The 57,671-nt window shown below is 44.9% G+C and carries 56 protein-coding genes (1 of these 56 only partly in view); 4 read left to right on the plus strand and 52 right to left on the minus strand.

The window, feature by feature from the left end:
- Positions 1 to 17: 17 nt before the first annotated feature.
- The 7 genes from ACX9NY_RS11320 to ACX9NY_RS11350 all read right to left on the minus strand — a co-directional run bounded on the left by ACX9NY_RS11320 (position 18) and on the right by ACX9NY_RS11350 (position 8,002).
- Positions 18 to 566 (minus strand): glutathione peroxidase, encoded by a 549-nt coding sequence (locus tag ACX9NY_RS11320; protein WP_342572690.1) that lies wholly within the window; start codon positions 564 to 566, stop codon positions 18 to 20.
- Positions 567 to 762: 196 nt separating this feature from the next.
- Entirely contained in the window at positions 763 to 1,659 is an 897-nt protein-coding gene (locus tag ACX9NY_RS11325; protein ID WP_472478612.1) for a carbohydrate ABC transporter permease, read from the minus strand.
- Between the two features lie 17 nt (positions 1,660 to 1,676).
- Entirely contained in the window at positions 1,677 to 2,558 is an 882-nt protein-coding gene (locus tag ACX9NY_RS11330) for a carbohydrate ABC transporter permease (protein ID WP_339241899.1), read from the minus strand.
- Between the two features lie 288 nt (positions 2,559 to 2,846).
- The gene (locus tag ACX9NY_RS11335; RefSeq protein ID WP_472478613.1) at positions 2,847 to 4,163 is read right to left on the minus strand and encodes an ABC transporter substrate-binding protein; all 1,317 of its coding nucleotides are present in this window, start codon (positions 4,161 to 4,163) and stop codon (positions 2,847 to 2,849) included.
- Between the two features lie 170 nt (positions 4,164 to 4,333).
- On the minus strand, positions 4,334 to 5,185 hold the full coding sequence (locus tag ACX9NY_RS11340; RefSeq protein WP_472478614.1) for a response regulator transcription factor: 852 nt from the start codon (positions 5,183 to 5,185) through the stop codon (positions 4,334 to 4,336).
- Between the two features lie 23 nt (positions 5,186 to 5,208).
- Entirely contained in the window at positions 5,209 to 7,029 is a 1,821-nt protein-coding gene (locus ACX9NY_RS11345) for a cache domain-containing sensor histidine kinase (protein ID WP_472478615.1), read from the minus strand.
- Between the two features lie 205 nt (positions 7,030 to 7,234).
- Positions 7,235 to 8,002 (minus strand): helix-turn-helix domain-containing protein, encoded by a 768-nt coding sequence (locus tag ACX9NY_RS11350; RefSeq protein WP_472478616.1) that lies wholly within the window; start codon positions 8,000 to 8,002, stop codon positions 7,235 to 7,237.
- Between the two features lie 151 nt (positions 8,003 to 8,153).
- Here ACX9NY_RS11350 and ACX9NY_RS11355 point away from each other — a divergent pair, with 151 nt between their 5' ends.
- On the plus strand, positions 8,154 to 10,430 hold the full coding sequence (locus ACX9NY_RS11355) for an FAD-dependent oxidoreductase (protein WP_472478617.1): 2,277 nt from the start codon (positions 8,154 to 8,156) through the stop codon (positions 10,428 to 10,430).
- 171 nt (positions 10,431 to 10,601) lie between these two features.
- Here ACX9NY_RS11355 and bglB read toward each other — a convergent pair whose 3' ends face one another.
- The 30 genes from bglB to ACX9NY_RS11505 form a co-directional block, all read right to left on the minus strand.
- Positions 10,602 to 11,672, minus strand: a complete 1,071-nt coding sequence (gene bglB, locus ACX9NY_RS11360; protein ID WP_472478618.1) for a beta-galactosidase BglB — start codon at positions 11,670 to 11,672, stop codon at positions 10,602 to 10,604.
- Positions 11,673 to 11,706: 34 nt separating this feature from the next.
- On the minus strand, positions 11,707 to 14,262 hold the full coding sequence (locus tag ACX9NY_RS11365; protein WP_472478619.1) for a hypothetical protein: 2,556 nt from the start codon (positions 14,260 to 14,262) through the stop codon (positions 11,707 to 11,709).
- A 5-nt stretch (positions 14,263 to 14,267) separates the two neighbouring features.
- Positions 14,268 to 15,086, minus strand: coding sequence for a carbohydrate ABC transporter permease (locus ACX9NY_RS11370; protein WP_472479270.1), 819 nt, complete (start codon positions 15,084 to 15,086; stop codon positions 14,268 to 14,270).
- A gap of 5 nt (positions 15,087 to 15,091) precedes the next feature.
- On the minus strand, positions 15,092 to 15,997 hold the full coding sequence (locus ACX9NY_RS11375; RefSeq protein ID WP_339241882.1) for a carbohydrate ABC transporter permease: 906 nt from the start codon (positions 15,995 to 15,997) through the stop codon (positions 15,092 to 15,094).
- A 92-nt stretch (positions 15,998 to 16,089) separates the two neighbouring features.
- The gene (locus tag ACX9NY_RS11380; RefSeq protein ID WP_472478620.1) at positions 16,090 to 17,361 is read right to left on the minus strand and encodes an ABC transporter substrate-binding protein; all 1,272 of its coding nucleotides are present in this window, start codon (positions 17,359 to 17,361) and stop codon (positions 16,090 to 16,092) included.
- Positions 17,362 to 17,383: 22 nt separating this feature from the next.
- Complete coding sequence (locus tag ACX9NY_RS11385) at positions 17,384 to 18,265, minus strand: AraC family transcriptional regulator (RefSeq protein WP_339260627.1); 882 nt, start codon at positions 18,263 to 18,265, stop codon at positions 17,384 to 17,386.
- Between the two features lie 235 nt (positions 18,266 to 18,500).
- Complete coding sequence (locus ACX9NY_RS11390) at positions 18,501 to 19,301, minus strand: phosphotransferase (protein WP_472478621.1); 801 nt, start codon at positions 19,299 to 19,301, stop codon at positions 18,501 to 18,503.
- A 17-nt stretch (positions 19,302 to 19,318) separates the two neighbouring features.
- The gene (locus ACX9NY_RS11395) at positions 19,319 to 19,594 is read right to left on the minus strand and encodes a hypothetical protein (RefSeq protein WP_472478622.1); all 276 of its coding nucleotides are present in this window, start codon (positions 19,592 to 19,594) and stop codon (positions 19,319 to 19,321) included.
- Positions 19,595 to 19,771: 177 nt separating this feature from the next.
- A complete protein-coding gene (locus tag ACX9NY_RS11400; protein ID WP_472478623.1) occupies positions 19,772 to 20,311 on the minus strand; it encodes a GNAT family N-acetyltransferase in 540 nt (179 codons plus the stop codon).
- 207 nt (positions 20,312 to 20,518) lie between these two features.
- The gene (locus ACX9NY_RS11405; protein WP_339260625.1) at positions 20,519 to 21,706 is read right to left on the minus strand and encodes a glycoside hydrolase family 5 protein; all 1,188 of its coding nucleotides are present in this window, start codon (positions 21,704 to 21,706) and stop codon (positions 20,519 to 20,521) included.
- A gap of 289 nt (positions 21,707 to 21,995) precedes the next feature.
- On the minus strand, positions 21,996 to 23,024 hold the full coding sequence (locus tag ACX9NY_RS11410) for an alpha/beta fold hydrolase (protein WP_472478624.1): 1,029 nt from the start codon (positions 23,022 to 23,024) through the stop codon (positions 21,996 to 21,998).
- Positions 23,025 to 23,073: 49 nt separating this feature from the next.
- The gene (locus ACX9NY_RS11415) at positions 23,074 to 23,712 is read right to left on the minus strand and encodes a hypothetical protein (protein WP_472478625.1); all 639 of its coding nucleotides are present in this window, start codon (positions 23,710 to 23,712) and stop codon (positions 23,074 to 23,076) included.
- Positions 23,709 to 24,242: a GNAT family N-acetyltransferase gene (locus ACX9NY_RS11420; RefSeq protein ID WP_472478626.1), complete on the minus strand. Its 534-nt coding sequence runs from the start codon at positions 24,240 to 24,242 to the stop codon at positions 23,709 to 23,711. Before ACX9NY_RS11420 ends, ACX9NY_RS11415 begins: the two co-directional genes overlap by 4 nt.
- Before the next feature lie 42 nt (positions 24,243 to 24,284).
- The gene (locus ACX9NY_RS11425; protein ID WP_339241862.1) at positions 24,285 to 24,752 is read right to left on the minus strand and encodes an NUDIX domain-containing protein; all 468 of its coding nucleotides are present in this window, start codon (positions 24,750 to 24,752) and stop codon (positions 24,285 to 24,287) included.
- Between the two features lie 24 nt (positions 24,753 to 24,776).
- Positions 24,777 to 25,052 (minus strand): hypothetical protein, encoded by a 276-nt coding sequence (locus ACX9NY_RS11430; protein ID WP_339260617.1) that lies wholly within the window; start codon positions 25,050 to 25,052, stop codon positions 24,777 to 24,779.
- A gap of 84 nt (positions 25,053 to 25,136) precedes the next feature.
- The gene (locus ACX9NY_RS11435) at positions 25,137 to 25,580 is read right to left on the minus strand and encodes a GNAT family N-acetyltransferase (protein ID WP_339260615.1); all 444 of its coding nucleotides are present in this window, start codon (positions 25,578 to 25,580) and stop codon (positions 25,137 to 25,139) included.
- A gap of 3 nt (positions 25,581 to 25,583) precedes the next feature.
- Entirely contained in the window at positions 25,584 to 26,171 is a 588-nt protein-coding gene (locus ACX9NY_RS11440; RefSeq protein ID WP_339241859.1) for a P-loop NTPase family protein, read from the minus strand.
- A 145-nt stretch (positions 26,172 to 26,316) separates the two neighbouring features.
- Positions 26,317 to 26,814: a GNAT family N-acetyltransferase gene (locus ACX9NY_RS11445; protein WP_339260611.1), complete on the minus strand. Its 498-nt coding sequence runs from the start codon at positions 26,812 to 26,814 to the stop codon at positions 26,317 to 26,319.
- A gap of 26 nt (positions 26,815 to 26,840) precedes the next feature.
- On the minus strand, positions 26,841 to 27,170 hold the full coding sequence (locus tag ACX9NY_RS11450; RefSeq protein WP_472479272.1) for an NIPSNAP family protein: 330 nt from the start codon (positions 27,168 to 27,170) through the stop codon (positions 26,841 to 26,843).
- A 64-nt stretch (positions 27,171 to 27,234) separates the two neighbouring features.
- On the minus strand, positions 27,235 to 28,077 hold the full coding sequence (locus tag ACX9NY_RS11455; RefSeq protein ID WP_472479274.1) for a methyltransferase domain-containing protein: 843 nt from the start codon (positions 28,075 to 28,077) through the stop codon (positions 27,235 to 27,237).
- A 432-nt stretch (positions 28,078 to 28,509) separates the two neighbouring features.
- Positions 28,510 to 28,977: a DUF2691 family protein gene (locus ACX9NY_RS11460; RefSeq protein ID WP_472478627.1), complete on the minus strand. Its 468-nt coding sequence runs from the start codon at positions 28,975 to 28,977 to the stop codon at positions 28,510 to 28,512.
- 51 nt (positions 28,978 to 29,028) lie between these two features.
- Entirely contained in the window at positions 29,029 to 29,559 is a 531-nt protein-coding gene (locus ACX9NY_RS11465) for a P-loop nucleotide/nucleoside kinase family protein (RefSeq protein WP_472478628.1), read from the minus strand.
- 12 nt (positions 29,560 to 29,571) lie between these two features.
- Positions 29,572 to 30,057 (minus strand): GNAT family N-acetyltransferase, encoded by a 486-nt coding sequence (locus ACX9NY_RS11470; protein ID WP_339261389.1) that lies wholly within the window; start codon positions 30,055 to 30,057, stop codon positions 29,572 to 29,574.
- 64 nt (positions 30,058 to 30,121) lie between these two features.
- Positions 30,122 to 30,649, minus strand: a complete 528-nt coding sequence (locus tag ACX9NY_RS11475; protein ID WP_472478629.1) for an AAA family ATPase — start codon at positions 30,647 to 30,649, stop codon at positions 30,122 to 30,124.
- Between the two features lie 187 nt (positions 30,650 to 30,836).
- A complete protein-coding gene (locus ACX9NY_RS11480) occupies positions 30,837 to 31,901 on the minus strand; it encodes a polysaccharide deacetylase family protein (RefSeq protein ID WP_472478630.1) in 1,065 nt (354 codons plus the stop codon).
- A gap of 218 nt (positions 31,902 to 32,119) precedes the next feature.
- On the minus strand, positions 32,120 to 33,172 hold the full coding sequence (locus ACX9NY_RS11485; RefSeq protein WP_472478631.1) for an ABC transporter substrate-binding protein: 1,053 nt from the start codon (positions 33,170 to 33,172) through the stop codon (positions 32,120 to 32,122).
- Positions 33,173 to 33,284: 112 nt separating this feature from the next.
- On the minus strand, positions 33,285 to 34,259 hold the full coding sequence (gene yjfF / locus ACX9NY_RS11490) for a galactofuranose ABC transporter, permease protein YjfF (RefSeq protein ID WP_472478632.1): 975 nt from the start codon (positions 34,257 to 34,259) through the stop codon (positions 33,285 to 33,287).
- Entirely contained in the window at positions 34,249 to 35,292 is a 1,044-nt protein-coding gene (locus ACX9NY_RS11495; RefSeq protein ID WP_472478633.1) for an ABC transporter permease, read from the minus strand. The genes yjfF and ACX9NY_RS11495 overlap by 11 nt, the downstream gene beginning before the upstream one ends.
- Positions 35,293 to 35,296: 4 nt before the next feature.
- The gene (locus ACX9NY_RS11500) at positions 35,297 to 36,808 is read right to left on the minus strand and encodes a sugar ABC transporter ATP-binding protein (RefSeq protein WP_472478634.1); all 1,512 of its coding nucleotides are present in this window, start codon (positions 36,806 to 36,808) and stop codon (positions 35,297 to 35,299) included.
- Positions 36,809 to 36,893: 85 nt separating this feature from the next.
- Complete coding sequence (locus ACX9NY_RS11505) at positions 36,894 to 37,916, minus strand: ABC transporter substrate-binding protein (RefSeq protein WP_472478635.1); 1,023 nt, start codon at positions 37,914 to 37,916, stop codon at positions 36,894 to 36,896.
- 242 nt (positions 37,917 to 38,158) lie between these two features.
- On the opposite strand from ACX9NY_RS11505, the gene ACX9NY_RS11510 reads away from it, so the two are divergent.
- Genes ACX9NY_RS11510 through ACX9NY_RS11520 form a run of 3 tightly spaced genes read left to right on the plus strand, consistent with a single transcriptional unit; the run spans position 38,159 to position 42,523 of the window.
- The gene (locus ACX9NY_RS11510; protein WP_472478636.1) at positions 38,159 to 39,970 is read left to right on the plus strand and encodes a cache domain-containing sensor histidine kinase; all 1,812 of its coding nucleotides are present in this window, start codon (positions 38,159 to 38,161) and stop codon (positions 39,968 to 39,970) included.
- Positions 39,967 to 41,565, plus strand: a complete 1,599-nt coding sequence (locus ACX9NY_RS11515) for a response regulator (RefSeq protein ID WP_472478637.1) — start codon at positions 39,967 to 39,969, stop codon at positions 41,563 to 41,565. The genes ACX9NY_RS11510 and ACX9NY_RS11515 overlap by 4 nt, the downstream gene beginning before the upstream one ends.
- A complete protein-coding gene (locus ACX9NY_RS11520) occupies positions 41,558 to 42,523 on the plus strand; it encodes a sugar ABC transporter substrate-binding protein (RefSeq protein WP_472478638.1) in 966 nt (321 codons plus the stop codon). Before ACX9NY_RS11515 ends, ACX9NY_RS11520 begins: the two co-directional genes overlap by 8 nt.
- Positions 42,524 to 42,980: 457 nt before the next feature.
- Here ACX9NY_RS11520 and ACX9NY_RS11525 read toward each other — a convergent pair whose 3' ends face one another.
- The 15 genes from ACX9NY_RS11525 to ACX9NY_RS11595 form a co-directional block, all read right to left on the minus strand.
- Positions 42,981 to 43,505 (minus strand): GNAT family N-acetyltransferase, encoded by a 525-nt coding sequence (locus tag ACX9NY_RS11525; protein WP_472478639.1) that lies wholly within the window; start codon positions 43,503 to 43,505, stop codon positions 42,981 to 42,983.
- Between the two features lie 62 nt (positions 43,506 to 43,567).
- Positions 43,568 to 43,867, minus strand: a complete 300-nt coding sequence (locus ACX9NY_RS11530) for a hypothetical protein (protein ID WP_339241830.1) — start codon at positions 43,865 to 43,867, stop codon at positions 43,568 to 43,570.
- 45 nt (positions 43,868 to 43,912) lie between these two features.
- Positions 43,913 to 44,359 (minus strand): GNAT family N-acetyltransferase, encoded by a 447-nt coding sequence (locus ACX9NY_RS11535; RefSeq protein WP_472478640.1) that lies wholly within the window; start codon positions 44,357 to 44,359, stop codon positions 43,913 to 43,915.
- Between the two features lie 178 nt (positions 44,360 to 44,537).
- Positions 44,538 to 45,380, minus strand: coding sequence for a phosphotransferase family protein (locus tag ACX9NY_RS11540; protein ID WP_472478641.1), 843 nt, complete (start codon positions 45,378 to 45,380; stop codon positions 44,538 to 44,540).
- 60 nt (positions 45,381 to 45,440) lie between these two features.
- Complete coding sequence (locus tag ACX9NY_RS11545; protein WP_472478642.1) at positions 45,441 to 46,373, minus strand: hypothetical protein; 933 nt, start codon at positions 46,371 to 46,373, stop codon at positions 45,441 to 45,443.
- A gap of 90 nt (positions 46,374 to 46,463) precedes the next feature.
- Complete coding sequence (locus tag ACX9NY_RS11550) at positions 46,464 to 47,288, minus strand: methyltransferase domain-containing protein (RefSeq protein ID WP_472478643.1); 825 nt, start codon at positions 47,286 to 47,288, stop codon at positions 46,464 to 46,466.
- A gap of 171 nt (positions 47,289 to 47,459) precedes the next feature.
- The gene (locus ACX9NY_RS11555) at positions 47,460 to 47,930 is read right to left on the minus strand and encodes a class I SAM-dependent methyltransferase (RefSeq protein WP_472478644.1); all 471 of its coding nucleotides are present in this window, start codon (positions 47,928 to 47,930) and stop codon (positions 47,460 to 47,462) included.
- 103 nt (positions 47,931 to 48,033) lie between these two features.
- On the minus strand, positions 48,034 to 48,504 hold the full coding sequence (locus ACX9NY_RS11560) for an NUDIX hydrolase (RefSeq protein WP_472478645.1): 471 nt from the start codon (positions 48,502 to 48,504) through the stop codon (positions 48,034 to 48,036).
- 144 nt (positions 48,505 to 48,648) lie between these two features.
- Positions 48,649 to 50,199 (minus strand): glycoside hydrolase, encoded by a 1,551-nt coding sequence (locus ACX9NY_RS11565; RefSeq protein ID WP_472478646.1) that lies wholly within the window; start codon positions 50,197 to 50,199, stop codon positions 48,649 to 48,651.
- A 95-nt stretch (positions 50,200 to 50,294) separates the two neighbouring features.
- The gene (locus ACX9NY_RS11570) at positions 50,295 to 51,308 is read right to left on the minus strand and encodes a carbohydrate ABC transporter permease (RefSeq protein WP_339241815.1); all 1,014 of its coding nucleotides are present in this window, start codon (positions 51,306 to 51,308) and stop codon (positions 50,295 to 50,297) included.
- A 32-nt stretch (positions 51,309 to 51,340) separates the two neighbouring features.
- Positions 51,341 to 52,240 (minus strand): carbohydrate ABC transporter permease, encoded by a 900-nt coding sequence (locus ACX9NY_RS11575; RefSeq protein ID WP_339241813.1) that lies wholly within the window; start codon positions 52,238 to 52,240, stop codon positions 51,341 to 51,343.
- The gene (locus tag ACX9NY_RS11580; RefSeq protein WP_472478647.1) at positions 52,237 to 54,891 is read right to left on the minus strand and encodes a DUF5696 domain-containing protein; all 2,655 of its coding nucleotides are present in this window, start codon (positions 54,889 to 54,891) and stop codon (positions 52,237 to 52,239) included. Before ACX9NY_RS11580 ends, ACX9NY_RS11575 begins: the two co-directional genes overlap by 4 nt.
- 21 nt (positions 54,892 to 54,912) lie before the next feature.
- Entirely contained in the window at positions 54,913 to 55,536 is a 624-nt protein-coding gene (locus ACX9NY_RS11585) for a Yip1 family protein (RefSeq protein WP_339241810.1), read from the minus strand.
- Positions 55,523 to 56,962, minus strand: coding sequence for a gluconolactonase (locus ACX9NY_RS11590; protein ID WP_472478648.1), 1,440 nt, complete (start codon positions 56,960 to 56,962; stop codon positions 55,523 to 55,525). The genes ACX9NY_RS11585 and ACX9NY_RS11590 overlap by 14 nt, the downstream gene beginning before the upstream one ends.
- 17 nt (positions 56,963 to 56,979) lie before the next feature.
- A protein-coding gene (locus tag ACX9NY_RS11595; RefSeq protein ID WP_339241806.1) for a carbohydrate ABC transporter permease crosses the window boundary here: on the minus strand, positions 56,980 to 57,671 show its 3' portion. 172 nt of this gene lie beyond the right edge of the window; the window shows 692 of its 864 coding nt (coding positions 173-864); the start codon falls outside the window, past its right edge; it ends in the stop codon at positions 56,980 to 56,982.

Here is a 57,671-nt window from a genome sequence, read left to right on the forward strand (position 1 = left end):
GAGATATCAAAGTGAAATTATAGAAGCTGTTTAATACTCTCTTGAATCTCGTCAATGGAGTCGATCGGTTCGAAGCGTCTAACCACACGACCTTCTGCATCAATCAGGAATTTCGTGAAATTCCATTTGATTGCATCTCCATGTAACCATTCTGGCGCTTTATCAGCCACCATCAATTTCAATAGTTTGGCCTGAATATCGTTTTCATCAAAGCCAGCAAAAGGTCCAGATCTTTTCAAAAAGTCGTAGAGCGGATGCGCCGCTTCTCCATTCACGTCCAATTTGGAGAACATCGGAAATTTCACACCATAGTTAATCTGGCAGAAGGATTCTGCTTCCGAACTGCTTCCAGGCTCTTGCTCTGCAAACTGGTTGCATGGGAAACCAATAATCTGAAGTCCTTGATCCTTGTACTGATCATACAGCTTCTGCATGTCATCAAACTGGTGCGTATATTTACATTTACTTGCCGTGTTTACGATGAGGACAGGTTTTCCTTCATATTGATAGAGTGGGAAACGCTCTCCACTGGTTCTGGTTACGGTAAAGTCGTAGATGGTTGGCATAAGTCTAGTGCACCTCGCGATAGTTATGTAGTCATTCAGCATCATAGTTCATTGTTAATTATATACGAAGTTTGAACTATTGTATTGCGGAAAGATCGTTATTCTCCCTTTCGACAGAAAACCCTTCCGCCGCGAAGATCACTTCGTTCAGCAAAAGGGTTATATTAAGAGAACACATTGAACATTGGTAACAGCTTCAGCCCTTCACGGCACTTCCAGCCACGCCTTGAATAATGTAATGCTGGCCTACCAAAAAGACGATAATCATCGGTATAATACCTGCCGTGGCAGCGGCCATCATGCCGTTGTAATCCACGTTGTTCTCCAGAATAAAGTTCTGCAGACCAAGCGGCACGGTATACAGGTCTTTGTCGATGAGAAACACAAGCGCATTCTCATAGTCATTCCAGTGCCAGGAGAAATCAATGATCGCAAGTGTAGCCAGCGCTGGCTTCGCCAAGGGCAGAATCAGCCTGAAGAATATACGCAAGTGTCCAGCACCGTCGATGAATGCCGCTTCCGAAATCTCTGATGGCACCGACAGGAAGAATTGCCGAAGCATAAACACCCCAAAGATCGTGAACATTCCAGGCAGGATCAGGGCCCAATGCGTATTATAGATGCCGACCCATTCGAACATGAGGAACTTGGGCACAAAGAGCACCTGCGGGGGCACCATCATCATTGAGAGATAGATGAGGAACAGTGTCTCCCGTCCTTTGAATTGAATTCTTGCGAAGCCATAAGCTGCAAACGCCGATAGAAATACAGCTCCGATCGTGCTAATTAGTGATATTTTCAACGAGTTCAGATAATACGTAGCAAAGGTATCCGCTCCGCTCCAGACCTTAATGTGATGCTCCCAGTTCAGGCTGGAGGGTATCCATTGGATGGGATAGGTGAATACGTCCGCAGGAGATTTGAACGACGTGCTAATCATCCAGATGAACGGCATAATCATCAGCAAAGCAAACCCGGACATCAGAAGTGTCAGTATGATTCTTCGAATCTGGGTTAAGGACTCCATGCGGAATTTACCTTTAGGTGCATGCGGAGCTGTGGGCCTCGCGTTTGCGGCAATTGATTTCTCCATAACGATCCCTTCCCTCCTTAATAGTGAACCCAACGTTTCTGTCCAACCCACTGCAATACTGTGAAGACCATGATGATGGCAAAGAGCGCCCAGCTAATGGCAGCAGCGTATCCCATCTCGTAATAGCGGAAGGCATTCTGGTAGATAAAAAGCGACAACACTGTTGTACTGTTTCCCGGCCCACCCTGAGTAATCGCCTGAATAATGCCAAAGTTTTTGATCGTCATAATCAGTCCTGTTATCAGCAGTAAAAAGGTCGTTGGGCTCACAAGCGGCCAGATCACTTGACGAATGGTCTGCCAAGGGCGGGCTCCATCAATCTTAGCAGCCTCAACTAATTCCTCCGGGATCTCCTGCAGAGCTGCTAAATAAATAATCATGTTGTACCCCAGCATGAACCAGATCCAGATGATATCAATCGCATACATGGACCATTCAGTTGTCGATAACCAGCCAGGTGGATTTGTAATACCGATCCCCCGCAAAAAACCGTTAATCGGTCCCGACGTTGGCTGGAACAGCAGCATCCAGACAAAGGCAATCGCAACGCCGCTAGTGATATAGGGCATGAAATAGAGGGCACGCAGTGTTTTTTGCCAGTACACCGACTTGTTCAATGCTACAGCCACGATGAATGCCAACCCCATTGATATTGGAACCGCTAACAGAAATACAAATGTATTTCGCAGCGCTACCCCAAACAGATCATCATTGAACATACGGCGGATATTGTCCAGCCCCACAAAATGTGTCTCCGGGCTCATGAATTTGTAATCGGTGAACATGAGATAGAATGAATAGACAGCCGGTATAATAAAAAACAACAGCACACCAATCATATTGGGCCCAATAAACAAATACCCGAGCCTGCTCTGCCGTTTCATCCAGGATTTATGCATACGCTCCCCCACTCCTTAACATCTGTTCTGAAATAAGCATAACAAGATGTCCTTTCACTTTTAAGGAACATAACCTCTTTCCTGGTATCACAGAACTATGTATTTTGGCAGTGACCTTCGAGATGAAAATAACATGGAATTGTTCTATTCCTTTAGTCCGGATAGCCCTGGCTCATGTCATACCTCTAATGCTCTTTTGGGTCTATTCATCTATTCGTCCAGTGCTTATATAGAAAAGAAAAAAACCGCCCCATTGGGGACGGCCTTCGGACTCATTGCTTTTGCCTTTTATTGATTCTGCTTCAGCCAGTCATTATGGCGTTTGACCATGTTCTGTACCGTAACTTCAGCAGTCTGGTTACCAAGGAAGAACTTTTCATACTCCTGTGCACGCAGATCGACTACCTCTTGCGCAATGCTGCGGACAAATGTAGGGGTCTTGTCACCGTACAACACAAACTCCAGTGACTCTTTGTCATAAGAATCGGCATAATCACCGAGCAGATGATCGATAGCCGTCTGTTGATCAACCGCATTCGAGGACGGCAGACGTCCACCGGCAGCCATCGGCATCATTCCACCATCGGCGTACCATTTCAGGAACTCCCATGCGGCTTCTTTATTTTTCGACTTGGAATTGATCGCGATAAAGTCACCAAGCCCTCCACTCTTCACCATATCTGCTTCCTGTGCAACCAGTCTCGGTACCGGAGCAAAGGCGATTTTCCAATCACGTGGAAACTCGGTCATGTTGTTCGACGTGCGAATCAGCCACTCCCCAATGTTAATCATGGCGGACTCACCACCAAGGAACATGTTCTCCACGGGCATTTTGGAAGTCAGCTGTTCGCCGAGTGGAGGTGTAGTTGCATCCTCCTTCATCATTCCATTCAAAGTCTCCAGCCATTTGGTAACAAGCGGATCGTCGAGATTGGAAGTTCCGTCCGCCTTAACATAACCGTTCTTGACCAGTACAGAATCGAGCGGGTCCACATAGGAAGCGGTATGCTGTACCAAACCGTACTTGAAACCGACATTCTTCAGCTTGAGTGCATATTCTCGGGCTTCATCCCAAGTCCAGGCTGTGGGTACGCTCAGTCCAGCTTGATCAAGCGCTTTCATATTTAAGGCGAAAAAGGCCGCATTTTTCTTGGTTGGCATACCGTAATATTTACCGTCTACTTTCCACGAAGCCGCGTCTTCTCCCATTTTCTCGTCAATGTTGTAGTCCTTGAACTCACCGAGATCCAATGCTGTCCCGCCCTTAATACGTTTATCGAGATTCGTCAGGGTGTAATTGACATATAGGTCAACGTTCTGACCGGTGGACAGTGCCGTATCCAGCTTCAGATTACCGTCGTCGTCATTCACAAACCGCACATATTCCACCTGAATGTCAGGATGCTCTGCATTCCAGGTATCCACAACTTCCTGCGGACCATTCTCCGGCGGCACTGCGCCCCACATGGTAAGCTTCACTTTTCCTGCTGCTGCTCCACCCCCGTTATCTCCACCGTTCGTCTCATTTTTACCAACACAGCCAGCAAGCAAGCCCAGCATCAGCACACCAACGATGAACCCTGTTAATCCTTTTTTGATTCTCATCTGGTCACATGACCTCCCTGAATTGAAGTGATACCTTCCATAACATCGTAGCAGGGACCTTGCTGGGTTCATAAGATACATATCCATGATTCGAATGGAACAAAAATACGGATTTATCCTACCTTATCTAAACACTCGAGTACAAATATTCCTTCTATTCATCCTGTGAGTCACGAGCGATGGCGATACTGACTGGGCGTGCAACCGGTCCAACGCTTGAATATTTTGATAAAATAATTATCGCTTCCGAACCCTACCCGGTAACCAATTTCCTGTACCGGAAGGTCTGTCTCACGCAAGTATTCCGCCGCTTTCTCCATCCGTACCCCATGCAGATAATGAATCAGGGTATGGCCAGTTTTCTTTTTGAACAAAGCACTCACATAATTCTCCCCCATCATCACGTAACGCGACATGGATTTGACGGTAATGTCCTGATCGTAATGCTGCCCGATATACTCAATTATTTTGCTAATCTCCGGATGCTTCACAACCGGCTCACGCACAGGTGTAAATGGAAGATCGATTGCAGACGGCGGCGCGGAAGAGACGGTTAGCGAATCAGTCGATGCAGGCGTAGATGTTAGAACTGGTGTGGATGATGGCTCTTCATGATGCGTTGTCTCTGTCCGGGCTTCAGCTGAGGCTCCCAGTTCCGCACTTACCTTACGGAGTGTATCACGCAACGAATTCACACTCATCGACAGCTTCAGAATATAATTCGAAGCCCCGTACTCCATTGCACGGCGTACATACTCAAACTCCCCCATACAGGTGAGCATCACAAACTTGGTTTTTAACCCGGCCTGACGCGTCTGTTTGAGTAATTCCAGACCATCCATACCCGGCATCACAATATCGGTCAGTACAAGATCAGGTGCATCCTGTAGGATCATGGCAAGCGCTTCGGTTCCATTACCGGATTCTCCGATGACCGTGAAGCCCAGCTCTTCCCAGGAAATAATCTCTCGCACCGACTCTCGTACAAATACCTCATCCTCTACAAGTAATACCTTCCACATGCCAGATTCCCCTCCCCAGTGCGCTAGTCTGATCGCTTCTGTACATAAGGTGTCGACAATAAAAAAGGAATGCTGAACCTGACCAACGTCCCCGGCTTGGTATCGATCACTTCAAGTTCACTTTGGCCTTTGAACAGTAATCGCAATCGTTCCCTGAGGTTGGACAGACCAATCCCCGGACGCGTGCGGGTTGTCTGCTGACGCCGGGATTCCTCCATACCAATTCCGTTGTCTGCTACCTCCAGCATCAGCATTCCTGTGTCTTGCCTATATATCCCGATGCGAATCTGTCCAAGTTGCTCCATTGGTCCCACACCATGATGAATGGCATTCTCCACAAGGGGCTGCAAGCTCAGCTTGGGTACCAGCGCATACTCCAGCTTGTCGTCAAAGTCACAAGTCACCTCAAAGCTATCGCGGTATCGAATCCGCTGGATATGAAGGTAAGCTTGAACCAGTTCAATCTCGTCCTTCAGGTATACCAATTCGACCTGTGAATTCAGGCTGACCTCCAGTAGTTTGCCCAAGGAAACACACATCTCGGAGATCTCCTCATTCCCGCTGCGTATCGCACTCCATTTCATTGTATTCAATGTATTCAAGAGAAAGTGCGGATTCATCTGGGCGAGGAGCATGTGAAAATGTACCGCTTCCTTCTGGCGTTCTTCTGCCTTAAGTCTGTTAATCATCTGATTGGCATCATCCAGCATCGTATTGAAGGTACGCGTCAGCTCCAGTACTTCCCCACGACTGCGGCCTTCGGGAATACGAATCTTGAGGTTTTTGCGGACAACCTCTCTCATCTTATTCTGTAAGTGCGACAAGGGGCGCGTAAATGTAGCCGAGATCATAAAGGCCATCACTACAAATGCGCCTGTGAAGCCAAAAAAGGTCAGAAAGTAACGCTGTTTAAGCTCAGATATCTCTGTAAACAGAATGGACAGCGGAATGCGATTCACTATATACCAGTCCAGTGATTCAATGTACACGTAGTTAATCAGCGTATCCGAGGCTGGATCAGTCAGATAAGCCTGTGCCGGATGCAGAGCTATTTCACGTGTAACTTCCGGGGACAGCGCCGCTGTTTTGGATGATCTGGCTATGGTCTCTCCACTTCCTGTAATAAGATAATACTCCTGATTAGTTTGTGAATCTTTCAACATCGTTTGGAACCAGTACGAGTAATCAATGCTTATCCGAGCCAATCCGTACCGTTTCCCACCGCTATCTTTCATATAGGAATACAGCGACAACAGATACGGGCTGGAGGATAACTCCCGGAGCACAGGATTGGTATCCCGGGCATCCCAGCGATAGAAAAGTTCTTCCGGTTGAAGCGGGTGCGATTCTTTACCCCCTTTTGGAATGGATATTTCTCCAAGACGTTCGCGGAATTGCTCCAGATAAGGGCCATAAGCCAGTGCTGTTTTTGGCAAATACGAAGTGTAAACGCTATCATAAAAATCCAGCAGAGTGAAGTACACCGAGGGATTATATAGAAAGAAACTGTTGTTAATCATCTTGAACTTTTCTTCCACCAGTGACTTGTTCTCCAGCGGCGTACGACTGTCCGGGGAAGTTAGCACACTTCTTACCGCAGAATCCTGTTCCAGAAAAATGAGCGTTTTGAACGCAATGCTCATCTGATCCTCCAGAGAGCGGTACATCTGCACCAGCTGCTCATGGCTCTGTTCACTGATTTTCTGCTCAACCAGGGATTCAATCTGCTGATAATTGTAGACATTCAATGCACTGAACGGCAAGAGAATCAACACCACAAATGCACCAAACAGACGGTATCTGAGCCGCTGTGGCAACCAACGCTTCCAGTTTGGCTTCTTCATTCTTATGTGCTCGCTCCCCTGTAATTAATGACCCCATTATAGCACCTGCCTGCCATTTACAGCCGGAGTCGAATGATTTGCATGGATATGTGTTATTCGTTGCTTGTATCCAAGTGAAATGCACAGATATGTTCTATTGGTGAAAGAACGAATGAATCGATGGTTGATTGGTTGATTGGTTGGTTGGTTCATTGGAACCCTCATCTCACACTTGATGTCGTCTCCGGTACTCCGAGGGGCTGATTCCTATGGTGGACGAAAATACACGGCTCAGATAAAATCCGTTCTCATATCCACATCTCTCGGCGATCTGCGTAAGGGTCAGACGGCTATCTGCCAGTAAGGCTTTTGCCTTTTTGAGACGAATCGCCTTCAGATAATCGGAGGGTGTCTCTTGAAAGGCCTCCCGGAACCTCCGGGTAAGCTGGACCGGACTTAACGCCAGGTGTTCCGCCAACGTTCGAAGACTAACTGCTTCACCTGCCCACTCCTCCAACAACACTGCCGCTTCAGCCATCAGAGCATCCTCCGTGAACTTCGTTTCCATTAGCCTGCTCTGTCTGCGCTCCCATTGGTGCAGTCGCCACAGATCCATCATCAAATGGGTTTTCCATCCTGTTGAAGCCTCATCGTTGTCCTCACTCGCCTGACGAAGGTAGGCATATGTTGAAGCCAGACGCTTTGTATCATTAATTAGAGATTTTCCAATTGGCGGCAGAAGGTTCTCCCCGTCTGTGGTGTTACAAGAGAACTGCATATAGTGAAACGTCAGCGGGGTTACCGTCTCTCTGCGAAAAGCAACGTGGGGTGGGCACAACACCAGATCAGCAAACCCCGCCTCTCCTGTCAGTCCATCAATCTCGTAACGGAATACTCCCTCTTCAACGGCAAAGACCACCCAAGCATCGTAGATATCTTCTGCGAGCGCAAATGTAGCTTTCTTCTTCCAGTAGATGTGATTAAGAAGCTCCATGACACACCTGCCTTTGTTATGAAATAAAGTATATGCTCGATGATAATATAGTGTATTTGAAAAGTAAATATATAGAACTAATATGAAATTATAGATATGAAATATGAAATCTAAGCTTAGGCTCATCCATATTCATGAGAGAGGTGTTTGTATGAAGCACGAACTCGTTAAACCGGATATCACCGTCATCGGAGGCGGGCTTGCGGGCGTATGTGCTGCGATATCTGCTGCCCGGCTGGGCCAACAGGTCGCACTGATACAGAATCGCCCCGTACTTGGCGGCAATTCCAGCAGCGAAGTACGCGTATGGGTCTGTGGCGCTACCGCCCACGGGATTAACCGTTATGCCCGCGAGACAGGCATCATGGGGGAACTATTTGTAGAGAATCAATATCGTAATCCGGAGGGCAATCCTTATCTCTGGGACTTGGTCATTCTGGAAGCCGTCCGAGCTGAATCCAACATCAGCCTGTATCTGAACACGGATGTCCATGAAGTTGAGGCCACAGGGGATGGCGAAGAACGTATGATCACCTCTGTTACCGGGTGGATGATGGGCTCTGAGCGCAAAATCCGATTTGAGAGTCAGATCTATCTGGACTGTACAGGCGATGGACTGGTTGGTTTTCTGGCAGGTGCCAAGTTTGCGCTCGGCCGGGAAGCCCGCAGCGAATATGGTGAAGAATGGGCACCTGAGGTTGCCGATCAGATCACGCTGGGCAGTACACTGCTCTTTTACACCAAGGATACCGGTGCACCCGTCCGTTATATCCCACCTTCTTTTGCCAAGGATATCACACAGACGAGTATTCCAATTCGCCGGGTCATTCGCAGCGGGGATTCCGGTTGTCATTACTGGTGGATTGAATGGGGCGGTGAACATGATACCGTACACGACAATGAGCTGATCCGTGATGAGCTGTCGTCCGTGATCTACGGGATCTGGGACTACATCAAGAACTCCGGGAAATTCGATGCCGATCATATGACGCTGGAGTGGATCGGTTCTCTTCCTGGCAAAAGGGAGTACCGCCGCTTCACGGGTGACCATGTGCTCACCCAGAACGATATTATCAGCCAGCAGGAGTTCTCGGATGCCGTAGCTTTTGGCGGCTGGTCCATCGACCTGCATCCCCCGCAGGGCATGTATGCCGAAGCGAGCGGCTCGAAGCATATGCATGCCGATGGCGTGTATCACGTGCCGTTCCGCTCGCTGTATTCCGCGAATGTGCGGAATATGCTCATGGCCGGACGCGACATCAGCGCATCACATGTCGCCTTCGGCACAACGCGCGTCATGGCCACATGCGCGGTCATCGGCGAAGCCGCGGGTACGGGCGCAGCGCTCTGCGCGGCCATGGGGGTGTCGCCGCGCGAGTTGTACGCGAGGCATCTGGCGGCGCTGCAGCAGACGTTGCTGCGGCAGGACGCTTCCATCATCGGGGTGCGCAGCCGCGATGAGCTGGATCTGGCCCGGCGTGCCAAGGCTTCAGCCTCCAGCACGCTGACGGGCATCGCTCTTGAGCAGCCTGGGGAAACGTACCCGCTGGGTGCGGATGTTGCCCTGCTGCTGCCCGTGCAGCCAATGCTCAGCGGCCTGGAGCTGCTGCTGGATGCATCCAGCGATACCGTGCTGACGGTAGAGCTGTGGGATACGGGGCGTAAGGAGAATTACGTCCCCCATACGTTACAAGTTACGGCAACCGTTAATGTTGCAACGGGAACCAGGCAGTGGGTGAAGCTTCCGCTTGAATGGCAACCGGAAGAACCACAGAATGCATTTATTATTATCCGGGCGAATGAAGACGTCTCCCTCTACCATTCCACGGAGGCACACAGCGGGGTGCTGATTTTCTTCCGAACAGAAGAGAACCATGTGTCCAAAAATCTGGAGGATCATGCCACGGATCAGCCCGTTGTATTATGGTCCATGCAGGGGTTGGCGCGTCAGCCATTCTGCTGTCGTACCCTTTCTGAGACGACGGCCTATTTACCAGAAAACACAGTCAACGGTTACCATCGCCCTTACGGCGGGCCACAGCAGTGGATGTCCCAGCCGATGCAGTCTGGCAAGCCGGAATGGGTGCAACTCACATGGGAAGAGCCTCAAGCCTTGGCTGAACTGCACTTGACCTTTAATGATGATGTGAACGAGGATCTGGTTAATCTGCATCACCATCAGACAACATTCCGCGTCATGCCTGAACTTGTACGTGATTATCGGGTAGAGGTATTGAGTCGGTCTGGGGAATGGATTGAGATCGTAAGTGCAGCGGAGAACCGCAAAAGGAAAGTCATTCATCGTCTGGATACAGCTGTGCATACACAAGCGCTTAGGGTAAACATTGACACCACCAATGGCAGCAAGTATGCGGAGTTGATCGAGATTCGGGCCTATGGGGAGTCAACGTTGACAGGCAAGAGCTAAACGCAAAACACATTAAAATAACCCCCTGGTATTCTTATGAATTCCAGGGGGTTATTCCAATGCCTTTAAAGTAGAGAATGTTCATAGGATGATAGAACAAATAAGTGCCCTTTCAAGCAAAGGAGGATAGAGGAATCGGTATCCCTATCCTCTACACAAGCCCGACTTATTTTATTCGGTGGCTGGAACCCACAACCCCTCAATCAGAATAAACAACGTAAGAGCTTGTCCATAGCCCATCGGACTAATCGGTATATCTTTATAGAACTGGGCATCCTGTCCCACAGGGGTCCCGTAGGATACCTGTTGTACAACTCCGTTATCATCAATTTGCCGCAGCACTGCTTCAAGTGCTCTCGTGCCGGTATCGCGATAGGACTCGTCCAAGTATCCGTACCGGATTCCCTTGAGAATCCCGTATCCCATCGCAGCCGTTGCGGAAGTTTCTTGGTAAGAGTGCGGATCATCCAGTACGGTGTGCCACATCCCGTTCTCACTCTGAAGCTTGCTAAGCGCTCTAATTTGAGCGGTCGCTGTATCCAACAGATAGGCCTTCAGCCCATCTTCAATGGGGGCGATATTCAGAAAATCCATAACCCCCGCCGTATACCATGCATTGCCTCTTCCCCAGTGAACTGCGCCATAATTATGATTTTCGTTGAAATCCCAGCCGTGATAGAACAGCCCGGTTTGTTTATTGTACAGGTATTTAATATGCACAAGGAATTGCCGCTTGGCTTCTTCCACATATGCTGTTTTCTTAAAATACACCCCAGCTTTGGCCAGAAATAATACCGTCATAAAAAGGGTGTCGATCAGAATCTGGCCATCGTTGGCGTCTCCTGTGATCATATGCTGGAATGCACCGTCTCCGGTTCGTAGCAGTTCGTCCATAATCCAGCTGCTCCATTCTTCACAGACACGTTCATATTCCTTGTTTCCGGTCAGTTCGCATAGTGAAATCAACGTAAGCAGCGGAGCACAGGTATTCACATTTTTTTCTGGTAACCCCTCCAGCAGCCTTGCATTGTACCATGATTCGAGAAATTCTAGTGCTTCGGCATCCTTCGTGGCTTCATAGAACTGAAGCAGACCATAAAGGCCGACACCTTGCGGCCATTCCCATAGGTGGATGTCGATTAGTCCAATGGGAAATTGTTCGTTGATGCTTGTATTTTTCATCGATTTCATCGCATCGGATACCCTGCTTATTTTCTCCAGAAGAACTTCTTGATTCGGCATGATTGTTTTCACTCCCTAGATTTATTGCTCAGCATCAACGTTTGATGTCCTGTAACTGCAACTGTCCCTTTACGCCATATCCGTCATGTACAACTTCCTCTCCTTGAATAAGAAAAGGCTTGTTCATTCCCCACTGAATGGAACCGTATACCGAGTCGGTCAGGCTAAGCGTCAGGGATGTACTGTCGAAGTGCGGGCTGGAGGAACGAACTGAATTTATAAAATGGCCAAATGATCCGAATTGCAGTTCGTTTCCTGCTCTGATGATCCAGGCATTACGCAATCCAGGAGAAATAAGCTCACGATCTTTTGTCACCCCGTTGGTCTCCATACTCGTCCCGTTGGCTGCATATAGCGCCACATATCCTTTATTCAGACGGGCAAAATACCAGTTCTCATGCTGCACCCATTCTGTGAAAAAGCTCACAGGAAAATAAGCATGTGTCCAATCCGCAGTCTGGTCTGCCGGGATATCAAACATCATTAGAGCGATCCCCTCATGCTGAACAACGTCAGGCAATATCCCGTTTCCAGCCCAAAAGCAAGGCCGTCCATCCCCATGCTTGTATATTTCTGCCGGATGATTCACCCATATCTGCGCTTCAGGAGACAGAGACAGATGGTTGACATGCTCCTGATAACCTAGCTTGCCTGGACGAAAGCGAATGATGGAGGAAAGAGCGTACTCCTCTGTCCGATGATGATAGAGCTTGGCGTAACCTCCCTTGCCCTGCTCATTGGCGAACACCAATTGCTGATTTTCCCCGAGCAACAGATGCTCCTGATAAGCTGCTGGTGGATTGTAATCCGATAAACTCAAAGCAACATTGCTGATTGAATAATTGTTAACATTGCCGATACCATAACCGATCCAGCACATGGAAGTCGTTCCCGCTGCATAACTACCCAGCAGTTCCTTCTCATAGCTGCGGCCAAACGTTGTGGACATGACGCCTTGATGCATCTGAACGGTAATATAATAGAATAGCAGGTCCATTGCCTTTTTCGCTTGCTGCCTGAGCTGCTCATTATGGGCAAATTCATAGATATGTAGCAGCCCCACTGCATCAATAGGAATGTATGCACTTGAATTCCATTCTGCCAATCCTTCATCCAAAAAGCGCTCAAACCATAAGCTAAGCCGCTGCTCCGCTTTTTGACGGTGAACTTCACCGGACTCACCACTGTTGCTGAACGTTTCAGTCCCGAACAGTTGTCCGGCTAACAGCTCATTGGTATGGAATAACAGAGCATGGTTCTCACTGAAGAACCACATCACATCATCACCAGGTTCATCAATCCAATATCGATAGCCCAGAATACTTGCTTTTACCCGATCCCAGAACAATTCACTGAACAGACCGCTATTTCGTTCATCTCTCCAGAGACGAAACAGCCCCACCAGATAGAAGTCACTGCAATCCTTTCGTTGCTCGATCCCCTCCACGCCTTCAAGCAACATATTTTCCGCTTCTTGCAGATTGCCATTTGTTTTTAACATGGCTATAGCCGTATGAATGTTACGACTGCCCTTCTCAGCAATACATTGCAGAGCCAGAGATTTGCGTGCTTCCATATCCGTAGCTTGCTGAGCAGCTTCATCATAACTGGTATCGTAGGATTGACAGCCGAACTTCTTCGTCAATGCTACGTTTGAAACTGAAATCGTCAGCGTGAAGTATACGTAATGATGGCCAATTTCGTTGGTGTGCGCCAGAACCAGATCCGTTTCCTTTTCGACTATGTGTATTGTCTTGTTTTCGGTGCCATCAAAGAAATTGCCATACTGGATATCAACTTCTCTAACGATGTCTGGTAAGGGAAGCGGCAGCTTTAGCTTAATCTGCTCCCCTCTAAAGAGATCCGAAGGAAAATAAGCCTGTTCAAGGGCTTGTTCTGCGTATTTCACGTTTTCTGCCAAATGAGGAGCAATAGGCAAGGAAATTTCCAATTCTTCGTCTCCCAGGTATTCCACCGCAAAAGCATACATGGTATCCCGCTCAGCGAGATCCTCCCAGCAGACATAGATCTCATTGATTCCGGCTACAAGTTCAGCTTTGATAACGATTTCCTGCTCCTTGTTACGCATGAGTGGCGCAAAATCCGTTACCACTCCCCCATTCACCCACAATGTCAGACTGCCATAGGTCTTGATCCGCAAAGAGGCGGTATGAGCAGTCGCAGAAATCAACCTTGTCGCGGCGTAACTGCGCAGATGTGTCGGTACAAACCAAAATCCGGATTGCTCCACCCTTGGATTATTCCAGGGAGAATACAGTGTCCACGGCTTCCCGTTTTCTTCTCCAACGAAGCTGTCTCCCGGGCTAGGAAACTCACTCCATTGGTCAAAAAATCGGTTCACAGGCTGCGTTCTCCTATGTTCTACAAATTCTTTTCTGCATGGATTCTCATGGATGGCAAAGCCATCGATAAGCCAATCATTAATATCTCCCTCCATCGTTGTTGGAACAAAGGCAACAGGCTTCGTATATATGCCACTGATGATCCAATGATTAATGACCTGATGGTGGCCTAATTTCATAGGTTTATAATTCAAGGTATCCGTCCCCTCACGGGTAATATCTGACATTCAACTCATCCTTTCATTCCTGAAGTAATCATACCGCTGACAAAATAACGCTGGAAAACCATAAAAACAATCAGTACCGGAAGCATCGTGATTACGGACATGGCCAGGAGGCTGCCCCAATCTACGTTGTATTCACCAATAAAATTAGAGAGCGCAAGCTGAATCGTATATTTCGATGGATCACTAATAGCAATTAACGGCCATACAAAATCATCCCATCTCCACATGAAGGAGAAGATCGCAAGCACGGCCAGAATCGGCTTCGCTATGGGAAGAATAATGCTCCAGTAAATTTTCCATTCACCGGCTCCATCCATCCGGGCAGCTTCCAGCAGTTCGTCCGGTACGCTTAGCAAGTACTGCCGCATAAGGAACACACCTGTCGGAGTTGCTGCTGGTGGTATAATAATCGCGAGCAGGCTATTATACATCCCAAGTGTACTCAGTACCTTGAAGATAGGGATCATAATGACCTCAATCGGAATCATGAGGGTTGAGATAAAAGCGATTAATATGATCGAGCTTCCACGGAAGCGGTACTTCGCGAGTGCAAAGCCTGCCATGGAGTTGATCAGCAACAACAGCAGCGTTGAGCTCAAAGTTACGATTGTACTATTCATAAAATACAAGCCAAAATTACCTTTTTTGAATGCCTCCCTGAAATGCTCGAAGGTGACTGGATCGGGCCACAACTTTGGAGGAAAGCTGTACAGATCGCTATTCGTTTTCAGGGCAGAAATTACGACCCACAGAACAGGTAGGAGCCACACTACTGCGGCAACACTTAACATACTGTAAATGACGATTTTGACCATAGGTTTCATTACCATCACGTAGCCCCTCCTTTCGATAGACGGAATTGCAGAGCTGAGAATCCGCCAATAAGGATAAACAGTATCACCGACATGGCGCTGGCTAGCCCAAGCTCCTGCCTGTTAAAGCCAATCTCATAGATATATTGAACAATATAGGTGGTTTCCTTGCCCGGCCCACCGCCTGTAAGCGCAAACATAAGTGGGAAGGCTTTGAACGCGTCAATCAGACATAGCATAACAACGAGTAAGCTGGTAGGCTTCAAAAGTGGGAGGGTAATATAGCGAAATACCTTTGTTCCCGTTGCGCCGTCCAAGCGGGCAGCTTCATAATAATCCGTAGGTATGGCCTGCAAGCCTGCGATAAAAATGACCATGAAAAAGCCTGCACGAGACCAAACCGTTGCGATAATCACAGCCGTATTTGCCCAAAAGGGAGAGGTCAGAAAGCCTACAGGTTCCACACCAACCACCGTTAACAGATGATTCAAGATGCCGAATGAATCTCCAAAAATCCACTTCCAGGTCAAACCTACGATAATGTAAGAAATCATGGTCGGCCAGTAAAATACGGCCCTGAAGAACCCCCGCATTCGTATCTCGCGCGCAAGCAGTAATGCAATGCCTAATGCTGCTGCATAGATTAGCGGGACAACAATTGCTGCATAAATCCCCGTTCGTCCGATGGTCGACCAAAATTCCCGATCCCCTATGATTTTGATATAATTCTCCAGCCCGTTGTATTTCATTGGGTTCAATCCATCGTAGACATGGAAAGAATAATAGAGACCCAATAAAGAGGGAAATACGATAAACGTTCCAAAGATCAGGAGGTTGGGAAGTATAAACAGATAAGGAGCAATAACGAGCTTCCTGTTCTGTTTTGCCAGCGTATTCCTGTTTAATCGTTGTCCTTCACTCATCTGCTTGCCCCTTCCTTATGTGTTCATTCGAAAGGGAGGCTCACAGGAATCGTTAAGCCCCCGTTATGCGAATTGTCGTAATGAATTTAGGTTTATTGACTGCCGATAGCCTCGTTAATCAGTTGGGCTGTTCGATCCAAAGCCTCCTGCGGAGTTGCCTTGTCTGACAGAACGTCCATAATGTTATTTTTCAAATCCGTTGAAATTTTGGATATAAGCGTTTGCTTAGACCAGTCATTCGCGGCAAGAGGTGAACTGTTCTTCAGTTCATCCGAGAAAATTTCAAACATCTCCTTGCCAAATTCATAATTTAATACGGAGCTGTCCTTCCGTGGACTCATAAACAATGATTCCTGATTATATTTGGAATTCACTTCTTTGGAGGTTAAATATTCAATGAATTCTGCTGCCTCCTGCTCATAACCACTGCCTTTGAAAGCCATGAGAAACTTCCCGCCGGGCACGGATGAACGTTGTGTTCCTTTCGGCATATAGGTGACGCCCCATTCAAAATCGGTGATATCCTTGTAATTGCTAATCATCCAGTTGCCGGCCCAGTGGGTAGCTACCGTCCCGGAACGGAACAGGTTGTTCGGGTTCTCCCCTCCGAGCCATACCGATTCAGGCATAATTCCATCTTGATGAAGTTGCTTGAACATCTCCATCGAACGGATTCCGGCTTCACTGTTAATGGCCGCCGCACTGCCATCCTCTGTTAAGATACTTCCACCATTCTGGTACAAAAGAGTGGACCATCTATGCGGAGTGACATCCCATACCATGCCATATCGTGCTCCACCTTTGTCCATAACCTCTTTTAATGCAGCGATATATTCTTCCCACGTCCATACCTGATCGGGTGAAGTAGGTACCTTGACGCCCGCTTTATCAAATAAGGTTTTGTTATAAATAAGTCCATTCGCTGTGACGTCCATAGGCGCAGCCACCAGCTTGTCATTCATAACATAATAAGGTTTAAGAGAGTCGATAAATTGATCCTCGAATTGACTGGCACTGTCCACGTAGGGTGTAAGATCAACCGCCTGATTAGCAAATGATCCGGTATCCGTGACCCGGCTTAGGGCAGGTGGCTTTCCACCCGATAACATTGTTTTTAATTTGGTTTGCATGTCCTTGAAACCAACTTCAATCAGATTGATCTTAACCTTGGTATTCGTCTGCTCATATTCTTTAATGATTTCCTTAATGACTTCTCCTTCTTTCCCATCAGAGAACCACAGAAAATCCAGCGTTGATTGTTTCGAATCAGAATTGTTACCTGTATTTCCGCAAGCAGTCAGCACGATGAGTAACATGACCATTACCAGGCTAGTGATGAGCTTAAATGTTGTTCTTCTCGTCATATCAACATCTCCTTGGAAGGGTTTAATGAATTTTGGCTTCGTTGAGCAATTCATTTTTGCGGAACAACTGTGGCGATACACCCACATACTGTTTAAATGCCCTACTAAAATATACAGGTGTATTAAAGCCTAACGTCTCAGATATGGACAAAATCGGTGCATCTGTAGACAGTAATAATTTTTTGGCCTCTGCAACTCTTTTCCGTATTACATAATTGCTTATGGTATATCCCGTCGTCTCTTTGAAAGAGTGACATATATAGTATTTATTCAAATGGAGTGTTTTGGACAGATCATCCAGTGAAACATTCTCTGTGTAGTTCTGGTTTAAATAATGAAGAACCCGGCTTACACTTGTCTGCTTCTGGGAAGAAAATAAAATAGGATCTGCGGATTGCTCACTGGTCGTTTTCCGGTAAATCCGCAACAACAATTGGGTAAGACTTAATTTGACCATTGTTTTGTGTCCTGTATTTCCTGCATCCATCTCCTCCTTGATCCCTTTAAATATACCTGTGATATGTTCACGCTCCTCCAGGGACCAATGCACCAGCAATCCATTGGGATGCCGGAATATGGACATCAGATTCTCCAATTGACTCACAGCAAGCATGTCCAGTAACAATAATTCCGTAAAATTGACGAAACTTCGCTTGTATACGATTTCTCTTGAAGGATTGATCCGATGGGGCACACCCCCTCTGAATATAAACATATCTCCAGGCAGCGGCTTATATATTCGATCACCGATTAAAAAGGTCGCATCTCCTTGGATAAAATAATGAATCTCATACCCGTTGTGCGTATGAACAGGCCATTCATCCTGAAAGTTATCTGCTTCTGATCGCACGTAAACTTCATTTTCCTGTAAAGCAATATTCGTCGGGGTGTGTATGGTTAGCATCAATAAAGATCTCCCTTCCCAGAATATAAATAGCAATATAGTTTAATAATTTACAATGATAGCGCTTTACAATGAATTGTATCACAGTTATTTCAATATAATCCGAACAATATTGCTGTATTGTTGATCACAATTGTTGAAAATGATTAGAAAGGAATTCATAGGGAACGGACGTAGACGACAAAAAAACCGCTGACAGCCCATAGGCTATCACGCGGTCCATTAGCGTTACTTTTCAAATCCATTCATCCCAATGTTTTTCCAGAAAAATAACTTCTTTCTCGTAGTGGGACAGATGGCCCTCTTCAACCATCTTCAGAAAAGCGACATCCCCGTCAGCCGCACGATTAGCCAATGTCTCACACAAGAAACGAATGCGAGACAACACCCATTGCTTCAAATCCGGCGGTACAGTCACTCCGTATGTGCTCATGAATAATTCAATGCGTTCCTTCCGAACGGTTGCGTGCACTTCACTGCAATAAGGGATAACCTCCTTACCACGCATCTGAGTTTGGGGTGAAAAACTCGCCAGCGGAACGCAAGTATATAATGTATAGGCAATATCCCACAGACGTGGACCCGGGCCGACCATATCAAAGTCGATAATCCCCTGTGGCACGCCATCCTTAAATACCACGTTATATAATGCAAAATCGTTATGACACACGACCTCATGTTGCTCCATATCAGAATAGGCATTGCTGGATTGAGCGGCAGTTAGATATGAAACAGTCGCATCATGATAGGTTCTCAAAAGTCTTGCAACTCCCTTAAGCGATTCATCTGACCACATGTACGCTTCAATCTCGGGATAATCATTGCCAGGAACGTGTCCATCAAGATACGAGAGCATTTCTCTTCCTTCCGCATCAACACCGAGATATCGTGGAGCCTGATAAAAGCCTTCTTTTTCAAGATGCACCAGCAACTCCTGCACATAAGGATCAGGTCTGGAACTCCTGCGAACCGTCTCTCCGATTCTGACAACCTGATTCACATTACCTCCCGATAACACTTCCTCCTGTTCGGCCACTCTCATCCCTCCTAATACTATCTTTCTTGGGTATGGTTGCGATTACGACTCTTCTTATAACTCCCCGGAAATCCCGCGACTAATAGTATAAAACCAACCAAAAACATGAAATATACGAGTAAACCTGTTGGATGCTCGTTCATCTGAGCAAACTGGGGTACGTTAGTCCCTCCTGAAGCGTATCCTGCTTCTACTATAGCAACAGATACTCGTATTGAAATTCGCTCCATCGTCGAAATAAACACACTGCCAAGCATGAGGATTACACCCAGAATCTTGTTGATATTGTTCATTTCATGCCTCCTTTTATGATCCGTCCATCATGTTACATCCGCATGATCTACTTCATGTCTTTCGATTCTCCATTCCATATTCCTGCATTTTACATTCAAGTGTTTTCCAACTTCACTCTCATCATAGCAAATAGCGCCGTCATCACTGACGCCGCTGTAGTAAACTCTCTGAATATGTTACGTTGCCACTACATGGTGCAGATCCATATGATGTTCAAAAAAAGTCGATCGTTCCACATGATACAGATCATAGATCTGTTCCTTGGCATTAATGAATTGGTATACATCGGGATACACATCATTGGCTAGTTTCACATAAGGCAGTTTTTCTACCGCTTTTCTGGATCTTATATTTTGCTTTCGAATTTTCATAAATACCGTTTCAATCGCATGTTCCAGAAACATTTCAACCAAAAAGGCTGATTTCGCTCTTTGGCTGTATCCATTACCAAAATACGGGGCTCCAATCCATGTGGCCAAGAAACCCGTTTGCTGCTCGACATGATATAGATCAATGGTACCAATTGGCTGTCCTGTCTCATTCAAAATCGTTCGGGAAATCACTGTTTTTCGCTCTTCTTCGGCCATCAATTGTTTCGTGATAAATAGATATTCTTCATACGATTGACATAGATAACGAACATAAGGCGAAACTGCGGGGTCCATCATCAAACTGTACAATGAATGGCATTCCTGCAAATCACGTTTTTTTAACATTCTGTCTACCACCTAGTCCTTTGAGTTCGCTATATCGAGCAAATTAAGTATATAAAAGGTATTGTGGGATTTGATGAATTCTATATATGGCTTATGTAAAATGAATTGGGAAATATTGTGGATATCACCTCCCGCAACAAAAAAAAACGGCATGTCCCTTTTTCAGGAACACGCCGTTTGCTTGCATGGATTAAGCTAGTTCGTCTATTATTGCATACCTTGCATGATTGCATTAATGATGTTTTGTTGCGTCACGGTATTATTCTGACGGTTAAACAAGGCGAATCCATGTTGACCGTTATGCCCGTTGTCCCAATAAACCGGAACCATTTTGTATTTCTTGGCTTTTGCTGTAACTGCTTTGGCATATGCTGCACGATATACATTGTTGGTTGAATCATACGATGTTTTGTCAATTGAACCGAATTCACCAATCACTACAGGATAGCCTTGAGTGACAAATTTATCGTACATGGACTTGAACTGCGATTCCAAGTAATCCTCTTGTCCCCAAGTAGACTTCTTCGCAGGATTCGTAGCCGTTGCACCCCACTGCGTGATATTACCGTTTTCCTCACCAGCGAAATCCCATGGAGAGTAATAGTGTGCCGAGATCATAATTCTTTTCTGCGAACTAGGAATGGCCGAGGATCTGAAATTATCTGTCGGGAGAACAAAGCCATAATTACCAACGGTGAAGTCAATATTGGTATTCCAGCCTGGAATCAGCAACCATCTGGCATTATTGTTGCCTCCGGTCTGCCTTACCGTGTCCACAAAAATTTGATTGTAGGCGTTCAGATTAGCGTAATACGCCGAATTCGGATTACCATAGTTGCCATCGAACACTTCGTTCATGGATTCGAAAATAAGACGATCATTGTAGTTGCTAAACTTGGTAGCCACCTGCTGCCACACTTTTTTATACTTTTCCTTAATGGCAGTCTGATTGCCACTATTCACGAGCAACCATCCACCCTGTACAGAATTGTAACCATCGCCGTGAATATTGATGATGACATACAGACCTTCATTGTAGGCATAATCTACAACTTGCTGAATTCGATTCAACCATGCCGCATTAATTGTATAATTGGGAGCGCTTCCAATGTTGTTCAAATAGGAGATGGGAATACGAATCGACTTGAAGCCCGCAGCTTTCACTTTTTGGATCAGCGCCGGAGTCACCGTAGGATTGCCCCAAGCTGTCTCACTCGGTGTGCCATTTATCGCTGCTTCCAGCTGATTGCCCAGATTCCAACCTGCACCCATCTCAGCCACCACTTGCGAAGCGTCTGCTGCTGATGCTTTGGGGCTCCATCCGGTAAAGGCCACGGCAGCCACTAACACAAGCGCCAAGCTGCTGATGCTGAATTTCTTCCATTTTTTGAACATAACCATACCTCCGCTTATTCTATTATTTTTAACAAGCAGTGCAGTTAATCTATTGATTCAGATTGAATGATTCGAGAATTCACGCCTCCTTCCCTATCGATCAAACAAATGAAATTTTCGTCTTTCACCAACATAATAACACATTTATGGAAAATAAAGATATATATTTATTGCTCTTTTTTGACGATTTACTACAAAATAATCCATCTATCCGTTTCATTTAATTGCTTGAATATGTTCTTGATCAAAATCAACCATCGAAATATGATCTTGCTGCTCTCCGTGCATCTTAAAATAGCTCAATTAACCAATATAAGAATTTATCTTTCTCTTCAAACTGTGGGTAATGCGCCGATTCGTTAAATACAACGAAATCTTTGATCGGTGCATCGAGTCCTTTGAAATAATCACGTGCTGCATTCGTAGTGGTCATATAATCATATTTACCCATCACAAAATAACTAGGAATCTCCAGATGATCCACAATGTCGGGTAAATTTTGATCAAATGCTTCCCTCAGTAAGATGTCTTGCGAACTGAACATCCCTGAATAAAAGCGAATCATATCCAATCCATTGTATTCGGGATTCAAAAGGAATCCTGAAATATAATCTCTATTCTCATTGATAAGTCTGGCAGCGCCGCCGTACTTTTGCAAAAGAATTCTAGGTGTAAGATCATTTCCTTGCTCAATCGACCCACGAACTAGCTCCAGTTTTTCAACATCCACTTCATTACCGGCTTGTTTCGCTTGTTCTAACGTGTACTCCATGCTCTCCAGTTCGCTCTGAAGCGTATCTGCCATCTGCCCAATGCCAATATACGCGTGAAACTGAGCTGGCGCCTTAGCCGCAGCTTTCATCCCGATGTATGTACCAAATGAATGACCGATTAATATAACCTTTTCTTGATTTAACTCCTTAGATACAACATCACTTAACGCTAACAAATCATCTACTAATACATCTGTTGTCAGATTCGAATAATCCTCAAAAAAGTGATAGGACTTTCCGCTCCCACGTTGATCATAATGGACTACAGTGAAGTGTTGCTCAAGCTCCTTCTGATACTTCCTAACGTAAGGAATCTCCGAGCATCCCGGCCCCCCATGCACAAAAATCAGGATAGGATTACTCCGGTCAACTCCCCTGATCATGACCTCGTGACCTGCGCCGTTGATTTCGATCTGCTCTAACATGCTGATGCTGTTCTCCCCTTTAATTTGGGGTGTCCATGTGGGAAATATCAAAGCAACTATAATCATTAAAATGATACTCAATAAGCTGTACTTAAGTGTTTTACGGATTTTTTTGCACATATAATGCTCCTTAATTACGGGCTTAAACCTATTTATACTGACGCTTTCTCTAGCGTTGCGGATACAACAATTCAATAGAGTCGTTCATCAGTTCTTCTTGGAAAATGTAATTATGATCGGCTCCTATGATACAGAGGATTCGTTTCCCTGGATGAGCTTCAATTGTATTTTTGACTCTCTGAACCATAATCTGATTACGGACAACCCAGCGAAAGTTCTGTGCCTTCGGGTTAATCTGCCCTAACCATGCATATTTTTGTTTGGTTATACGATCGAACTCCTTTGAATTAAAGGGAATTCCCCCAAACCGATACGTGTCCATTTGTTCCGCAAACCAGTCATCATCCCGCTGTTCGAGTTCTTTGCGCTCCTCACTCGAATAACCGTTAAATGGATCAAATGCATTCCACACATCCAATTCAAACCAATCAATAGGCACAAATGGAATGTCCTGCTCTTCGCACAAAGGAAATACCATATCCCAAAACTCGCTTGCCGGTTCTCCCCAGTATCCTCTATCATTTTGGTCCTTCAGATATCTCAACCAACTCTGTGGATGAACTTCACCACAAATGAGATCTGGCTTAAACTCAGTTATCACATTCTTGTAAAGAGAAAGCGAACAATGATATCGCTCCCTGAGTTCTGGATTATGAATCGTGCCAAGTATGCCTACTGTTGTTGTCATGTGCCCAGCTCCTTTATCATGTGTATATCTTTCGGCTCTCTGTCATAAAGTTCCTGATCCATTTCACTAGTAATCTGGCTGCCCTGGCTTCTGTAAAAGGATACCGCTGATCTCGTTTCTGTGGAGGAGATGTACAGATACTGTGCTCCACGTTTCTTAGCCTCTTCACCTAATTGGTTTAGAATACGTTTTCCAACGCCTTGTCTTCTGTAGTCGCGTGAGACATACATCAAGTCAACTTGTAATTGATTTTGCTCACTTCCTCTAAGTTGATGTGCCAGCAATCCAAATCCAATTAACCGCTCCTCAGCAAATGCGCCATATGCCATGCCACCTTGTTCTAATTCGAAGACGTATCGATTTTGAATTTCCTCCAAAAGCTTCTCATCCCAGTTGGAGCACTCATGATTTTGTTTTAGCTCTACCAATTCGTTCTCTCTCATTTCATAGATGAGATCAATATGTTCCGAACGGTCTATTTCCCCCAACTGGTTGACATCTTCAAGGGTCAAAGTCCTATATGTTATCATGGTCGTTGCCATCTCCTTTAGTTTCAGTTCCTACAGATTAAATCAGCTTATTTTAATTACAGGCAACTCATTCAAATGATTTATTTGGATGGTGTACTTCTCTAACTCATGGTTATCAAGTCCATCCCATCTATCCAAGAAATGATAAAACATATCTCCGAAGTTCATCCCTTCAGGCAATACGTCCACAAGTTTTATTTCATCAATCTCCGACTCGGGTAAGCTATCAAGCCAATTAACCTCAGCATAAGAGACCATACCAAAGCTCCCATTCCATTCATATACGCCATAAGGTGTCAATTCAAAATGCACTGCACCTGTCTCTTCATAGAGTTCTCGACTCGCCGTATGTAAAATGGTTTCCCCAATTTCTTTGTTGCCTCCTGGGATCTCCCAACCTCCTCTTTTCCTATTTTTGATAATGATGAATTTATGGTTATATTTAGCGATTATCACTGCAAATTTGATTAACTCTGGATCAAGTTCATCTAGATCAAACCATTGACTCATGGTATCCCTCCAATTACAACATGACTACTCTTTCAAAATATATTGGTTAAACCACTGAAGCGGTAACAAACAATCATCAGATATAATTGTTGTGAATACCGCAACCAATCCTCGCTTTTGGTTAACAAAGATATACTGCCCTCGTCCAACACCCATACCCAAAGCATAAAACGTTTTATTTTCAGCTTCTTCTTCCTCGATGCTTTTCATTATGCGCCAGTGGTAGCTATATAAGGTGTTTGAAGTAAGAGAAGGACTTACACTTCTAGCAATCCAGGCAGCAGAGATGAGTTGTTTCAAGTTCCACTCCCCATTCTGAGCGCCATCCTTTTGTTTCTACAAAGTCACCCTGCGTTACGTCCAATGCCACGTTAAGTTTTCGTCTTACAATCTTTTCTTTAGGAAGTATTGAACAATTCCATCAGGATACTCATCAATTAATCCAAAGACTTTATATCCCATCGTCTTGTAGAATTCAGGAGATTGATATGAAAATGTGCTTGTGTGTGCAAGCTTACATCCTAATTCAGAAGCCATGCTTTCTGCTTGCATGATTAAAGATCTTCCGTATCCTTTCTTTCTGTGTTCCACATCTATCCAAAAATTATCAATATATAATGTTTCACAATATGTAGCACAGAAGATCCCACCCACTGCCTTACCTGTCTCGTCGCGTAAAAAAAGATTTATAGTTTGTCCAGGCTTGTTTAATAACCCATTTGTTTCAGAGACATTATAGTTATATAAGTTATTACAAACGGTTTTATAGTCTTCTTCATGATTACCAAATACGATTTGTAATTCACCCTCATGATTGATATTATTCAATGTTTAAGTCACCTCATTTAGAAAATCATCACATGTATTCTTTGCACGATTAGAATTTTTCACCTTATTGCCAACCTGTAGATCACTAACTACTTCCAAATGATGTTCAATCAACTGTATAACTTGTTTTTTATTCTTAGTGATCATTGCTGTCTTGTTATTTTCGTTAATCACATCTATCGCTGCATCTATATTATATTGATGATTCCACTTCACAATCATCTTGCATAAGTCCTTGAATGACTGCTTGTAATTCGACGGTCGCAAGCCCATTCTGGAGAATACAAACCTCTTTATAATCCGATAATCTATAATGAACACATTTGGGTTTAATACAAAAATTAAATCTGCTTCTTGTATGGATGGTAAAGTCCAATCTTTGTACTGTACTCCTTCCATGATCCAAGCCTCTGAACAGGCAATAGATTGGACGGATTCATCCCTCACACTTTCAGGGTATCTCAGATTTTCGGCGCTTCTGTCCCAGATTAGATTATCTAATTCATAGGAAGGAATACCGTATTTATCCGATAATTCTTTGGCTAATGTTGATTTCCCACTACCGCAAGACCCGATAATTCGTATTCTCATACATATTCTTTCTTCAACAATGCATAGATGTGACCATTTTGGAAACGTTCATTAGAAAAAATATGAAAAATGTCTTGGGAATCACTCTGTTTAATTTCTCTTAACAACATTCTTTTAGTTTCCAGTTCAGGAAAAGGAGTCATTTTCAATTCACCTCAATCGAGTACACCGCTACTTTTTTTCCTATGATGTCTACGTCCTTCTCATGTTTCATGCCATTCTTTTGCGCGACTTTCATAGAACCCACATTGCCATGTTGAATCAACGATATCAACCGTCTCTGTTTCAAGTGACCCATGCCATATTCCTTCCATGCTTTAGCTTGTTCATATCCGTAACCCATTCCCCAGTATTGCTCCATAACCCAGTAACCAACTTCAAGCTCGTCCGTGCCTTCAATGAGCTGCGGAATCAGTCCAGAGGTTCCAATGCACTTGTGATCCTCTTTATTGAATGCAAGAAACAGCCCCTTATCGTTTTTATTCCAGTTGATGAACTTTTCCAGGCTTTGCATCGTTTCTTCCTTCGTCCAGGGTCCTCCATGTCTTATAAATTTCATCATATTTGGCTCACGTGTCATCTCAAAAAGTAAATCAAAATCATTTTTGGTATATTTCCGAAATATAAGTCTTTCTGTCTCCATCTTCTCTCATCTCCTTCTTCATTTTTTCACTTCAAAATCGTTTGTTCGCGATCTACTGTCGATGTGAAAAATGCTTGCCAAATTTCTTCTCGAAATACTTCTTTATACCGATGTCTTCCGATCTGATCAAAATGAGCTTGAACGCGCTTTACGTGTTCTGTATCTGATTTTATATTTTTCTCAATCTCTTCGTATTGTTCAAGGGTATCGTATTCCCACATCGCAAAAATCTCACTGGTTTCATCATCTATGGGTGTATGCCATCTTCCAATAAGTCTTGATCCGTATTTCAATTGGGATGGCAGCAAAATATCATTAAATAGAGCATTAAACTCTTCTACAAAAGAAGTCGCAATAACATAGGTTTTTCTCCTTTATATCATCCTCTGTACCTCCTTATGAGTATTAGAAACTATAGGCTTATCTCGTTACGATTCCCGATGTAATTTTCATGTTCGGAGCGTAGGTTAACCATGAGCTCTCATTAAACTCCCTAGCAAACACATCCTCTGCTTCATATTGTCTATTCGCTTCGTCTGAATGAAGTCCTCTTTCAACCAATTGAGTAACAACTTCATGCCTTGCATTGTTTTTTTGTCCCAGCCCTTCTTCCTTTAATGCGTGAAAAAGTCTTTGCTTATCTGAACCTGGCATGTTTTGATCTAAGAAGTTAACCTTGTCACTCACCCGGCATTCTACATTTCTCAACCCAAGTTGGCTAAGCAGGATTGGAAGCTTCATACCGATATTTCCGTCTTTACCATTCCGTTTGCTATCCTCCTCGAATAATTTTTGGAGAATACCTAACTGGATAATATTGGATTGATCAAGTCCATGTAATTCATAGTTTGACATATTAGCGATCCAATGGGGTTCAAAACATATCATTATACCCTCATCTACTACACTTTCGATCATCTTCTGAAGAACGGTGATAGGCTCTGTCATATGTAATAAGAAGGCATGACTTATTGCAACATCGTATTGACGTTTCACTTTTACTGTTTCAATGTCATCTACAATAAAAGTCGTTTGATAAGAGGTCTTTGAGAAAAACTCTCTGGCCTGTTTAATCAATTCCTTGCCTTTGTCTAATCCGGTATAGGTTGATCCTTCGGGTAATAAAGGAAGCAGTTTCAACCCAAGATAGCCATAACCACACCCATAGTCGATAAGATCTACTGGATTTTCAATCTTCCATACACGTTGAACCAAAAATTCGAGATAATCATCGTTATAATATAACCAACGCGTATTTCTCAGATATTAAATTTGGTCATCCCAATAGTAATCAGACAAGGTGAGATTCCTCCTTCATAAGATGTAATCGTATTCATAAACAGTCAAATATCATTGAGGAAAATGATTAAAGTGTGTCTTCAAGTTCAAGCAATTTTCTAAGGAACACAGGACATCTTATTGAGCCTTCAGGTCCTCTTTGAAAATTATAAGGAACTTGAGACATCTTTTTTCCCAAAATCACCTGACAAAAACGCTATAAAAGGCTATTTATGCTGATATAACGTGTCTCAGATTCCTTAGATTTCGAAGGGCTTATCAAATTCCCGAATAAGACGTGTCAGGTTCATTAGCGCTTGCTCACATTCATGATGTAACTATGTTAATGCATATCAACGTATGTAGTGATAATATTATCCTCTCCTCTACACAGTTGCTCCAAAACCAGTTATTCCTTCACCAGACCGATAGTGTTGTCCTCATATCATTCTCATCCGTTACATATTCCAGAGATTTAAATCCCTGTCTATTTATATGATTATATATTTCCTCGATTTTTTCCGGTTCTTTACAATAAACCGTGACGTAGATACTATCCACAACAAGAAGAACCAGCTGACAGTCACTCAACATATAATCTTCATAGGTGATTACATCTGTGATTTTTGCACCTTTTGGAAATGCTTTTAAATTCGCAAATATTAAATAATACTCGTTGTTATCAATAATCTTTTGTAATTCTTCTCCATTCATACCCATAATCATATCCGGAAAAAGATCATCCCCTAATGTATCGTCCTCAATGAAATAGGATTCTTCTCCACCAACAAACCAATCGAAATTAGATACTCCTATTGGTTTTAAAATCTCCCCAAGAAAGCAACCATAGGCATTTGGTATTCTAAAACGTATTCCTCTGTTCAATGGTTCACCCTCTTATCATTTTTACAATTTGCAGCCTAGTAAAAAGCGCTGTTATCTCACCCGATACTTCTCATTATTTATAATTTCATTTATTATTTCAGGTAGTTGATCTTCTGTAAAATGATGAGTATACAGTTTGTTATCTGCGCTCAGATTCAGATGATTTTCAAACTCATCCAGCAGAAGCACACTTCTTTCTTTCATTTGATGTTCTTCTGCTCTTAGACAGTCTCTATGAATAATGGTTTGATGATCCACCATCAATACAACATAGATTATGCGAACATTATAGGCTTCCAAATCTGCTATTAATCCATTAACGTCCTCCGGAAAGGAAACATAGTCCAAAACTACATCGTAGTTATAGTCCAATAAATTTTTCACTAGACTGGATATATTTTTCCACGTTAAGTCATTTGTATCTTTATCAAGCCAAGGTTTACCTCGTCCTTTAACCGGCAAGTGACTAACCGCATCTCCAGAAATGTATGCACTTTTATCTAAAGTCTGCACCAGCAGCTTGGAAGTTGTAGATTTCCCTACTCCAGGGGGGCCAGATATAATATATAGGTTGTTAACCATTTAATAATCTCCTTACAGTATCTTTTGGAAACTTCCAATATCCAGTTTTCTATCAAACTTATATCCGATTTCTTTAAACAGAGCACATTGTTCATACCCATTTCTCTCAAATAATGATTTACTTCTTGTATTCTCCATGCAAATTGTCGCAATCAAGGTATGGAATCCTTGTTCTTTTGCAACCTTCTCAATATAACGAAGGGCTTGTTTGCCCAAGCCTTTTCCCAAAATATCGGGCTTCAAATATATAGTGACTTCTCCGCAGATGTCATAAGCCTGTTTACTCTTATATTGGGTGATCAGAACATAGCCCACCATTTGATTATTTTCAAAAATTACGTAAGTTTTATACCGGGCATCCTGGTTCATCACAGAGGATTTAATCTGATTAAGATCTAATTCCTCCGTATGAAACGAAATTGTTGTATTCCTTACATAATAGTTATAAATCACTCTAATTTCAGGAAGATGCTGTTCGGTTACCTCTTCAAAAGTCACTGTCGTCAATTGCCATCCATCCTCTTCTGTTCGTTATACAGATCTTCCCATACAACTTCGCATTTTATTTTAGAACCTTCTTCAATATGAGTTCTATGATCTCACTGGTTTCCAGATGATCGGTAGCAATGTAGGTTTGGAATTGTTCATCCTTGAAAGCTTCAACACACTTGGGCGCTTGTTGATACTGCCAGCCTCCATATTCATCTCCTCGTTTCGCCAAACGATGATATATCGTCTCTTCTGTAGCCGTTAGGCAAAAATGATGAATGTCCTGATCAATCTCTCTCAACCCGTTATAGATGTACTGAAAGTTTTCCTCTTTATAGATGGTCATGGGGATAATCAAGTGTTTGTTATATTTCTGTTTAACCTCTTTTGCTGTCTTTACGGTTAGTATTCTCCACAGCTCGATATCTTGAAAATCATCCGTCCGTTCATTCTCCTCTCTATAATTCTCCGGGAGAAGTTTCCTGAGCATATAACCAATTTCTTCAGGATCATAGATCATACTGTTGGAAATTAAAGGTTGAAGTGCTTTTGCTGCCGAAGTTTTCCCCGAACCAAACGCGCCGTTAATCATAATGATCATTGGATCAATCCACTCCTAATAAACAAATGGTTTCAATACACACCAAATTTTCCCTGTCCACATTTCATCCATTATAAATGTTTCCCTTCCACTTTTGTATTACAAAATGTCCAAAAACACGATGAAATCCCATTGGTTTTCCAATGGGATTTCATCTCTGTACATTTTTCAATTAACCCTGCGATAATTAGTTTATTTCCAAGTAATCAATGTACACGTCCCATGTCCCGTCATCTGCGGTTACAACCAGCTGAATCTCTTGGTTTCCTGTGCCATGAGTAACATTATTAAGCGTATACACCGCAGGGTTGTTTCCCCCGAAGTAAAAGGTTCCCTTGGTCTGTCCGCCAATCTTCAAATCCACTCTAGCCATATTGGCATTGTTTGACGCCCCACGAAGTGAAAAATTATGAGTACCCGTTGCAAAATACTGCGTGTATTTAACCAAATCATTGTTAGCATACAGCACTACTCCATTGAAAGGAGAGCTTATATTCCCGGTGTACTGACCACCTTTGGTCATATTCTCAGCTTCCACTTTTGTTGAAGTACCTGGAGGATTGGTGGTGCCTCCATCAGGCGCGACTGCCCGACCTGTCGCCGGTGAGATCATGCCGGAGCAAAGGCCACGATTCTTCAGATTTTGTGCAATCTGCGGAATGGCCTGAAGTGTTGTCTGGTACTGATCATGCATTAGAATGACATCACCACTTTTCATGGTGTTCACAGCCGCTACAATCTGGTTTGCACTGGCGCCATTCCAGTCTTGGGAATCTACGTTCCACAGCACTTCAGTCAGCCCGTTCTGGCTCACAACAGATTTCAAGGTCGCATTTGTCGCACCGTAAGGAGGTCTGAACAATTTAGGTGAACTTCCAGTAATGGACTGAATCGTTTGCTGTGTCCGTGTAATCTCTGACGACATCTGAGAACTGTTTAACGTAGTCATATTCGGATGTGTATAGGAATGATTGCCGATCCACATGCCAGCTGCCACCTGTGCAGTAACCAGAGATTGATTGTTTTGCGCATTTTGTCCAACATTGAACATCGTCGCCCGTAAACCAGCCTGCTTCAATGCGTTAAGCATGTTTGTTGTATTTCCAGATGGGCCATCATCAAACGTCAAGCCTACATAACCATTTGGACAGGCTGCGTCCGCAGCACGAGCATCAGGCACTGCAGGAATGGAGAACAATGTACTGAAGAGTGCGAAAGATATTACCGCTTTTGCCAGCTTTCCTTTGAACATAATATTACCTCCTCATATTTATTCACAGCATAATACCTTACTACACTCCCTCTCTTTATCAACGTTCAACCCTCGAAAAAAAGCGCTTTCAATTAAAGATAAACCACGGCCTCCTTTCTCATAGATAAGACTTTAGTTCAAGGTGAGTTTAGTATAAACGATAAGGTGATTTAAAGTAAATTCTATTTTATCCAAAATGTTCTATTTTTCTACGTACTCTAAAATCTCCGATTGTACATCTCCCGTTTAGCACTCTCCTGTGTAAAAATGTCCTCCGGGGGGACCATTCGCTTCGGAAGTGTACGTCCTGCGATAATTTCTTTGGTAGCCTGCATAAGCTGAGGACCAAGCAGTGGGTTACATTCCACGACGGCGTTGATTTTCCCACTCGCCAGAATTTCAAGTGCTTTGCGGGAGCCGTCCACCGAGACAATGATGATGTCCTCTCCCGGCTTCAGCCCAGCTTCTTCGATCGCTTGAATGGCGCCAAAAGCCATTTCGTCATTATGGGCAAAAAGAACCTGCGGCCTTTCTTCTTCCGGAACCTGAAGGAAACCTTTCATAACTTGTTTCCCATTGGCCTCCGTAAAATCGGCAGGAGCACTTTGTGAAAAGATAATGTCTGTTCTGGTGTCGAAAATGCTTCTAAATCCCTCGCCACGCTGGATGGAAGGCGTAGAACCACTCGTGCCTTGCAGTTCGGCAATTCGTTTCGTACCCGGATGATTTCGCATCCGATCCTGAATGTACTTCCCCGCCTTCACACCTTCCTCATAAAAGTCAGATCCAATCGTTGTCACAAAAAGTGAAGTGTCTTGGACATCGACTGACCGGTCTACGATGATCACGGGTATGCCTGCATCCTTGGCCTCCTGAAGAATACTCTCCCAGCCCGATTCCACGACAGGTGCAATGGCAATGACGTCGACCTTTTGCCTGATGAACGACCGAACAGCCTCGAACTGTTTCGTCTGAGACTGTTCTGCATTTTTTATCACAAGGGAAATTCCCGATTCAGCCGCAGCAGTACGAATAGACATAGAGTTGGCCAGACGCCAGGCACTCTCTCTCCCCAGTTGTGAAAAACCCAAGACAATTGGTTTCGTAGAGGTATCCCTTGCTACCGCTGATTCCATCCATTCATCAACAGATGGGAGAGTTTCCAAGTTGTTAGACGAGATGGGAGGAGGCACAGATTCAGACTCAGGTGTTGTACAGCCGACAAGCAGCAGCAGTATGAACAAGCACAACCCGTTCACATGTCTTCTCATTCACGCATCCCCCATCTCCATGTTAGTTTCCGCAGCCACCGATGCAGGGCACATATGGTCATTTCATTGTTCGGTATTTGCGTCCAATATCATATCATTTCATTCGATCCACTTAATGCAGTGATTTCGAGGATACTCGCCGCCCGCTAAGCAGCCGTTGGAACAAAATAAAAACAAACAGCATTAGGCCAATCACAATCTTGGTCCACCACGAGCTGAGCGTGCCTTCGAAGCTAATTATAGTTTGGATAGCTCCCTGGATCAATACACCAATAAAGGTTCCCGCCACGTACCCCACACCACCTGTTAACAAGGTACCTCCGATGACAACAGCCGCGATGGTATCGAGTTCAAGACCCATGGCGTGTAATCCATAACCCGATAACATATAGAAGGTGAAGACGACACCGGCAAGCGCGGAGCACAAACCGCTGAACGTGTACACCAGGATTTTGGTACGTGCAACCGGCAATCCCATGAGCAGCGCAGATTGTTCACTTCCACCAAGGGCATAAACGTTGCGCCCGAACCGGGTATAATGTGCCAGGTAGATCGCAAGCAGTAGAATGATCAGAGCAATAATCACATTAATGGAGACAAAGCTGCCCCCTGGCAGGGAAATTTTCGCCTGTGCTACCTGTGTATAAAATGGATTCGTAATCGTAATGGTGTCGAGACTGATGACATAACACAGCCCCCGCGCCAAAAACATGCCGGCCAGCGTCACAATGAAGGGCTGAATTTTAAAATAGTGGATGATCGCCCCCATAACTGTGCCAAACAATGCACCCATCACAAGCACCAACGGTATAACAATGGCAGGTGACCAGCCCTGCTTCTCCACCAGACTTGCGCTAATAATGGTTGTCAGCGCTATGACTGAACCAACCGACAAGTCGATTCCCCCCGATACAATGACAAAGGTCATGCCAATTGCCGTGATAATCAGAAATGCGTTATCAATGAGAAGATTAAGTAGCACCTGTGTGGAGAAGAATCCCGTGTACCTGAAAGACCCTATGGCAAACATCACGGCCAGCAAGCCGAAAGTGACAAAGGCCGGGAGATACTTACGATTAAGAAACATGGCGGTTAACCCCCTGTTCGGCTGGATATTTCCGTTTTTTCCAACGGATCACCATGGAATTGCGGAATGAATCAGATTGAATCAAACATACGGCTAATACAACAAAAGCTTTAACAACCAACGTAACTTCTGGCGGAACGCCAATCATATAGATCGTTGTTGTTAAGGTTTGAATAATCAACGCTCCAACGACGGTACCCATGAGATAGAAACGTCCTCCATTGAGCGAAGTACCCCCGATGACTACCGCAAGAATGGCATCGAGTTCATACCACAGACCCGCGTTATTTCCATCCGCACTGGATACATTCGAGCTTAGAATAAGCCCGGCAATACCGGCACACAGACCACAGAAGACATAAACTGTGAGAATAACCGTTTTGGAACGAATACCTGCCAGTCGGCTCGCGCTCGCGTTACTTCCGACCGATTCGATAAACAGTCCCAGTGCCGTTTTTCTCGTCAACAGAGTGGCCACAATCAGGACAGTTAATACGATGAAGATGGAAAAAGGCAATGCTGCAAGCGAACCGGCTCCGATATAGGCGTAGTTGGCATTGGATACCGTGATAATCTGTCCACTCGTAATCAATTGTGCAATCCCACGTCCGGCCACCATTAGAATAAGCGTCGCAATAATGGGCTGAATTCGGGCAACCGAAACAAGCGCCCCGTTCCATACACCCAAGATCAGGGAGAGACCTATCGATAATCCAAGCGCACCCAATACAAGCCCCAAGGAACTCTGGTCTACTCCTCTGCTGATGCTCATACAAGCCACGGCACCGGAGATCGCGACAATGGAGCCCACGGACAAATCGATGCCTCCGGTCGCGATGACCAGTGTCATGCCGATGGATACCAGAATCAAAGGCGCTCCAAAGTTGAGAATATCAATCAAGCTGCCATACAGATTTCCTTCACGCATGACAAGGGAGAAGAAATCCGGAGAGTACAGCAAATTAAAGATTAAAAGTAAACCAAGCATACATAACGGCCAAAACAAATGATGTTTACGCATCTTGCCCGCCATCTCTTTAACCTCCTGCCATTGCTTTCATAATTTGCTGCTGATGGATCTGTTCCCCGCTGAGTTCTTTCACTTTTTTACGGTCCCGAAGTACGGCAATCCGTTGGCTGACACGAATCACTTCTTCCAACTCAGAAGAAATGAACAGCACGGCCATGCCCTGCTTCGACAGAGAGAGCACCAGCTTCTGTATTTCAGTCTTTGCACCAATATCAATGCCACGCGTAGGTTCATCGAGAATCAACAGATCCGGGTTCATCAGCAGCCACCGGGCAAGCAACACCTTTTGCTGATTACCGCCGCTCAGATTTTTAATTAAATGCTCCGGATTTTTGGGATGGATATTTAACAGGTTGATGTACTTTTCGGCAATCTCATCCTGCTTCTTGCGTGAGATCGGTTTAGACCAGCCGCGTGTCGCCTGTAAAGCCAGAATAATGTTCTCCCGGATGGTCAAATCATCGATGATGCCTTCGGTTTTACGGTTCTCCGAGCAAAAGGCAATATTCTGATCAATCGCATGACGTGGCGATTTGACCATGCTTCCTGTATCCACAACAAGCAGCTTGCCATCGTCCGATCGATCTGCACCAAAGAAGAGGCGAGCGATCTCGGTCCGACCAGACCCCAATAATCCAGCCAAGCCCAGGACTTCTCCCTTACGGATATCCAGATCGAACGGCTCAATTGCGCCTTTCCGTCCAAGCCCCTTGGCGGTAATTAACAGTTCGCCCGACTCCGCCTGGGCAGCATCCGTTTCCTTCGGAAGCTCCTCTAACACTTCAAGCTCCTTGCCGATCATCTTGAGCACTAGTTCCATGCGTGGAAGTTCTGCGGCTATGTACTCTCCTTCCAATTCCCCATTACGGAGCACCGTTAGACGATCCGACATTTCGTATACCTGATCTAGAAAATGAGTAACAAAAAGAATGGCGAGACCTTCACTCTTTAATTTGTGCATAATTCGAAACAGTTGCTGAACTTCGTTTTTGTCCAAACTGGATGTAGGCTCATCCAGTATGAGCACTTTGGCTGAGATGCTGAGTGCTCTTGCAATCGCAATCAGTTGTTGAATCGCGACTGAGTAATTCTGTAAAGGTGCCTTAACATCGATGGACAGATGTAATCTGTCTCGCAGCAGGTTCTCCGCATCTTGGTTCATTTGCTTCCAATTGATTTTGCCAAATCGCATCGGCTCCCGCCCGATAAAAATATTCTCAGCAACTGTTAAGTTCGGGCAGAGATTAACCTCCTGGTAAACGGTACTGATTCCCGCCTTCTGTGCTTCGAGCGGACCGGAAATGGAAAGTTCGCGATGACCCATCGTTACCGTTCCCTCATCAATGGAATAAACGCCAGTCAGAACTTTAATAAGTGTCGACTTTCCCGCTCCGTTCTCACCCATCAAGGCATGAATCTCGCCCGGAAACAAACGAAAGCTGACGCTGGATAGCGCTTTAACGCCGGGAAATTGTTTGGTGATACCTGTCATTTGCAAAATGGGTGCTTGCTCGGCCATATAACCCTCTCCTTTGTTATGGAAAAAAGTCATTTAGCGACAGCCTGGTCGAAAAATGACTTTTCGGTGTTATACGAATCTGCGTTTAGTATTCGCGTGTTGGCAATGCTTCTTTGGCTTGCTCCGATGTGAACGTTGTCTCATCTGTCACGATTCGGGGTTCGATGTCTTTCCCGTCCACTACCGCTTGAACCGCTTCCATTAATTGAGGTCCTAACAACGGATTACATTCCACGATAAAGTTGATTTTGCCATCAGCAGCAGCCTGCATCCCATCTTTCACGGCATCAACCGAGATAATGGTGATATCTACGCCTGGTTTCAGTCCTGCCGCTTCAATGGCCTGAATTGCACCAAGTGCCATATCGTCATTATGTGCGTAGAGAACATCGATTTTTTTATGTGCTTTGAGGAAAGCCTGCATGACTTCTTTGCCTTTGGCACGTGTAAAGTCTCCCGATTGTGAAGCGATCACTTTAAGCTTTGGATTGGAAGCAATCAATTCCATAAAGCCCTCTTGACGGTCATTCGCTGGTGCGGAGCCAGTTGTGCCCTGCAATTCTACGATATTGATCTCGTCTTGTGTGTCCTTATATTGGTCATTAAGCCACTGACCTGCTTTGCGTCCTTCTTCTACGAAGTCGGAGCCAATAAAGGTTTTGTAGAGGGTTTTATCCGGGGAATCCACAGCACGGTCCGTCAAAATTACGGGAATGCCTGCATCCTTCGCTTCCTTCAATACGGTATCCCAACCGGATTCCACAACAGGAGAAAAAGCTATCACCGTCACCTTCTGCTGGATGAAGGATCGCAAGGCTTTAATCTGATTTTCCTGCTTCTGCTGCGCATCCGAAAACTTCAAATCATAGCCTGCTTCTTTGGCTGACTCCTGAATCGACTTGGTATTCGCCGAACGCCAGCCACTCTCCGCACCAACCTGCGAAAAACCGAGCGTAATTGTTTTGGCGCTGGCAGGTGTACCCCCATTGCCATTTGTTGAAGTTTCATTATCGGAGCCTGCTCCTCCATTGGTACTGCTGCATGCCGTGCTGACCAGCATCATCATAGCCAATGTTATGGCAAGTCCCCACTTTTTTTTGGTTCGCATGTTGTGATCCTCCCTTTTTCATTTCACCTTGTGGTGTGATCACATTATAGAACGCTTTCATTTCAAGCTTATATGGAGTATCTTGTTTTTTTAATGTAATAATTTAGCAATTTAAAAAACGGAGATCCAAAATGTGTAATTTCTTTGTTTAATGGTGTAGTATTTAGCGATTCTCTTAAATATCTAAAAATCATGTTATACTAATGGTACATTTTCGATCCCTTCAGATGGAGTGGAATACGTTGAAACTCATTCAGTGGATTGCTTCAAGCCTAAGGCTTAAATTACTCAGCATGTTTATCATCCTCAGTTCAGTACCACTGATCGTGGTTGGATTGATTTCTTACCACAAATCCTATACGGTCGTATCCAATCATAACAAGGCCTCGACACAATTGGTCGCCGACCAGCTTGCCAGGAACATTGATATCTTGTTTGAGGATACGGAACGGTTGCTCGAACTGGGCAAGAATCCACAAGTGCTTCAATACCTTTATTCTCAATCGGAGTCCTACCCGGAAGCCAAAGCCATCCTTCAGACCTACAATCTATATCGGGAAACTTACAAGTATGACAAGGTACTTAATATCTCATTTGTGAATTTCTATGGAAAAGGCATAAGTGAACGAAAAGGCGTGTTCAAGCTGGAACGGAATCCGCTACGTAACCCGTACTTCAAGTATCTGATACAGTATCCGGATGCCATTCTACGCATCCCTCATTCTGCAACCCATGCCGAATATAACAGGCTGGATGGATTTGCTTACCCTAAACAGAATGCGCTTTCAATTATAACTACCGTCAAGGAACGAATCACGCATGAGGTCATCGGATTTATCTTAATTGATTTGAACGATTCGTTTATTGATGATTTTTTGACGAGCACCCCCATTAAGGATTCAGGTTTTTTCTACATCAGTGATCAACACGGAAATACTCTTTTCAGACCGGATGCCACCCCGGCATCCATAAGCATGATGGATCAGATCCGATCAATCCCCTTACATTTGCAACATGACAGCTTTATCCTGTCCGCAGGATCCAAGCCGCAATTCGTTGTATACAGCACCTCCAAACAGACCGGATGGAAAATGATCGGGGTAGCCCCTTATCAGGAAATCATTGCAGAGGCCAATAGCATTCGCCAATTGATCATCATCACGGTTTTGTTAAGTGCCTTCTTTGCAATATCATTATATTTTTTCCTGAATAATCGACTGATTCTTCCCATCCGGATTCTGATGAACAAGATGCGTAAAGCTGCAAACGGTTACTTGGAGGCCAAAGTCACACCACACGGCTCAGACGAAATTGCTGATCTGGGCAAAAGCTTCAATGTGATGCTGGATAAGCTCAAAACATTAATCGAAAAGAGTATTCGAGAGAATGAACAGGTGAAAATAGCTGAACTACGTACACTGCAAGCTCAGATCAACCCTCACTTTCTCTATAACACGTTAGAATCCATTCTATGGATGGCTGAAGCTGAGAAAAAAGAAAATGTAATCAAACTTGTGCAGGCCCTCTCGAAGTTCTTTCGTTTGAGTCTGAACAAAGGATTCGACTGGGTATCCATTCAAACCGAGCTTGAGCATGCGCGGAGTTACTTGGTCATTCAACAGATGAGGTATCACGATATTCTCACCTACGAGATCAGCGTTGACCGTGAGCTTCAGGATTATCCCATTCTGAAAATGACCTTGCAGCCCCTAGTTGAAAACGCGCTCTACCATGGGATCAAAAACAAACGTGGTCAAGGGCGTATATCCATCCACGGATATATTGAGGAAAATAGCATCATTCTCACCGTACAAGACAACGGAATCGGCATGTCTGCGGATCGATTGGCTCAATTACGTGAAGAGCTGGAGAAACCTGCAGGTTCTCGTTCCCCCCAAGATGACGAGCAGGAAGGCGGATTCGGTCTGCTCAATGTACATCACCGGATTCGGCTCTATTTCGGACCATCTTATGGCGTTGAAATGGACAGTACGTATATGGAAGGAAGCACATTTATGATTCGTATCCCCAAAAGCAAGGAGGTTAACCGTTGAAAAAGGTCATGATTGTGGATGACGAAATTGGGATTCGGGAGAATATACGGAGCTGCATTGATTGGGAAAAGGAAGGTTTTCGCTATTGCGGGGATGCACCCGACGGCGAGCTTGCATTACCTTTAATTCATGAATGGGCACCGGATATTCTGATTACGGATATTAAAATGCCATTTATGAACGGACTGGAACTGACCTCCATCGTTCGCAATCAGCAACCTGATATCAAAATCATTATCATGAGCGGTCATGATGAATTCAGCTATGCCCAGGAGGCCATCCGACTCGGTGTAACTGAGTACTGTCTAAAGCCCATTAGCGCAGCAGAGCTAATCCAGATGCTTCATAAGGTCAGCAAACAAATGGATGAAGAACAACAGCGCATGACAAGCCGAACGATCACCAAAGAAAAACTGCTAGCCGATCTGTGTGGGGGACTCATCGGTACAACCGATGCGATTGAATCAGCCAAACAACTCGCACTTCCTCTCTCAGCCAGGTATTACACCATTGTCATTATCGACGTTCGATTAACAGAGGATTCCCCGGATTCGGAATCCATGATGAAGAAGCTGATTCCCGTACTGGAGGAAACTCGTGATCCCCACGTAGAACTTCTTCCTTATATTCGAAGCCGGACGGAGATCGTGCTTCTGCTCAAGTATAATGACGCTGAGAACATATCCGCATATCTGGAGCAGCTTCGTGGGCGGGTTCGTATGGAGCTGGAGCATATGTTCAAATGTAATATTATTCTGGGTATTGGCAGTCAACAAGAGCGGCTGCAAGGCATTCATGTCTCGTATCTGGAAGCGGAGGAGGATAAATATATTACCCGGCTTACCCTTCAGAACAGAGCTACTCTAACTGAAATTAACCTGGATGAGCAAACGACTCTATTTCTCGACAGGAATTCGTTTCTTGAATTTCTCAAAATCGGTAGCCCCAATCTGCGTGGCCCTTTTGTGCAGGAGTTTGCCGCTCCATTACAGTCCTTCGACTGGAAGTCCTCATCGTATGGCTTCTATCTGTTGAATGATCTTACGCTCGAGTCGTTTCGGCTTGCGAATCAGCTGTTCCGCATGAGTGACCATTCGGATGAGAACATCACTTCCCTGCAGCAGACGATCCGGAAAATTACGTGCTGGGAGGATTGCACCCAATATCTATGTTCCCTGCTTAACCTGTTATGGCAGAGAAGGGCAGCCTGCTCCGGAAAATACAGTGATGTCATCGATCAGGTAAAAGCCTATGTATCCCGGGAATACAGTAACGAACAAGTCTCGCTGAAGATGATCTCTGCACACGTCAGAATCAGTCCAAGTCATCTAAGCAAGATTTTCAGTCAGGAAACGGGTCAAACGATAACGGAGTATCTAACCCGGATTCGAATCGGTAAAGCCAAAGAGCTGCTGAAAACGACCAGCAACAAAACCTTTGAGATTGCTTACAAAGTCGGTTACAACGATTCTCACTATTTTTCTAATATATTCAAGAAAACAACAGGTTTTACACCAAGAGAATACCGAACGCAAGGGACCGAGGAATCGCAGGCCAGACCATCAGATATGAGAAAAGAGCCGATGTATGAGTAAAATTAAATTTGCACTTTTACTTACACTCATACTGCTGTTCCCGATGATCATTTCATCCGGTTCGGCACACATTCGCCCACAGCAAATGGCCGCATCACTTCCTGCAACTTCACCTGTCGAGAAATCTGCCGCGAGTAAAACTTTCGGTATTATTTATCCAATGACCTATCCAACCTATGAGATGATCACGAAGGATGCAACGGAGTATGCAGGCAAACACAATATCACATTAATTGTAAACGCACCTGATGAAGCCAATACTGAACAACAGATCCGTATCATGGAGAATATGATCAAACAGCATGTGGACGGAATAGCTATATCTCCTGTGGATGCTGCTGCACTTACACCCGTAATTGATGCGGCTCAAGCTGCCGGTATTCCTGTCATTACATTCGAGTCAGATGTCCCATCCAGTCATCGAATCGCTTATGTGGGCGCTGATAACTATCGCACTGGCCAGCAGTTCGCGATGACGACTACAGACCTTCTGTATAATCAAGGCATGATTCTTGTCGAGAATGGTTTGGAGGAGATGCAAGGTTTGCAGCAGCGACTTAATGGATTCATCGACTACATCCGCAGTGAAACAGACATCGAAATCTTGGAGGTTCGCTATCATCAAGGGAATGAAGATCGCGCCATGTCCGATATGGAGAACATGATTCAAGCTCACCCTCACTTCAATGCGATTATCGGACTCGATTTTGTTTCCGTCTCTGCCTCTACCCTGATCTGGAAAGCGAAAGGCCTTAACCGGCATTTGATCGCGTTCGGAGACAGCCCGACCAGTGAAAACGGGTTGCTCAACGGTCAATTGTCTGCCGTTATTTCACAGAATGAGGGAGTCTGGGGTGCCAAAATGATGGAGACCTTGTTACTCGCAAGCGACGGTTTGCCCGTGCAGGAATTTATTGATACGGGGATCATTGTAATCAATCAGGAAGGAAGTAAATAATTAAGGGGATGTCTGCCTGTCATTCAGATGACAAGCGAACATCCCCCATTTAAATTTTCGTACACGTAGTTATTACATCCGTTCATCAAGTGTTCCTCAAGAAAGATGACCTCTGTCTGAGAGTTGTTCATATCTACCTATTACGCTTAAGCTTCATAATGACCCGATCGAGGATAAACCCCGCTCCTCCCCAAAAAATCAAATGGAATAAGTATATTAATGGCCTGAAAAATGAAGTCGTCTCTGGATTTGTATTTATTTTGGTCAACCAGTCATTCAGCAACGGATTTATAGGATTCGTTAGATAAATCAGAATATTCTTATCATCGTTCCCTGATAGATTAATGAAACATACGGTTAGCGAGAAAATAACAAACCAAAAAGTTAACTTTTTCAGTATGTTCAGCATGACGGGTGGGTAAACCTCCTCTCAAGAACGATGAGTCCTTTTGAGAAGCTATTTCTTCCATTCGTCCTCTAATATGCTCATCTCGATCAGATTCCAGAAGGTATCTTCATGTCTTCTCGCATCACGAATAAGTCCTTCTCGTACAAAGCCCGCTTTTTCATAACATCGGATGGCTGAGACATTATAATCAAATACACCCAGACTGATCCGGTGTAACTTCTCCTCTTCAAATCCAATTCGAAGTGCCTCATCGATCATTTGCTTTCCATAGCCTTTACCCTGATAGGGCTTGCCAAGAAGCACCTTACCGATACGTCCTGAACGGTTATATCGATCGATACCGCCAAGAGCAATATGGCCCACAATCTCCTGAGTCGTTTCATCCATCACTTTATAAATGAACTTATTCGAAGTGTTCTTATCATTCGCACCATGCAAATAATCTGCTAGCTGTTCCTTGGAAAGTGGATAATTGAACTGCGGGCCAGCCCACTGGAGCAGAAACGCTTCATCTCCACTCCATTCGATTAGTTGATCAAAATCTTCCGGTTCAAAGTATTGGAATGTAATCATGTTGATCTGCCCTTTCTTTTTTTATGTCATATCATAACTTATTTCAGTTCTCTTGTGTCATCCTAATGATGAGTTTCATCAAACTCTTTGTTTCTTGCATTCATTTCACGTATGGAGTTCTGAACCCAATTCATTCTAGCTACTATACAGATAACTCCACCCAAAATGCATATCGCACCTATCCAATAATTCAGTTCAAAATTCACTTGATAATCACTCGGAGTATAACTACCCGCTGCTGCTGACTGGAATGCTGCATACCCTAGCTTCGGAATTACCTCTTCAATAATTTTCGAGATTGTAATAATCACAATGCCTAACATGATAAAGAGTAATGAGAAAATACTCTGTAAATGCTTCAAAGACAAGCTACCTCCTCTACAATCCGAATCGCATGTATTTTGGCACTACCTGCATCTTAGAAGACGAACAACTTCGCCACCAATCAGACCTTCACTTACTCGGTGGAAACCAAATGATTCATACAGCTTTCCGGCAATATCATTTTCCGGCCTGTGTCCAATCATGATGCGTTTGCATTTCAGCGATTCTTGCATTAGATCAATCAACTTCCTAAGGGCTTCTCTTCCATAACCTCTGCCCTGATATTTGGTATCTATCATTAGAGCAAGAAGCCAATAGTTATCCTCATGATCCGGCCGATCTGAGTACACCGCAAATCCAACTAATTCCGAATCAAAATAGATGGCCATGGGTTGAAAGTCTTCAACTACCTTGGATTCAGCAATCCAATATACAACCGGCGCGGGGAAACTTTTTTTCTGTTCTTCCGTTACATTCAGTTGGGTACATGGATACCAAATATCTACCGAGACACGTTTTAAATGAATCATAGTTTGAAATTCCTCCTCGTGAAAATTACACAGAGGAATCCCTCGGAACGCTTCCTTGATTCCTCTGTGCTAGACAAAAACACCTCTGGCAACTCCGTTTCTTCTACTCAGATTCGTATTGTTTCTCATATCACATCACTCCTTTCACATATTTAAGCGTTTAAACGAATTTTGCCGATTAAGCCTTGCCAAAGCTCGCTTGCAGTGTCCATTCTAATCTGCGCAGCCATTCCCTATGTACATCTGGATGAGCATTCTTGATTCGGTTCATAACCTGTATTACTTTTGATGTGGAATATGCCCGAATTAGATCGCTTGTTACTTCAATATTGGTACGTTCTGTATATGCACTTAAGAAGACTTCTGACAGCTCCTTAGCCATGTGAGGATAATGAAGATGCACAAACCATACCACCCATGCGATATCCAACAAAGGATTGCCCCATCCTGCCCACTCCCAGTCCAAAATGAACATTGAATCGTTGGATAACATCACATTATGCGGTCCGTAATCTCCGTGAATCAGAGTTTGCTCCCCATGTTCCGAAATGTCCAACACTTCTTTTACCATGCTTTTGATTCCAGAGGGTACAAACTCAAGATCCTCCACATCAATAGCGGATTTCGTTATGACTGGCAGCTCTGCTTCCCAATCAACTCGTTTGATGGAGTGCACATCTCTGGCGAGATATATACCAAGCTGCTCATAAATTCCCCTGCCCTGGTCACGTCCATTTTGATCCAGCAGCATCTGCGCGTTTATACCTGGAACGTAATCCATCATAACAAACTGCCTGTTTTCTTTTTCAAAGCAATCATGTATTCGAGGAGTCATACCAGAATGATTTAACAACGTTAACGCGTTTATTTCTGTCCGTGCATCGGCATTATCTACATGATAGATTTTAGCAATCATCTGCGGATCAGTTCCCTCAAGTAAAAGGGTCGTATTGGTATAACCACCGGTTAGTTTAACAATGTTCACATTTGGAAATCTGTTTAATAAGATGTCATGGTTCACTTCACATATTCCTTCTTTCTTATTCCTCGAAGTGCAGTCCTGTTTTATACAAACTCAAACCTAATCGTTGATCTCTGATAGTACAGGGGTATGTTTAATCAGTTCAGCGATTTCAAAAGATTTATTGGCAGCCAACGCCTCCCTCACAGCTTCAACCCCCTCTAACTTCCAGACCGAACAGACATATTTAGAAAACGCATACCCATTCAAAGCATATCCACTGTCCTGCAACCGTCTAAATAACTCCACACTTTTCTCTGCCTTTTCAATATCTGTCAAAATACATGCCAGATTGTTCATCGCAATGTGAATAGCTCTCTGTGAGTTATTGGGTGAATTCAATTGTGCCCAGCTACCTACAGCTTCTTCAGTTTTTATCTGATCTAATACTGACCAATCGATCTTGTTTATCAAATTCATCGTTTCATTCAGAAGCAGGTTTACTTCTCTATCTTCACTGGAATGATACAGATAGGCCAAACGTTGTTTGTTGTATGTAATTCGGGCAAAAAGAGTATTGGACCATGTCTCATCTTCTTGTATGAGCTTGTTCATATTTTCAAGCACACTGTCCATTTCACTGTACCTCTCCAAAACCCAAAGCGAACCACCCAAAGCCCGATGGCTCTCGAATCGAACACCTCGGTTGGTATCCAGCTTGGGTGCATGATCACAAGCATAATGGTACCAATCGATCCAATGATCAAAATAGTTTCCCAAGGACAATGATAACGCTTGTGTCGAATCCGAAACGATCCAGTGTAATTGCTCGGGGGCGAGGTTTTCTTTCCCCCATTCGAAGAATTCCCGGTGATTCGCAAAAAGCAGTTCCGACTTTCTTAACAATGCATAACCATCAGAAATATTCCAGTAGACCCAGCCTCGTTCATTGACAGACAACTTGCTGGATTGTTCATATTCTTTAAGCAAATCAATCATGCCTTGATGATCATCTTGAACTACAAACTCCTGGAAAGCTTGAACGATATTCATTCCCATCCTCCGTCTCTTAGGAAGCTTATTCTGTCATAGACAGTACTAGTGCACCGAGCAGGTAAACCTTATTTCGAACGTACACAGCTCTTACAGAGGCTTCGTGCCGCAAGCTGTAATGAAATTCATCATGGCATAGGCTTCCGGCGAATGATTTATCGCATCAGAGGCTTGTTGCAGTTGGGCAAACTCCTCCGAACTGATCACACCTTTTTCAGCAAAATGTACAAAACGATTAAGATTAAACTGCTGCTTAAACCCTTCTATGCCTAACAGATCACTATGTTGAAGCACAGAGTCAATGTCAACATCGATGTATCCGCTCTCAGAAAGGAGACGTGGCAGGCTTCTGCCAATTAAACGATTACCGCCGTGTTGTGCCACATAGTCCGAAATTTTCATTAATACCGTATGCAATGCAGGGACATCAGGATTCACTGCACCAAAAACACCATCATCTACATCAATAATGGCAAGGCGGCCGCCAGGCTTCAGTACACGATATATCTCTTGTGCGGCTTCGTTAGGATTGTTCAAATGAAGAAAGATCAGTCTTGCCACGACAAAATCAAAAGAGTCATCCGGCAGATCCATTCCGTATATAGACGATTCCACAAATTTTAACCGCATGGAAGGGATGTCTTTCAGCCGTTCTTTGGCTTGTGCTTGCAGTGAACGATCAATCTCAAGCGAGGTAAGCTCGCTGTCAGGCAGACTGTTCAATAGCTGCTCTGTAATGTACCCTGGTCCGCTCCCGACCTCCAATACACACATCCCGTTTTTCAAACCATACCATTCCAGATTGCGGAACTCTTTGCTCCACCCCATGACCGCCTGAACCCTTAACCGCTCCAACTCCTCTTGAAAACTTAACACCGCCGTTTGAATATTATATGTTGAACGCAAGTCACTCATATTTTATTCCTCCTGTTTGCAATGGAATGATAAAGATATATCCCTAGACACAAATATCCTTAGACCTTTTTCTTCCCTAGATAAAGAGCAACCTTATGTTGTTTTTCTATCGTTCCACCTGCAGCATCAATGGAGTGTTTGATACGTTCCAGAAGTAAACGCCGCACATCCTCAGCCGTGGGAACGAATTTCAGTATGTAGCGGTTTAAAGTTCGGAACATGAATCGTCCAAAAAAGGCCGATGCCACCTCGATCCTCTAACAGCTCCCAAGCCCGACGGTAACCGATTTCCGGTCTGATAAAATGAAAGGCGGTTCCCGACACGATTAAGGAATAGCGCTCTCCTTCGTCATCCCAGTCCTCAAAAGGAGTGTTGATCACTTGAATCGAGGGATAGGACTTGAATTTGTCTGCGGTGAACTGAGCCAGATTACTGCCTAATTCAATACACGTGATATTGGTATATTCCTTGCTCACCAATCCACTGGTCGCCTGTCCTGTTCCGCACCCAATCTCCAGAACGGGATCTTCTTTGTTAATCTGTAAATATGTAAAAATATCTTCAAACATTTCACTTGGATAGACGGGTCTATATCGATCATATTCTTGAACTACAAGATTAAATGTTTCCTTATTTTCCATGTCGTATCCTCCGATTTCTATTGTCATTCTCCCGATATACATTGACTAAACGATTCCCCTCTTTTTTCAGATGAAGAGATTTGGTTACAATACATATTGAATGCTACCATGTCCTGATATGAATTATGGACTGAGCGTCTTTGTTTTTCCCGGTTAATAGAGCCAATAATCCATCTGGTACCAGCTTGATGTCCTCTTTTCCTTCATTAAAATCGCCAATGGACTTCCACACGGCTCGGTAGGATTCCTTTCCTTCTATGCCTTGAAGCTCTATCTTACTGTACATGTCAGTGTTCTTGAATTTTGCTTCATAGATAAAATCAATTTCATGCCCCGTCTCTTCTACCTGAAAAATATTCTCGATTACAGCAATCAGCTGTGGAAGTTCAATCTCTTGATGCAACTCTTCTCTTATTTCTCGCATTAATGTGTACTGACTGTTTTCTCCGAATTCAACTGTACCACCCATAGGACGATAGAACGTGGTTGAACTTCCTGGGGATTGAAAAGCTTGCACAAGGATCTGATCCTCATTACATGTAAAAATGGCCAACGCGACCGTGCGAATATTCATTTTTTTCTCCTCTTATCGTGCATTTGCAGGCTGTAAAAAAAGCCCATGACAGAATTTAGCTTAATAACACATTTCTGCATGTATCAAACCTCATTATATCATGGGCGATATTGAGTGAAACCTCACTATTTATTTTTTCGCTGTTTACTCCACACCTCCCATAAAGGTCACAACTGATTTTCCTGGAATGGTAAGGATAAATGACTGCATCTCTTCTCCGGCTATAACCGTCTCCTGACAGGCTAAATCCAGTTCAGCACTGGTCACATAAGACTTCATTGTGGTAATTGGACCATTTAAGCCGAGTTCCTGAAGACTCACTTGAATGCACTTGTCATATTGACCATGGTTTACAAAAACAGCCGTTACCGTTTGCTCTTCCTCATGAATATAGGCAGAACCGAGTAGTCCGCTGTCGGCTTCCTCTCCAAGCCCGGTGAGTTCAATTCGCTTCGCTCCAGGCCGAATAAATCTGCTGTAGTTGCCGAGTACCCACAGCATTTTCGAGGTCAGAATATTTTGCTCATCGCCAGCTTCACTATAATCCGTATAGATCAGCCCATCCTTATAATCCACCTTGGAGACAGCCGTCCACCACTGCCAGGCCGCAGCATGAGCCTCAACTAGATCAAAATGAATTGTTCTCGCTACATGCAGAGCGGGTTCAATGCCTAAATCACGTCCAGGTCCGTAGTCTCCGAGTATGCAGTATTCAGTAACCCAATATTTGCTGTCTGGATCATAATGGTTCAGGTTGTGATGAAGCAGCTGCCTGAGTCTCACCAGACGATCATCTCCGGGATTACTGTAATCAGACCAATAGGAATGCGAAGCGATTTTATTGCCCACCGCTTCCTTCATCTGAGGATCGCCAATCAGGTCTTTTATGTATTCCCGGTACTTGCCCGTGCCGAGCTGATTAGCACCGCTGGAATAAGTTCCGCTGCCCGCAAACTGGCGATAATATTCATCATCCAGCAGTGAAGTGATCTCCACACCGTCCGGTGCGCTGATTCGCGTGTGCAGATCGCTCTGCTGTAGCTGACGATATAATTCGAGAATGACTTGTTTTAGATCATCGTTATTGTAGCGATTGCCCTCCTGCCAAGCCTGATTCCAGTCCCAGGTCGGCTCGTTGATCGGACTGATATAATTAAAAAGAAATCCTTTCTGCTCGAAATGCGTTAATACATCCATAAGATAGGCTGCAAATTTGCCTTCATACCCTGTTCTCAGGTTGGTCGAACCAACTCCAGGATCAGGCTGAGCATGACCATTCTTGGTCATCCATACCGGAGGACTGTTCACAAAAGCGATAAGTGTCTCCACTCCCCGATCACGAGCGGCCTCAAGAAACCACTGTTGACCTGATTGCTTGCTCCAATCATATTCACCGTCCTCCGACGTTTTGAAAGCTTCCGCTCGTCTCCACGGGTCGGGAATCCGATCTTGATCTGTTTCCGCCGAGCCTGCACCAATGTTGAAACGCCATGCAGATAATCCGATTCCTTGTTCTCTGGAAAATAAAAGATCGGCTACCCGGGCTTTGTTCTCTTCACTCCAATACTTCCCGAGCGGCTCCATCGACCACGCATCCGAAGCCCCGAAGTTGTCTATACCCTGATAACGTATCTCCCCGTCAATCGTTACCCTCTTATCCAGTTTCGTTTGTGTTTCTCTTGTATTGATCTGCATTCTTCTTCCCCTCTTCCTGACCTGTACAGCCAACTGTATTGCCAACAATACCAATAGCAGACTGCCCGTTTAGCCGGGCAGCCCCCACTTCCCCGTTATCCTACAAGACCAGAACGTTCCACACTCTCTACGAAATGACGCTGAACGAACAGATAAATAATAATTAGCGGTAGAATCGCCATCAGCACACTCGTGTTCATCATCATCGACATGAAAAACGGATCTTGCGTATATGAGGCAGCAGCCTGACCGCCACCCGTCAAATAGGTTGCAATGGTGAACCCGGACGATGACATCATCGACGACATCACCTTAGGTTCGTTCAGATACATATTTGTGAAAAATGAATCGTTCCACTGCCATACAAACGAAAAAAGCATGACGGTAACCATGGATGGGATCGCATTTGGCAGGATAATTCGGCCAAACGTTCTAAAGTATCCTGCTCCATCCACATAAGCTGCCTCTTCGATCTCCCGTGGAATGCCTCTGAAAAATTGGCGGAAAATGTACACATACAGTCCGGTCTTGACACCCATACCCAGGGCAGCCGAGATCAGGAACGGCCAGTACGTATTGATCAGATTGGCAGGACTGCCTCGAAACAGCTCAATCAGCCCCATCACATCAAAGTTTTTGAAATTCAGATACAGCGGGATCATAATCGTCTGTGTCGGTACCAGAATGGTAAAAATCACCGCAGCAAACAACAACCCGCTGCCTTTAAATCTGATTCGTGCAAACCCGTAGCCAGCCAGGACACAGGTTATTGTCTGCAGCAGCATCACCGCTGACGATAACCACAAGGTATTCATCAGCACGCTAGGGTAATTCATAGCTGTAAAGACTAGCTTGAAGTTCTCTAGCGTAAAGGTTCGCGGAATCCAGATCACCATCGGGTCGTACAAATCGGACATGCTTTTGAATGATATGGATATCTTCAATAAAATGGGATAGAGAATGACAAATGATATGCCAAAGATCAGAACAAACCGGACCAGAATCCATGCCCACTTTTTGATCGCTTCAAACCAGTACGCCGCGGAGCCCAAGCGCTGTAGCCATTCCTTTTTCACAGACGGCTGCCCTGTTGCGGTTTCTGTCTTCATGTCAGACCTCCTTTTCCTTTTTTCCAGCATTGCTAATTCTGATAAAAGACCTTGCGGGATACAATTGCGGTGGTTACCCACAGAATCAGTGCAATGACGGCAAAATAGATCCAGGACATCGCCGCACTGAGTCCAAAATTAAAGCTCTTGAAGGCCGTATCCACCACAAGTCGGCTCGTCTGATCACGGATAAAGCTGTCCACAATGGTATAGACCAGATTCGTGAGAATCAGAGGGCTTAGCATGGGAAATGTAATTTTCCAGAAGGCTTCATATCCCGTTGATCCTTCGATCTTGGCGGCTTCATACAATGAAGGTGAGATCGACTGCAAGCCAGCAAGGAAGATCAGAATCTGGACACCAGACTGGCTGACGATTTCGTATATCCGGCTTACTGCACCTGTCAAATATTCAACAAGAATCGGACTCATACCGGACTCCAGCAGCATAATGGTGAGATCCAGATTTTTCATGACGGATAGACCACCGCCAGTCATATCGTTTGCATTACGTACGACAGACTGCATCAGATCGCCGTTTTCGATGCTTGCAATAATGCCCGAAGCCAGAATCACGGGCAGAAAAAAGATTGCTCTTGCCAGCACCCTGCCATGGAACTTCTGATTCAGAATAACGGCAAAGAACAGGCTGAAAATGATGATTAACGGTGTATTTACCACGATATCCAGCACCGATTCCGTCAACATGCGTACATAGGATTCATGTGAGAATAATGCCTCACGGAAATTGCCCAGACCAATATACTCCAGACTGAAACCTTCATTAGACACCTGCAGATTGCTCAGACTGTAACGGAACGACGAGATCAGCGGCACCATGAACAGAAACAGGAAACCGAGGAACCAAGGCAGGATGAAGTACAAACCGTAATATCTGTTTTTTTGCTCCAATGATAATTTTTTGATTTTCATTCCGGTGTGTCACCTCCTACCTGGTAACTCTTCGCTGCCACACTTACACCGTTCACCTTCACAGCAGCATCGTTGTAATTCACAATGACCGTTTTTCCTTTTTCAAAAGTGGTCTGATAGACACCATTCCTCAGCTTTTCATGTTTAACAATGGATTGATTCTGCACGTCATGCAGCACCTCGTTCAGCTCGGCATACCGCTTAGCCGACTCCTGAATCCAGCGTCGATAATCGGCCGAATATAACTCGTCGAAGCCCGTCAGCTTGATCGCGGACGGATCAGCGTGGAACCACGTATAATACGGCGCTGAGCCGGTTTCAATCGCTCGCAGCATCTGCTTGAGAGAATCCTGATCCTCTGCCATATTCCATGCTTGGCCTGTGTATTGAATGTAGCCGTGATAGACCAGCTGGAAAAAGGGAACCGTCTCGTCCGTGATATTAAAGCCACTGCTGCTCATCGGTGTATCCACAATATGTCTGGCATAGGGACTTGCGTACACATTGCCTCCTTCCAGGAGAAGGGATACATCTGAGGAACCCTTCACCTGCTCAAGCTGCTGCACAACAACCTGCTTGGCTTGCTCACGGTTGATCACGTTGGCCCGGTTGTAATCGGAATTAAGCTGATCGCCCAAATCGCGAAGAGAAATGGCATTGAGCCCGAGCGGTGCATAGTCCTGCATAAATCCGTTTACAATGCCAGGTAAGGCCTCGGGAGTAATAACATAGCCCGGAGGAGACTCTTCATCCCGCATAAACGTGGACATGCGATACGGAAAAACTTGCGCAAGTTTGCCCGTAATTTGACGTGATGCGTACGATTTCTTGAAAGCGTCAGCCTCCGGGAACACCTCCAGAAACGATACATCCGGGTATAAACCAAAGCCATTTTCTTGCATGTACGCCTGAAGGCTTTGCAAACCCTTTGCACCTCCAAGTTTCTTGTCAACCTGGATGGATTTGGGCAGATCGTGATGCACCCCTCCGTTGAACCATCCGGTGTATTGCAGCTGAATATCCTGCACACCTAGATCTTGCATCTCTTTTACAATCTCCTGTGCCTCTTCAAATGTGGTCAGCGGCTCGTAGGCATTGTACGGGATCCCGAGAAAAAACTTTTTCTTGGGAATGCCACCGATCAGTTCCACGTAGAAAGGCAGTGTGGTATCATCCGCCAGACGTGTGAGTTTCTTTTGCCCGATGAGATAATCCCGATATTTGGAAGCCATTCCCGAATAACTCGCATCTTCGGAATCCAGGAAATCATAAACGACAGCTATTTCGTTGTGAAAAGGCTGCGCCTGAAACCGTTTGACTGTGCTGGAACGCCAGCCATTCGTAAGGGTAACTTCCTCCATACTGCTCAGCGCAAAGCTTGGATACACGGTGTTGTACTGATTCAATCTGCCGCTAATATCCGCCTCCACGGATGCAACAGCATCCCCTTTATCAATGACAGCGAGATATCCTTTGTCTCCGTAACTCATACCAAATACGGGCATTCTCGCCTTTTGCTCCTTCTGAATCTGTGTGAGCTGGTTGATGGCATGATCGCTTCCATACAGCGCTGTACTGTAAGGTGATGCATACGTCTTTTTGTTATTAAAATAAATCAAGGAACCCGACCCGTCAGGCACCAGGCTGTAGCCTTCTTCCTTAGGCCCGCTGGCTCCGAAAAAAGGCAGCAAGGACAAGGATTGAATTTTCATCGCTTCCGGATATTCAATGCCATTCTCTGGTATGGATACCCTCAAGTGTGCATCTTCGAGCCGATAGTGAACGGGAACAACTACATTGGCACTCCCGCTCTCTTCCTGCCCGTAAGCGGCTTTGTCGATCGCAATCTGAGCCTCATCGTAGCCGATGGATTCAAAAATCCGGGTGACCTTTGACAAGCCCACGCCCTTCAGAGAGGAGTCCCGTCTCTCAAAACGTTTGTTCTGCTCATCATGACGAAAGCGCTTCTCAATCTCCTTCTGGTCCTTCTCCTCCAGCTTAGCGAGAATCAATGTGTTAAAGCGCTCCTCGCTAATATATTTGGGGATCGCTTCGAGATCACTTTTGACTTCGCCAAGCGTATATACGATGTTGAGTCCTTGCTCTACTTTTTCAATCTCAAACTGACCACTCTGTACACTATGTGTAAAATTATCGTATTTCAGCGCATTGCCCGTATTATCGTAATACGTCAGCTCAAACTGCACATTCAACTGAGACTTGTTATACCCCGTCGCAATGGCGTCCTGCTCGCGATCCTGCGGATTGGAAAACCATATTGCCCCGTTCTGCTTATCCTTGACTGCAATTTCAGTCGTCTCCGGGTGCAAATACAGAATCATCTGCTCGTTCTCAGCAACCATTTCCATGCCCTCAGGGACCGTCATCTCGCTAGGGTTGGACTTGTTCGCAGCCTTTGCATCTGGAGCATTTGGCGTAGCTGCCACGTCTGATGCGCTGCTCTTTGCCTGATCTGTACTTTCAGGTGTATCAGTTCCAGCACGTTGAGAATCTGCCGTTTGTTGCTGCTCTGAAGTGGTTTGTTGCTCCGAAGTCGCTGGTCTTTCGCCCTCCGCGTAATTCACACTTTGTGTGATTAACAGACTGCTTATGAGCATGACCGCTACGATAGCGGTACGTCTTCTTTTCATCTCCGGCACCTCCTTCCTCTTCTATTCGCGCAGCGTGATCTCTTGATAGAGGGTGTAGCCAAAACTGATGATCTGCTGGATCAAGCTAAAGAAAAGCAGGCCCAGAAATATAACGACGCCCATCACGACGAGTGTGAGCAGCATCGTACTAATGGTTTTGAACACAGAGTATTGATGTACCGTCTTCGTTCCGATAAACAGCAGCCACACAAACCAGAGCATACCGAACGAATCCAGCAAATAATAAAAGGAGGATTCACGCAGCGTAATGACATTACTCAGCAAAATATTCGGAATGTTGACCAGAATAAGCGGAAGCATCGCATATCCGGTCGCAATCAGAATATCTTTGAACTTGCCCTCCCCATCCATCAGCGTGGTCAGCGACCAATTGGCAATACACCAGAGCAAAAAAGGAAGCACGATATACTTGAACTCATTGATACTGTTCAGCGAAAGCGGATAATTGTCATTCACGACATACCCCGCGTACTGACGTTTTACAATCATCGTTACGGTGACTGCAAACAGTACCAGGAGTGCCACACGCAGCCTGCCTTTATTTTCATATTTCAAATCCCAGTATCCGTCAAAAGGGCGTACCGCGACATGCAGAGAATACCTGAGTTCCTTAATTAGCGACATCTCCGATCCTCCTCTCATTTTTTGCTCTAGTGATGCGGCGCCATGCGATTACTCCGATCAGCAATCCGATGGCTATTGTCATATACATGCCGAAATATTCTCGCATATATTCCCTGCGATACTTCGCGAGTGCCTTGGAGTAATACTCCCGATCATTACCGAGCTTCAGATACGTCATCGCTTCCTTGTATTTTCCTTCCCGCAGCATCGACTTGCCGATCCCAATATAGGCCATTTCATAGTTGGCATCCAGACGTAATACTTCCTCCCAGAGCTTAGCGGCTTCTGTATGTTTCCCCGAACTGTATAGACGGTTCGCCTCGTTCACCAGGCTTCCGAAGGTGGTAGCCTTGAACTCGGTGATCCGGCCCAGGTCACGATCCAGCACATAGATGGCATCACCGTGGCTTTCAACCGCCACCGGATTTTTGAACGTGCCTACCTGATTGCCCAGTTGACCAATGACATACAGCAAATTGCCGTCTTCGTTATACGTGAACACACGCCCACGCGTGGAGTCCAGTGCACGGTAGACCCCATTGCTCGACACTTTGATATCAATGAAAGAGGAACGATTCATGCTCAAGTCCCCAACCGGCGCAAATTCTCCGTTAACCCGGAGCACATCGATTCCGGATGGATTCAGCCTTTTGACCGCAGACGTTGTATTTTTATCCGCTGTTGTTGTGTAGATAAAACCGCCATCATCCACATCGGCGTTGTTGAATTCCAGCGGAATAAAACGAATCATTTTCTCCCGTTGCTCCTTGGTGGATACCGTTTTCCAGAATAGATCGACCGGATCAAACTGCACACGGTTTGTACCCATGAATCCGGTAAAACGCCCGTCACTATCAAACTCAATCAAGCCTTCGTAGACACCCCGGCCAACCACATAGATTCGCCCGGCTTTGTCCACAATGACTTTTCGCGGGAAATATTCAAACGTCTCGCTGAGCACATCCGATTCCGGTGCACCGATGGCACGCACAAATGTACCGTCCTGATTCAGCTCCACAATTCGTTTGTTTTCGGTATCCGCTACGTAGATTTGGCCCGCCTCCGTAACAAAAAGCCCTTCTGGATTCAGGAAGCTATCCTGTTTGCCTCCATGCTCGAACTGCTGAATGACTCGTACCGTCTCCCATTTATCGTTTAACACAACGATTCGCGCATTTCCTGAATCCAGCACGTAGAGCAGGCCATCCTTCGCAGCATATATATCCAGGGGAGACTGCCACGTCCCAGTTCCGGCCTCCTCACCTGTAATGACTCTGGAAGGGAGAAAAGCAATCGGTGACTTTACTGCATTCCCCCAGTAGTTATAGGTATATCCCTCATACGGTGCCGCATGAGCCTGGTTAGTTCCGAGTCCGGCAATCAGCAGGGAAGCTGCCAGAACGATCAGCCATGATTTCACTCTCATCTCTAACACCCTCTCCCTTAATCCTTCATGCCGGATGATGCCATCGTTTGAATGACATTGCTCTGTGACAATACAAATGTAACAATCGGCACCGTCATCATGATGACAGCTACAGCAGCCCCTACTCCTGCTCGGGCAATTCCGCCTTGCACAATCTGTCCCATGGCGTAATGCATCGTTTTAAGCTGTTCACTGTAGATAAAGCTTCCACCGTCCGTACCCCACAACATCTGCATCATCAGAATGAGCAGTGTAAGCCAGGCCGGTTTGACGAGCGGCATAACCACCTGGAAGAAAATCCGATACTCGCTTGCGCCATCCATTTTTGCCGCCTCCAGCAGCGCATCCGGAATCTGCTCCATAAACTGTTTCATCAGATACAAGCCAAGCGGATAAGCAAAGGCCGGAATAATGATCGCTTGGTAAGAGTCGAGCCATCCGAGAGTTGACATAATCATATAGTTCGGGATCGCTGTTACATGTGGCGAGAACATCAGCGACAGCACAATAACGGTGAACAAAACTTTATGACCGCGAAACTTGTGTTTCGCCAGCGGATATGCCGCTGCCGAAGCCAGGATTATATGGCCAAACGTACCCGCTGCTGTAATAAATACGGTGTTGAAAATGTATCTCGAAAAGGGAACCCATGAATTTTTCATGACCTGAAACAGATCGGAGAAGTTTTCAAACGTCGGGTTCCGTACAA

Source organism: Paenibacillus sp. CB74, from assembly GCF_055687625.1.

Coding starts and splice junctions, on each gene's coding strand:
- ACX9NY_RS11345 (WP_472478615.1), bottom strand. CDS start 7,029: ATGAAGAAGCCAAACTGGAAGCGTTGGTTGCCACAGCGGCTCAGATAC.
- ACX9NY_RS11350 (WP_472478616.1), bottom strand. CDS start 8,002: ATGGAGCTTCTTAATCACATCTACTGGAAGAAGAAAGCTACATTTGCG.
- ACX9NY_RS11400 (WP_472478623.1), bottom strand. CDS start 20,311: ATGTTAAAAAAACGTGATTTGCAGGAATGCCATTCATTGTACAGTTTG.
- ACX9NY_RS11520 (WP_472478638.1), top strand. CDS start 41,558: ATGAGTAAAATTAAATTTGCACTTTTACTTACACTCATACTGCTGTTC.
- ACX9NY_RS11585 (WP_339241810.1), bottom strand. CDS start 55,536: ATGTCGCTAATTAAGGAACTCAGGTATTCTCTGCATGTCGCGGTACGC.
- ACX9NY_RS11480 (WP_472478630.1), bottom strand. CDS start 31,901: ATGTTCAAAGGAAAGCTGGCAAAAGCGGTAATATCTTTCGCACTCTTC.
- ACX9NY_RS11440 (WP_339241859.1), bottom strand. CDS start 26,171: ATGAGAATACGAATTATCGGGTCTTGCGGTAGTGGGAAATCAACATTA.
- ACX9NY_RS11325 (WP_472478612.1), bottom strand. CDS start 1,659: ATGGAGAAATCAATTGCCGCAAACGCGAGGCCCACAGCTCCGCATGCA.
- ACX9NY_RS11420 (WP_472478626.1), bottom strand. CDS start 24,242: ATGATAACATATAGGACTTTGACCCTTGAAGATGTCAACCAGTTGGGG.
- ACX9NY_RS11475 (WP_472478629.1), bottom strand. CDS start 30,649: ATGATCATTATGATTAACGGCGCGTTTGGTTCGGGGAAAACTTCGGCA.
- ACX9NY_RS11500 (WP_472478634.1), bottom strand. CDS start 36,808: ATGGCCGAGCAAGCACCCATTTTGCAAATGACAGGTATCACCAAACAA.
- ACX9NY_RS11395 (WP_472478622.1), bottom strand. CDS start 19,594: ATGAACAATATCAACAAGATTCTGGGTGTAATCCTCATGCTTGGCAGT.
- ACX9NY_RS11550 (WP_472478643.1), bottom strand. CDS start 47,288: ATGAGTGACTTGCGTTCAACATATAATATTCAAACGGCGGTGTTAAGT.
- ACX9NY_RS11385 (WP_339260627.1), bottom strand. CDS start 18,265: ATGCTAACCATACACACCCCGACGAATATTGCTTTACAGGAAAATGAA.
- ACX9NY_RS11380 (WP_472478620.1), bottom strand. CDS start 17,361: ATGACGAGAAGAACAACATTTAAGCTCATCACTAGCCTGGTAATGGTC.
- ACX9NY_RS11410 (WP_472478624.1), bottom strand. CDS start 23,024: ATGTGCAAAAAAATCCGTAAAACACTTAAGTACAGCTTATTGAGTATC.
- ACX9NY_RS11495 (WP_472478633.1), bottom strand. CDS start 35,292: ATGGCGGGCAAGATGCGTAAACATCATTTGTTTTGGCCGTTATGTATG.
- ACX9NY_RS11445 (WP_339260611.1), bottom strand. CDS start 26,814: ATGGAGACAGAAAGACTTATATTTCGGAAATATACCAAAAATGATTTT.
- ACX9NY_RS11340 (WP_472478614.1), bottom strand. CDS start 5,185: ATGTGGAAGGTATTACTTGTAGAGGATGAGGTATTTGTACGAGAGTCG.
- ACX9NY_RS11590 (WP_472478648.1), bottom strand. CDS start 56,962: ATGAGAGTGAAATCATGGCTGATCGTTCTGGCAGCTTCCCTGCTGATT.
- ACX9NY_RS11320 (WP_342572690.1), bottom strand. CDS start 566: ATGCCAACCATCTACGACTTTACCGTAACCAGAACCAGTGGAGAGCGT.
- ACX9NY_RS11375 (WP_339241882.1), bottom strand. CDS start 15,997: ATGAGTGAAGGACAACGATTAAACAGGAATACGCTGGCAAAACAGAAC.
- ACX9NY_RS11535 (WP_472478640.1), bottom strand. CDS start 44,359: ATGATTCATTTAAAACGTGTCTCGGTAGATATTTGGTATCCATGTACC.
- ACX9NY_RS11560 (WP_472478645.1), bottom strand. CDS start 48,504: ATGAATATTCGCACGGTCGCGTTGGCCATTTTTACATGTAATGAGGAT.
- ACX9NY_RS11370 (WP_472479270.1), bottom strand. CDS start 15,086: ATGAAACCTATGGTCAAAATCGTCATTTACAGTATGTTAAGTGTTGCC.
- ACX9NY_RS11580 (WP_472478647.1), bottom strand. CDS start 54,891: ATGAAAAGAAGACGTACCGCTATCGTAGCGGTCATGCTCATAAGCAGT.
- ACX9NY_RS11545 (WP_472478642.1), bottom strand. CDS start 46,373: ATGAATATCGTTCAAGCTTTCCAGGAGTTTGTAGTTCAAGATGATCAT.
- ACX9NY_RS11555 (WP_472478644.1), bottom strand. CDS start 47,930: ATGGAAAATAAGGAAACATTTAATCTTGTAGTTCAAGAATATGATCGA.
- ACX9NY_RS11570 (WP_339241815.1), bottom strand. CDS start 51,308: ATGAAGACAGAAACCGCAACAGGGCAGCCGTCTGTGAAAAAGGAATGG.
- ACX9NY_RS11335 (WP_472478613.1), bottom strand. CDS start 4,163: ATGAGAATCAAAAAAGGATTAACAGGGTTCATCGTTGGTGTGCTGATG.
- ACX9NY_RS11355 (WP_472478617.1), top strand. CDS start 8,154: ATGAAGCACGAACTCGTTAAACCGGATATCACCGTCATCGGAGGCGGG.
- ACX9NY_RS11415 (WP_472478625.1), bottom strand. CDS start 23,712: ATGACAACAACAGTAGGCATACTTGGCACGATTCATAATCCAGAACTC.
- ACX9NY_RS11465 (WP_472478628.1), bottom strand. CDS start 29,559: ATGGTTAACAACCTATATATTATATCTGGCCCCCCTGGAGTAGGGAAA.
- ACX9NY_RS11405 (WP_339260625.1), bottom strand. CDS start 21,706: ATGTTCAAAAAATGGAAGAAATTCAGCATCAGCAGCTTGGCGCTTGTG.
- yjfF (WP_472478632.1), bottom strand. CDS start 34,259: ATGTTTCTTAATCGTAAGTATCTCCCGGCCTTTGTCACTTTCGGCTTG.
- ACX9NY_RS11565 (WP_472478646.1), bottom strand. CDS start 50,199: ATGCAGATCAATACAAGAGAAACACAAACGAAACTGGATAAGAGGGTA.
- ACX9NY_RS11425 (WP_339241862.1), bottom strand. CDS start 24,752: ATGAGTCAATGGTTTGATCTAGATGAACTTGATCCAGAGTTAATCAAA.
- ACX9NY_RS11525 (WP_472478639.1), bottom strand. CDS start 43,505: ATGATTACATTCCAATACTTTGAACCGGAAGATTTTGATCAACTAATC.
- ACX9NY_RS11365 (WP_472478619.1), bottom strand. CDS start 14,262: ATGTCAGATATTACCCGTGAGGGGACGGATACCTTGAATTATAAACCT.
- ACX9NY_RS11505 (WP_472478635.1), bottom strand. CDS start 37,916: ATGCGAACCAAAAAAAAGTGGGGACTTGCCATAACATTGGCTATGATG.
- ACX9NY_RS11575 (WP_339241813.1), bottom strand. CDS start 52,240: ATGAAAATCAAAAAATTATCATTGGAGCAAAAAAACAGATATTACGGT.
- ACX9NY_RS11330 (WP_339241899.1), bottom strand. CDS start 2,558: ATGCATAAATCCTGGATGAAACGGCAGAGCAGGCTCGGGTATTTGTTT.
- bglB (WP_472478618.1), bottom strand. CDS start 11,672: ATGCCGAATCAAGAAGTTCTTCTGGAGAAAATAAGCAGGGTATCCGAT.
- ACX9NY_RS11485 (WP_472478631.1), bottom strand. CDS start 33,172: ATGAGAAGACATGTGAACGGGTTGTGCTTGTTCATACTGCTGCTGCTT.